General features: G+C 65.4%; 60 protein-coding genes and 1 riboswitch (1 of these 61 only partly in view). Of the genes, 34 read left to right on the top strand and 26 right to left on the bottom strand.

Going from position 1 to position 55,587, the window contains the following annotated elements; all coding sequences use genetic code 11:
- Nucleotides 1-297, bottom strand: a 297-nt coding sequence (locus AB0J29_RS17660) for a metalloregulator ArsR/SmtB family transcription factor (protein WP_364786626.1), incomplete at its 3' end; no start/stop codon positions are given.
- A gap of 16 nt (nucleotides 298-313) precedes the next feature.
- On the opposite strand from AB0J29_RS17660, the gene AB0J29_RS17665 reads away from it, so the two are divergent.
- The 3 genes from AB0J29_RS17665 to AB0J29_RS17675 all read left to right on the top strand — a co-directional run bounded on the left by AB0J29_RS17665 (nucleotide 314) and on the right by AB0J29_RS17675 (nucleotide 2,118).
- Nucleotides 314-790: an SRPBCC domain-containing protein gene (locus AB0J29_RS17665; protein WP_364786629.1), complete on the top strand. Its 477-nt coding sequence runs from the start codon at nucleotides 314-316 to the stop codon at nucleotides 788-790.
- The gene (locus tag AB0J29_RS17670; protein WP_364786632.1) at nucleotides 787-1,509 is read left to right on the top strand and encodes a DUF899 domain-containing protein; all 723 of its coding nucleotides are present in this window, start codon (nucleotides 787-789) and stop codon (nucleotides 1,507-1,509) included. The genes AB0J29_RS17665 and AB0J29_RS17670 overlap by 4 nt, the downstream gene beginning before the upstream one ends.
- Nucleotides 1,510-1,764: 255 nt before the next feature.
- Nucleotides 1,765-2,118 (top strand): hypothetical protein, encoded by a 354-nt coding sequence (locus AB0J29_RS17675; protein ID WP_364786635.1) that lies wholly within the window; start codon nucleotides 1,765-1,767, stop codon nucleotides 2,116-2,118.
- 171 nt (nucleotides 2,119-2,289) lie between these two features.
- Here AB0J29_RS17675 and AB0J29_RS17680 read toward each other — a convergent pair whose 3' ends face one another.
- Complete coding sequence (locus tag AB0J29_RS17680) at nucleotides 2,290-2,733, bottom strand: hypothetical protein (protein WP_364786638.1); 444 nt, start codon at nucleotides 2,731-2,733, stop codon at nucleotides 2,290-2,292.
- Between the two features lie 383 nt (nucleotides 2,734-3,116).
- Here AB0J29_RS17680 and AB0J29_RS17685 point away from each other — a divergent pair, with 383 nt between their 5' ends.
- Nucleotides 3,117-4,280, top strand: coding sequence for a serine hydrolase domain-containing protein (locus AB0J29_RS17685; RefSeq protein WP_364786641.1), 1,164 nt, complete (start codon nucleotides 3,117-3,119; stop codon nucleotides 4,278-4,280).
- A 100-nt stretch (nucleotides 4,281-4,380) separates the two neighbouring features.
- On the opposite strand, the gene AB0J29_RS17690 is transcribed toward AB0J29_RS17685, so the two are convergent.
- From AB0J29_RS17690 to AB0J29_RS17700, 3 genes are all read right to left on the bottom strand, one after another.
- Entirely contained in the window at nucleotides 4,381-5,268 is an 888-nt protein-coding gene (locus AB0J29_RS17690) for a TIGR03619 family F420-dependent LLM class oxidoreductase (protein ID WP_364786644.1), read from the bottom strand.
- 70 nt (nucleotides 5,269-5,338) lie between these two features.
- A complete protein-coding gene (locus tag AB0J29_RS17695; RefSeq protein ID WP_364786647.1) occupies nucleotides 5,339-5,716 on the bottom strand; it encodes a MerR family transcriptional regulator in 378 nt (125 codons plus the stop codon).
- Nucleotides 5,717-5,906: 190 nt separating this feature from the next.
- Nucleotides 5,907-6,563: a hypothetical protein gene (locus AB0J29_RS17700; RefSeq protein WP_364786650.1), complete on the bottom strand. Its 657-nt coding sequence runs from the start codon at nucleotides 6,561-6,563 to the stop codon at nucleotides 5,907-5,909.
- A gap of 666 nt (nucleotides 6,564-7,229) precedes the next feature.
- On the opposite strand from AB0J29_RS17700, the gene AB0J29_RS17705 reads away from it, so the two are divergent.
- On the top strand, nucleotides 7,230-7,757 hold the full coding sequence (locus AB0J29_RS17705) for a hypothetical protein (RefSeq protein WP_364786653.1): 528 nt from the start codon (nucleotides 7,230-7,232) through the stop codon (nucleotides 7,755-7,757).
- Nucleotides 7,758-7,934: 177 nt separating this feature from the next.
- Here the strand turns inward: AB0J29_RS17705 and AB0J29_RS17710 are convergent, their stop codons facing one another.
- On the bottom strand, nucleotides 7,935-8,951 hold the full coding sequence (locus AB0J29_RS17710) for a WYL domain-containing protein (protein WP_364786656.1): 1,017 nt from the start codon (nucleotides 8,949-8,951) through the stop codon (nucleotides 7,935-7,937).
- A gap of 96 nt (nucleotides 8,952-9,047) precedes the next feature.
- Between AB0J29_RS17710 and AB0J29_RS17715 the strand changes: the two genes are divergently transcribed.
- The 4 genes from AB0J29_RS17715 to AB0J29_RS17730 all read left to right on the top strand — a co-directional run bounded on the left by AB0J29_RS17715 (nucleotide 9,048) and on the right by AB0J29_RS17730 (nucleotide 11,762).
- Nucleotides 9,048-10,286 carry an FAD-dependent monooxygenase gene (locus tag AB0J29_RS17715; RefSeq protein WP_364786659.1) on the top strand — a complete coding sequence of 413 codons (1,239 nt, stop codon included), beginning with the start codon at nucleotides 9,048-9,050 and terminating at the stop codon, nucleotides 10,284-10,286.
- 175 nt (nucleotides 10,287-10,461) lie between these two features.
- On the top strand, nucleotides 10,462-10,602 hold the full coding sequence (locus AB0J29_RS17720; protein ID WP_364786662.1) for a hypothetical protein: 141 nt from the start codon (nucleotides 10,462-10,464) through the stop codon (nucleotides 10,600-10,602).
- Nucleotides 10,603-10,608: 6 nt separating this feature from the next.
- The gene (locus AB0J29_RS17725) at nucleotides 10,609-10,860 is read left to right on the top strand and encodes an alkylmercury lyase (RefSeq protein WP_364786665.1); all 252 of its coding nucleotides are present in this window, start codon (nucleotides 10,609-10,611) and stop codon (nucleotides 10,858-10,860) included.
- A 266-nt stretch (nucleotides 10,861-11,126) separates the two neighbouring features.
- Nucleotides 11,127-11,762, top strand: coding sequence for an MspA family porin (locus AB0J29_RS17730; RefSeq protein WP_364786668.1), 636 nt, complete (start codon nucleotides 11,127-11,129; stop codon nucleotides 11,760-11,762).
- An 810-nt stretch (nucleotides 11,763-12,572) separates the two neighbouring features.
- Here AB0J29_RS17730 and AB0J29_RS17735 read toward each other — a convergent pair.
- Nucleotides 12,573-13,547, bottom strand: a complete 975-nt coding sequence (locus AB0J29_RS17735) for a WYL domain-containing protein (protein ID WP_364786671.1) — start codon at nucleotides 13,545-13,547, stop codon at nucleotides 12,573-12,575.
- A gap of 100 nt (nucleotides 13,548-13,647) precedes the next feature.
- On the opposite strand from AB0J29_RS17735, the gene AB0J29_RS17740 reads away from it, so the two are divergent.
- Nucleotides 13,648-14,043, top strand: a complete 396-nt coding sequence (locus AB0J29_RS17740; RefSeq protein ID WP_364786916.1) for a RidA family protein — start codon at nucleotides 13,648-13,650, stop codon at nucleotides 14,041-14,043.
- 106 nt (nucleotides 14,044-14,149) lie between these two features.
- Here the strand turns inward: AB0J29_RS17740 and AB0J29_RS17745 are convergent, their stop codons facing one another.
- Nucleotides 14,150-14,812 carry an NAD(P)H-dependent oxidoreductase gene (locus AB0J29_RS17745; RefSeq protein ID WP_364786674.1) on the bottom strand — a complete coding sequence of 221 codons (663 nt, stop codon included), beginning with the start codon at nucleotides 14,810-14,812 and terminating at the stop codon, nucleotides 14,150-14,152.
- An 85-nt stretch (nucleotides 14,813-14,897) separates the two neighbouring features.
- On the opposite strand from AB0J29_RS17745, the gene AB0J29_RS17750 reads away from it, so the two are divergent.
- Nucleotides 14,898-15,353: a MarR family transcriptional regulator gene (locus tag AB0J29_RS17750; protein WP_364786677.1), complete on the top strand. Its 456-nt coding sequence runs from the start codon at nucleotides 14,898-14,900 to the stop codon at nucleotides 15,351-15,353.
- A 290-nt stretch (nucleotides 15,354-15,643) separates the two neighbouring features.
- Here AB0J29_RS17750 and AB0J29_RS17755 read toward each other — a convergent pair whose 3' ends face one another.
- Nucleotides 15,644-16,702, bottom strand: a complete 1,059-nt coding sequence (locus AB0J29_RS17755; protein ID WP_364786680.1) for a zinc-dependent alcohol dehydrogenase family protein — start codon at nucleotides 16,700-16,702, stop codon at nucleotides 15,644-15,646.
- 334 nt (nucleotides 16,703-17,036) lie between these two features.
- On the opposite strand from AB0J29_RS17755, the gene AB0J29_RS17760 reads away from it, so the two are divergent.
- A complete protein-coding gene (locus tag AB0J29_RS17760) occupies nucleotides 17,037-18,203 on the top strand; it encodes a serine hydrolase domain-containing protein (RefSeq protein ID WP_364786683.1) in 1,167 nt (388 codons plus the stop codon).
- A gap of 38 nt (nucleotides 18,204-18,241) precedes the next feature.
- Nucleotides 18,242-19,750, top strand: coding sequence for an alpha/beta hydrolase (locus AB0J29_RS17765; protein ID WP_364786685.1), 1,509 nt, complete (start codon nucleotides 18,242-18,244; stop codon nucleotides 19,748-19,750).
- 57 nt (nucleotides 19,751-19,807) lie between these two features.
- Here AB0J29_RS17765 and AB0J29_RS17770 read toward each other — a convergent pair whose 3' ends face one another.
- From AB0J29_RS17770 to AB0J29_RS17790, 5 genes are all read right to left on the bottom strand, one after another.
- Nucleotides 19,808-20,452 carry a response regulator transcription factor gene (locus AB0J29_RS17770; protein WP_364786689.1) on the bottom strand — a complete coding sequence of 215 codons (645 nt, stop codon included), beginning with the start codon at nucleotides 20,450-20,452 and terminating at the stop codon, nucleotides 19,808-19,810.
- Nucleotides 20,440-21,675 carry a sensor domain-containing protein gene (locus AB0J29_RS17775; RefSeq protein WP_364786692.1) on the bottom strand — a complete coding sequence of 412 codons (1,236 nt, stop codon included), beginning with the start codon at nucleotides 21,673-21,675 and terminating at the stop codon, nucleotides 20,440-20,442. The genes AB0J29_RS17770 and AB0J29_RS17775 overlap by 13 nt, the downstream gene beginning before the upstream one ends.
- Before the next feature lie 218 nt (nucleotides 21,676-21,893).
- Nucleotides 21,894-23,516, bottom strand: a complete 1,623-nt coding sequence (locus AB0J29_RS17780) for an MDR family MFS transporter (protein ID WP_364786919.1) — start codon at nucleotides 23,514-23,516, stop codon at nucleotides 21,894-21,896.
- Between the two features lie 59 nt (nucleotides 23,517-23,575).
- Entirely contained in the window at nucleotides 23,576-24,082 is a 507-nt protein-coding gene (locus AB0J29_RS17785; protein WP_364786695.1) for a MarR family transcriptional regulator, read from the bottom strand.
- 89 nt (nucleotides 24,083-24,171) lie between these two features.
- Nucleotides 24,172-24,993 (bottom strand): crotonase/enoyl-CoA hydratase family protein, encoded by an 822-nt coding sequence (locus tag AB0J29_RS17790; RefSeq protein ID WP_364786699.1) that lies wholly within the window; start codon nucleotides 24,991-24,993, stop codon nucleotides 24,172-24,174.
- A 156-nt stretch (nucleotides 24,994-25,149) separates the two neighbouring features.
- Here AB0J29_RS17790 and AB0J29_RS17795 point away from each other — a divergent pair, with 156 nt between their 5' ends.
- From AB0J29_RS17795 to AB0J29_RS17815, 5 genes are all read left to right on the top strand, one after another.
- Nucleotides 25,150-25,470, top strand: a complete 321-nt coding sequence (locus AB0J29_RS17795) for a 2-oxo-4-hydroxy-4-carboxy-5-ureidoimidazoline decarboxylase (RefSeq protein WP_364786702.1) — start codon at nucleotides 25,150-25,152, stop codon at nucleotides 25,468-25,470.
- A gap of 49 nt (nucleotides 25,471-25,519) precedes the next feature.
- The gene (locus tag AB0J29_RS17800; protein ID WP_364786705.1) at nucleotides 25,520-25,993 is read left to right on the top strand and encodes a YbaK/EbsC family protein; all 474 of its coding nucleotides are present in this window, start codon (nucleotides 25,520-25,522) and stop codon (nucleotides 25,991-25,993) included.
- A 168-nt stretch (nucleotides 25,994-26,161) separates the two neighbouring features.
- The gene (locus AB0J29_RS17805) at nucleotides 26,162-26,713 is read left to right on the top strand and encodes a flavin reductase family protein (RefSeq protein WP_364786708.1); all 552 of its coding nucleotides are present in this window, start codon (nucleotides 26,162-26,164) and stop codon (nucleotides 26,711-26,713) included.
- 514 nt (nucleotides 26,714-27,227) lie between these two features.
- On the top strand, nucleotides 27,228-27,869 hold the full coding sequence (locus tag AB0J29_RS17810; RefSeq protein ID WP_364786711.1) for a CatB-related O-acetyltransferase: 642 nt from the start codon (nucleotides 27,228-27,230) through the stop codon (nucleotides 27,867-27,869).
- Nucleotides 27,866-28,750, top strand: coding sequence for a virginiamycin B lyase (locus AB0J29_RS17815; RefSeq protein WP_364786714.1), 885 nt, complete (start codon nucleotides 27,866-27,868; stop codon nucleotides 28,748-28,750). Before AB0J29_RS17810 ends, AB0J29_RS17815 begins: the two co-directional genes overlap by 4 nt.
- Nucleotides 28,751-28,804: 54 nt before the next feature.
- Here the strand turns inward: AB0J29_RS17815 and AB0J29_RS17820 are convergent, their stop codons facing one another.
- Nucleotides 28,805-30,127 carry an aminotransferase class V-fold PLP-dependent enzyme gene (locus AB0J29_RS17820; protein ID WP_364786717.1) on the bottom strand — a complete coding sequence of 441 codons (1,323 nt, stop codon included), beginning with the start codon at nucleotides 30,125-30,127 and terminating at the stop codon, nucleotides 28,805-28,807.
- Nucleotides 30,128-30,173: 46 nt separating this feature from the next.
- Nucleotides 30,174-30,287, bottom strand: a riboswitch (SAM riboswitch).
- Between the two features lie 111 nt (nucleotides 30,288-30,398).
- Here AB0J29_RS17820 and AB0J29_RS17825 point away from each other — a divergent pair.
- On the top strand, nucleotides 30,399-31,034 hold the full coding sequence (locus AB0J29_RS17825; protein ID WP_364786720.1) for a LysE family translocator: 636 nt from the start codon (nucleotides 30,399-30,401) through the stop codon (nucleotides 31,032-31,034).
- 37 nt (nucleotides 31,035-31,071) lie between these two features.
- Here the strand turns inward: AB0J29_RS17825 and AB0J29_RS17830 are convergent, their stop codons facing one another.
- Complete coding sequence (locus AB0J29_RS17830) at nucleotides 31,072-31,266, bottom strand: hypothetical protein (RefSeq protein ID WP_364786723.1); 195 nt, start codon at nucleotides 31,264-31,266, stop codon at nucleotides 31,072-31,074.
- 37 nt (nucleotides 31,267-31,303) lie between these two features.
- Here AB0J29_RS17830 and AB0J29_RS17835 point away from each other — a divergent pair, with 37 nt between their 5' ends.
- The 3 genes from AB0J29_RS17835 to AB0J29_RS17845 all read left to right on the top strand — a co-directional run bounded on the left by AB0J29_RS17835 (nucleotide 31,304) and on the right by AB0J29_RS17845 (nucleotide 37,020).
- Nucleotides 31,304-31,510 carry a hypothetical protein gene (locus AB0J29_RS17835; RefSeq protein ID WP_364786726.1) on the top strand — a complete coding sequence of 69 codons (207 nt, stop codon included), beginning with the start codon at nucleotides 31,304-31,306 and terminating at the stop codon, nucleotides 31,508-31,510.
- 141 nt (nucleotides 31,511-31,651) lie between these two features.
- On the top strand, nucleotides 31,652-35,686 hold the full coding sequence (locus AB0J29_RS17840) for a Pls/PosA family non-ribosomal peptide synthetase (RefSeq protein WP_364786922.1): 4,035 nt from the start codon (nucleotides 31,652-31,654) through the stop codon (nucleotides 35,684-35,686).
- Complete coding sequence (locus AB0J29_RS17845; RefSeq protein ID WP_364786729.1) at nucleotides 35,686-37,020, top strand: M1 family metallopeptidase; 1,335 nt, start codon at nucleotides 35,686-35,688, stop codon at nucleotides 37,018-37,020. The genes AB0J29_RS17840 and AB0J29_RS17845 overlap by 1 nt, the downstream gene beginning before the upstream one ends.
- Before the next feature lie 17 nt (nucleotides 37,021-37,037).
- Here AB0J29_RS17845 and AB0J29_RS17850 read toward each other — a convergent pair whose 3' ends face one another.
- From AB0J29_RS17850 to AB0J29_RS17865, 4 genes are read right to left on the bottom strand one after another with little or no spacing between them, the layout of a single operon-like run.
- Nucleotides 37,038-37,226: a hypothetical protein gene (locus tag AB0J29_RS17850; protein WP_364786732.1), complete on the bottom strand. Its 189-nt coding sequence runs from the start codon at nucleotides 37,224-37,226 to the stop codon at nucleotides 37,038-37,040.
- Nucleotides 37,227-37,248: 22 nt separating this feature from the next.
- Nucleotides 37,249-37,710, bottom strand: coding sequence for a DUF2752 domain-containing protein (locus AB0J29_RS17855; protein WP_364786735.1), 462 nt, complete (start codon nucleotides 37,708-37,710; stop codon nucleotides 37,249-37,251).
- 46 nt (nucleotides 37,711-37,756) lie between these two features.
- Nucleotides 37,757-37,954, bottom strand: coding sequence for a glyoxalase superfamily protein (locus tag AB0J29_RS17860; protein ID WP_364786738.1), 198 nt, complete (start codon nucleotides 37,952-37,954; stop codon nucleotides 37,757-37,759).
- Nucleotides 37,938-38,165, bottom strand: coding sequence for a glyoxalase superfamily protein (locus AB0J29_RS17865; protein WP_364786741.1), 228 nt, complete (start codon nucleotides 38,163-38,165; stop codon nucleotides 37,938-37,940). Before AB0J29_RS17865 ends, AB0J29_RS17860 begins: the two co-directional genes overlap by 17 nt.
- A 47-nt stretch (nucleotides 38,166-38,212) precedes the next feature.
- Between AB0J29_RS17865 and AB0J29_RS17870 the strand changes: the two genes are divergently transcribed.
- From AB0J29_RS17870 to AB0J29_RS17890, 5 genes are all read left to right on the top strand, one after another.
- Entirely contained in the window at nucleotides 38,213-38,482 is a 270-nt protein-coding gene (locus tag AB0J29_RS17870; protein ID WP_364786744.1) for a hypothetical protein, read from the top strand.
- Nucleotides 38,483-38,799: 317 nt separating this feature from the next.
- Entirely contained in the window at nucleotides 38,800-39,855 is a 1,056-nt protein-coding gene (locus AB0J29_RS17875) for an alpha/beta fold hydrolase (RefSeq protein WP_364786747.1), read from the top strand.
- A 90-nt stretch (nucleotides 39,856-39,945) separates the two neighbouring features.
- A complete protein-coding gene (locus AB0J29_RS17880) occupies nucleotides 39,946-41,016 on the top strand; it encodes an alpha/beta hydrolase family protein (protein ID WP_364786750.1) in 1,071 nt (356 codons plus the stop codon).
- A 101-nt stretch (nucleotides 41,017-41,117) separates the two neighbouring features.
- Complete coding sequence (locus AB0J29_RS17885; RefSeq protein ID WP_364786753.1) at nucleotides 41,118-41,417, top strand: hypothetical protein; 300 nt, start codon at nucleotides 41,118-41,120, stop codon at nucleotides 41,415-41,417.
- Nucleotides 41,418-41,476: 59 nt separating this feature from the next.
- Entirely contained in the window at nucleotides 41,477-42,256 is a 780-nt protein-coding gene (locus AB0J29_RS17890; protein ID WP_364786756.1) for a transglycosylase SLT domain-containing protein, read from the top strand.
- Between the two features lie 10 nt (nucleotides 42,257-42,266).
- Here AB0J29_RS17890 and AB0J29_RS17895 read toward each other — a convergent pair whose 3' ends face one another.
- Together AB0J29_RS17895 and AB0J29_RS17900 are read right to left on the bottom strand one after the other, a co-directional pair.
- Entirely contained in the window at nucleotides 42,267-43,568 is a 1,302-nt protein-coding gene (locus AB0J29_RS17895; protein ID WP_364786759.1) for a DUF3533 domain-containing protein, read from the bottom strand.
- A gap of 48 nt (nucleotides 43,569-43,616) precedes the next feature.
- Nucleotides 43,617-44,489 carry an alpha/beta hydrolase gene (locus AB0J29_RS17900; protein WP_364786762.1) on the bottom strand — a complete coding sequence of 291 codons (873 nt, stop codon included), beginning with the start codon at nucleotides 44,487-44,489 and terminating at the stop codon, nucleotides 43,617-43,619.
- Between the two features lie 458 nt (nucleotides 44,490-44,947).
- On the opposite strand from AB0J29_RS17900, the gene AB0J29_RS17905 reads away from it, so the two are divergent.
- The 3 genes from AB0J29_RS17905 (at nucleotide 44,948) to AB0J29_RS17915 (ending at nucleotide 48,655) form a co-directional block, all read left to right on the top strand.
- A complete protein-coding gene (locus tag AB0J29_RS17905) occupies nucleotides 44,948-47,260 on the top strand; it encodes a LuxR C-terminal-related transcriptional regulator (RefSeq protein ID WP_364786765.1) in 2,313 nt (770 codons plus the stop codon).
- 231 nt (nucleotides 47,261-47,491) lie between these two features.
- The gene (locus AB0J29_RS17910; protein ID WP_364786925.1) at nucleotides 47,492-48,238 is read left to right on the top strand and encodes an OB-fold domain-containing protein; all 747 of its coding nucleotides are present in this window, start codon (nucleotides 47,492-47,494) and stop codon (nucleotides 48,236-48,238) included.
- 84 nt (nucleotides 48,239-48,322) lie between these two features.
- The gene (locus tag AB0J29_RS17915) at nucleotides 48,323-48,655 is read left to right on the top strand and encodes a hypothetical protein (protein ID WP_364786768.1); all 333 of its coding nucleotides are present in this window, start codon (nucleotides 48,323-48,325) and stop codon (nucleotides 48,653-48,655) included.
- Between the two features lie 165 nt (nucleotides 48,656-48,820).
- Here AB0J29_RS17915 and AB0J29_RS17920 read toward each other — a convergent pair whose 3' ends face one another.
- A complete protein-coding gene (locus AB0J29_RS17920) occupies nucleotides 48,821-49,516 on the bottom strand; it encodes a cupin domain-containing protein (RefSeq protein ID WP_364786771.1) in 696 nt (231 codons plus the stop codon).
- Nucleotides 49,517-49,804: 288 nt separating this feature from the next.
- Here AB0J29_RS17920 and AB0J29_RS17925 point away from each other — a divergent pair, with 288 nt between their 5' ends.
- A complete protein-coding gene (locus tag AB0J29_RS17925; protein WP_364786774.1) occupies nucleotides 49,805-50,317 on the top strand; it encodes a DNA starvation/stationary phase protection protein in 513 nt (170 codons plus the stop codon).
- 214 nt (nucleotides 50,318-50,531) lie between these two features.
- On the opposite strand, the gene AB0J29_RS17930 is transcribed toward AB0J29_RS17925, so the two are convergent.
- On the bottom strand, nucleotides 50,532-51,170 hold the full coding sequence (locus AB0J29_RS17930) for a TetR/AcrR family transcriptional regulator (protein ID WP_364786777.1): 639 nt from the start codon (nucleotides 51,168-51,170) through the stop codon (nucleotides 50,532-50,534).
- A 200-nt stretch (nucleotides 51,171-51,370) separates the two neighbouring features.
- Between AB0J29_RS17930 and AB0J29_RS17935 the strand changes: the two genes are divergently transcribed.
- From AB0J29_RS17935 to AB0J29_RS17945, 3 genes are all read left to right on the top strand, one after another.
- Nucleotides 51,371-52,174, top strand: a complete 804-nt coding sequence (locus AB0J29_RS17935; protein ID WP_364786780.1) for an SDR family NAD(P)-dependent oxidoreductase — start codon at nucleotides 51,371-51,373, stop codon at nucleotides 52,172-52,174.
- Between the two features lie 32 nt (nucleotides 52,175-52,206).
- A complete protein-coding gene (locus tag AB0J29_RS17940) occupies nucleotides 52,207-53,334 on the top strand; it encodes a DUF5938 domain-containing protein (protein ID WP_364786783.1) in 1,128 nt (375 codons plus the stop codon).
- A gap of 84 nt (nucleotides 53,335-53,418) precedes the next feature.
- Nucleotides 53,419-54,960, top strand: coding sequence for an AMP-binding protein (locus AB0J29_RS17945; protein ID WP_364786786.1), 1,542 nt, complete (start codon nucleotides 53,419-53,421; stop codon nucleotides 54,958-54,960).
- Between the two features lie 78 nt (nucleotides 54,961-55,038).
- On the opposite strand, the gene AB0J29_RS17950 is transcribed toward AB0J29_RS17945, so the two are convergent.
- A complete protein-coding gene (locus tag AB0J29_RS17950) occupies nucleotides 55,039-55,389 on the bottom strand; it encodes a hypothetical protein (RefSeq protein ID WP_364786789.1) in 351 nt (116 codons plus the stop codon).
- 5 nt (nucleotides 55,390-55,394) lie between these two features.
- Nucleotides 55,395-55,587: the 3' end of an MspA family porin gene (locus AB0J29_RS17955; protein ID WP_364786792.1), read on the bottom strand. Its footprint extends 503 nt past the window's final position; only the last 193 of its 696 coding nucleotides appear in the window; the start codon falls outside the window, past its right edge; its stop codon occupies nucleotides 55,395-55,397.

A 55,587-nucleotide genomic window follows, 5' to 3' on the forward strand; every position in this document is an offset into this window, starting at 1 on the left:
CGCAGCATGCATGTATGTGCTGATCCATCGATCGTGGATACGCTTGATGGGCAGCGGGGCGAGCGAGAGGTGCCGCTCCCGCCCGACGCGTCGTCCCGTCACCAGCTCCGCTCGTTCGAGGACTCGCAGGTGCTGGAGCACCGTGGTGCGGTCCAGTTCGGACATGAGATCACACAACTCTCCCGTCGTCCGGGGGGAATCCTTCAGTACATCGAGCATCCGCCGCCGGACCGGCGAGGCAAGGGCCTTGAACACTCGATCGTCGTCATCGAAACCCTTGTCACCAGATCCGGACATGTTGTAAGAATACAACATGTCTACTTCGGATCCTCTCGCCGAGCTGTCGTTCACAGTGTCGGGGCGCATCGCGCGTCCTTGCGCACAGGTCTATGAGGCCGTCGCCGACCCTGCGCAACTCTCGCGGTACTTCGCCACCGGGGGCGCCCGCGGGCGTCTCGCACCGGGCGTGGAGGTGACATGGGCGTTCTCGGATTTTCCCGGAACAACCGCCGTCACAGTCCTCGAAGCGGATCCGCCGACCCGGCTCATCATCGAATGGGAAGGTGAGGCCGCCACCGATCGGGCCGGTACCACCAGAGTCGTGTTCGAATTCGAATCGATCGATGCCGACGCGCGGACCCTCGTGACGATCACCGAAACCTCATGGCAGGCCACACCCGCAGGTGCTCGTGCCGCGTTCGGCAACTGCGAAGGCTGGACCGGGATGCTGACTGCGCTGAAAGCCTGGGTCGAGCACGGGATCAATCTGCGTGAAGGGTTCTACCGATGAGCGGCGGCCGACGACAGCTCGATCCACCCACGTACCCCCCGGTGGTGGATCGTGACACGTGGGAGGATGCGCGAAGTGTGCTGTTGCAGCAGGAGAAGGCGCTCACGCGAATGAAGGATGCCGTCAGCGCGGCACGCCGCCGGATGCCGATGGTAGAGGTCAGCGGGGACTATCTGTTCGCCGACACCAACCGTCGCTATACGCTGCGTGACCTGTTCGAAGGACGGCCGCAACTGATCGTGCAACACTTCATGTTCGCTCCCGACTGGGAACAGGGATGTGACGGATGCTCCATGATGGCCGAACACATCGGACCGTTGAGCCACCTGCACGCCCGGCGTACTTCCTTCGTCCTCACCTCACGGGCACCGGTGGCGAAATTGCACGCTTTCCGGGACCGCATGGGGTGGAGCCTGCCCTGGTACTCGACCGTCGGAGAAGCATTCAATATCGATTTCGGTGCGACCGTCGACGGTCAAGAGCGCCAAGCCATCAGCGTATTCCTCCAGCGCGACGGACGTATCTTCCACACCTGGTCGACACATGCTCGTGGCGAGGAGCCGTTCATGGCTGTCTTCGACCTCCTCGATCTCACCCCCCTGGGACGTCAGGAGACCTGGGAGAATTCACCACCGGGCTATCCCCAGGAGCAAACCTATTCCTGGATGCGCCTCAGCGACAGCTACACCAGCCCTGCACACCCCTGCGACCACCACTGACCTGCCCCGCCTCTGGAATGCCCCTGCCAACTGATCGAGGTCCTGCTGCTGCACCGGCACCTTCCCGAAGATGCACGTCAGCGGGCCACTAGCAGCCGTCACAATCGCGGTCGGGAACCCGCGCACCTGAGTTCTCGGATGCACCACTGAGCCGGAGTAGCTGTGAGGTAATCGACCTGGTCTCTCCGTCCTGGCAGTCTTCTCACAGATAGACCTCATCGACCGGGAGGACCAGCCGTGCGCTTTGCTGATTTGGTGGGAACGTGGACCCTGCACCGGATCGAGATCACCAGAACCACGGGGGTTCGAATCCTTGACCAGCCCAACGTATCCGGAATGCTGCGCTACACCGCAGATGGTCAGGTATGGGTAATTCTGCAGGTTCCCGACCAACAACCGGACGGCCTGCTCTCGGGCGCCTACACCGGAACCGTCACCGTCGACGCAGACACCGTGATCCATCACGTCGGAGTCGGCACCACACCATTCGACGCGGGTAGCGTTCTTGTCCGCAACGTCGATCTCTCGGCCGATCGCACAGAGCTCGCGCTCAGCGCACCCGCTGGTACCGACGTCACAGCCCGGTTGCACTGGCAGCGGACAGCGTGATCGGAATACCGAAGATGAGTGGCACGATTCAGGGCCGTGTTCGAGCTGTTCCACTTCCGTGAAATGGAAGGGCCGACTACAGGGTGTACCCGGTCGTCGCCGCCGATCGGGCCGTCGCAGGTGTGTTGCTGGCCCGTGACGAACGAGATGCTGCCCGCGCTGAACGCAACTTCAGACTGCGCTGACCCAGTGTGCTGCGATTGCGGTGCGCCCGTCGACGTTGCTGATGATGGAGGCGTTATTGGCCGGATCGCCGATGGCCTTCGCGTAGAGGCTCACGACGTCGCCTGCGTTGAAGGCGGCCAGGACCGTCTGGCCAGCGGTGGCCTGGCTCGTCAGATTCGCGGCGCCAGCGTCACCGGCCAGTGCTTGAGTGCCGTCGATGGGGCTCTGCCCCTTGTACAGGACTGTGCTGGCCCACTCAGCTGTGTTCGCGGCGCCCAAATTGATCACCGAACGAGCATGGTAGGAGATCTCCCACACACCGGCAAAGGGGATCGTGATCGTTAGGCCCGACGGGTGGATCTGCGTATAGGTAGCGGTGAGGGCTTGGTTGATGTCGAGCGGGATGGTCTGGACCCACATCTTGGAAGGTCCCTGCTGGGGAGTTGTCATACTCGAATTATAGCTGCCATGCATGACCGGAGTGATGGAATCGATCAGTTGAATTCCCTGCACCCCAAACCCTTTCGCTATGCGGTGCGCTAAACCACTGCGGCATGCGAGGTCTCGGCAACATCACCATCCACGCCGCCGCATCAGGGTCATTCGCTCCGGAACCCGGTTTGGGATACGCGACCTCACCAGTCCGGAATCCCAACAAGTTTCGAGACTCGGCGACCTGGGATTCCATGGACGGCAAGCACTTCCCCAACCCCTGTCTTCCGGGTAGGGCGAAATTCAGGGGGTTACCGGATAGGCATGGGTGCGCCTCTTCTCTAGCGTCATATCCGTCATATCGAAATGACCTTGGTCGTGTGCTGGAGAGAGGTAGCAGCGTGGGTACGAGCATATTTCGGCGTCGCGGCTGGTACGCCATCGTCGCCGCCGCACTGTTGGCCGCAGCGGGCTGCGGCGATAGCACGGTGAAACCGAGCACGGCCGCACCGTTGCCCGCGCAGGTCTCCGATGCACTGACCGACCTGGTCCGGTCCGGTCTGCCCGGCGCGCAGGCCGTCATCAGCGGACCGGACGGAGAGCACACTGTCACCGCGGGCGCCGGCGACCTCACCACCGCAGCGCCCTACGCCGAGCACGCCCATATTCGAATCGGCAGCATCACCAAGACCTTCGTCGCCACGGTCGTCCTGCAACTCGTCGCGGAGGGCGCCGTCGATCTCGACGCTCCGATCGAGCGGTACCTGCCGGGTGTGGTGCAGGGCAACGGCAATGACGGCAACCGGATCACCGTGCACCAACTGCTCCAGCACACCAGCGGCCTCGCCGACTTCGCCCCGGAAGTCGGCGAGCCGAAGCTGCCCCAGCAACTCGATCAGACGACGGACGGCAAGGCCTACCGCGATTTCACACCGGTCGACCTGGTTCGCATCGCGATGAGCATCCCGCCGCAATTCGAGCCGGGAGCGCAATTCCGGTACACCAACACCAATTACGTGCTGTTGGGCATGCTGATCGAACACATCACCGGCCGGTCGCTCGCCGCCGAGATCAGCAGCCGCATCCTCGAGCCCCTCGCACTGCACGACACCTACATCCCGTTGGCCGGTGACACCGGCCTGCGCGATCCACACCCGCACGGCTACCGCAATGTCGACGGCAAGTGGGTCGATGCCACCGACATGGAGGCGGCATGGGCAGGCGCTGCCGGCGCGATCATCTCCACCGGCGCCGACGTGAACCGGTTCTTCACCGCACTGGTGACCGGAAAACTGCTCCCGGCACCACAACTCGCGCAGATGGAACAAACCATGCCGATGTCGTCCGTCACCGGGATGGACTACGGACTCGGCCTGATCCGATTCCAGCTGCCCTGTGGGAACGAAACGAAACAGGTATGGGGGCACTCCGGCGGCATTCCCGGCTTCGCCACCCTGTCGATCGCCACGTCCAAGGGAACCGCGGCAACCATCAGCGTCAACACCGAACAGACCAACGATCAGTTCTCCACCGCACTCATCACTATCATCTGCGCAGTCGCCTGACTCGACACGACCCGATCACCACCCGCCGTGACCACGCTGGATGGTCACCGAATCAATTGGGAGACAACGGCCCTTCGGCCGGTAATCACACGCGTCGCGGTCAGTGGTGTCCGTGGTCGATGGCGGAGTCTCTGGGTGAGAGGTCGAATCGTTCGGCGAATTCCGACATCTGGTCGTATTGCTGCGCGGGGTCGGCACCGGCGAAGCCGACGACGATCCGGTCCACACCGTGCTCAGCAAGTTCCTCGACGCGTTCGGGGGACACGTCGGCTGATCCCCAGCGGGTGTACTCGATTTCGGCAGGATCGCGTCCTGCGTCGGTGGCGGTCTTGCGAGCCAGTTCGATCTGCCGGTCACGTTCGTGTTCGGTCAGCATGCCGCCGGCGAAATAGCCGTTACCGCGTCGTCCGGCGCGCTGGGCTGCCGCCGCGCTGGAGCCCCCGATATGGATGGGTAGCGCGGTTGTTTCGTGCGGTTGTGGATAGCTACACAGGTTGTCGAAGGCGAAGAACTCGCCGTGGTGGCTGACGCCGTCGGGGCCGCCTGCCCACAGCAGGCGCAGCACATCGATGGCCTCGTCCGCGCGGCGGCCACGGCTGCGGAAATCGACGCCCATCGCGCGGGCTTCCCCGGGCAGGGCGCCGAGGCCGACGGTGAGCAGCCGCATCCTGCCTCGGGACAGCACGTCGACGGTGGCCAACCGCTTGGCCAGCACCACCGGATGCCGGTACGGCAGCAGCAGCACACCGGTACCGAGCAGAATCCGCTGTGTGGCCGCGGCGACGAAGCTCAGGCAATCCAACGGATCGAAATACGGCAACGTCGGCGGCAGCTCGCCCACACCGTAGTCGGCGCCGGGATACAGCGCGATATGGTCCTGGACGTACAGCGCCTCGAACCCGAGGTTTTCCGCGTGCTGGGCGAATGCTACGAGGCGATCGGGATCGGTGCCGTTGAACGCCGTGCTGTAGCTGGTCGCGAACCGCATTACGAGATTCCTTCCTGGTACGTGTGGGAAGCCGGTTGTCGCCGTGCGGGCTCGACCGTAGACAAGAGTGCTAGGGGGAGAATTCGCATTTCGGGGGCGGGCCGGCCACGGCGCTGATCTGCGCGCTCAGCTGTCGCCGCGTGGTGGAGAGCCTGTCGATCGCGTCGTCGATCTCGGCGAGCTTGCGCCGCATGGACTCCACCGATTCCGGGCATTCGTCGCCGGACCGATGGCCGGTGCGTAGGCAGGTGACGAACGGGCGAGCATCGACCAGGTCGAAACCCAACTCCAGCAAGGCCCGGATTTTCTGCACGATCTCGAGTTCGTGCTCGTCGTAGACGCGGTAACCGTTGGCCGACCGCTCGGGCTGCACGAGTCCGTGCTGCTCGTAGTAGCGCACGGTGCGTGCACTCGTGCCGGCGCGCTCGGCCAGCTCTCCGATCAGCATGTGATCTCCTCTCGAGACTGCTGCGGCAACGGTAAACCTTGTCATCGACGTCAAGGCAATACCGCAAACCCGCACCCACCCCCACTCGGCTCTGTCCGAACCCACGCCCCCGGGTGGACAACTCACGGCGTCCACGTTCGGCATGAGTGCATGTCGAGTTGGGAAGGCTGCGCACTCGAGTCGACTGAAGCTAGCTCGGGAGCTCGGCATTGCGGGCCCCGCAGGCCGGTGAAGACAAGTCACATGAGTACTGCTCCCTGCCAAAGCCGCTGATCTCCACGTGCATCGCCCGAAGTTCGCGTATCGCGGCCGGAAGATCGCCGTCCTCGGGATAGGCGATGGCGTCCTCCCAGTGAAGATAGATCTGGTCCGACCGGGTCCAGGCCAGCAGGTCGACGATCCGCGTGAACGCCGACGGAGCGAAAGGCGGCACCAGATCCTCGTAATCGCCCTCGAGGTATGCCGTGGTACGCAGCTTCCGCCCTGCCAGCAGTTGCAGCCAGGCCGCCGCCGCATAGGCCGACTGCGACACGATGTGCCGCTCCGGGTCCTGGTTCTCGCTATAGCACAACCCCACCTCGGTCAACTGCTCGTGAACCGCGTCGACGTCGACCGGCTCTCCGGCGGCAGCCTTGCGCAGGTCACGCACCGCATCCGGAGTCGACAGAACGGGGTCGTCGCTCAGTTCCTCGTCTTCTCTCTCGACGCGGTCGAGCAAAGGTGCCATCAGGCCGTACAGGCAGGTCAACCGTGCTCGAGGGGCCAGCCTGTCGGCGAACTCGTCAATGATCACCAGCAATTCGTCGTACGTCGTCCCCGTCATGCACGCATGGGTACCACGCGGCACTGACATCCGGCGCATGGCCTGGCTTGATGCTCTACAACAACAACGGCCTCAGCCCTGCCCACTGGCGCTCGTCATCACCGCGCACCACACCGCGTGATCATTCACTCCAGAGATCGACTTTCGATACACGCCCTAGCTTGACTTTTACCTTTGCGGCGTGGTCGCGGCCCCAGCGGGTTTGGATGCTTTCGTGTCGGTCGAACCGGCACCGGCCTGGACACGCGGGCAGGCGACAGCATAGGTAGGTGCTGAGAAATACGTATTTTCCACGATGTGAGCGATGTACCTGGCTGATGAGGATCGGAATTGTCGGCGACAGATGTGTCAGACCTCCCGGAAGGAGCGCTCAATGGCAAGCCGATACCAGGTCGAGGGAGCACGACCCCTGCGGTGCACAACGGGGTGCAGCCGAGTCGAGCAACGATGCTCGGTGGGATCGCGGTTCCCCTGACCGACGGTTGTCGGCATGTTTACCTCGAATCGACTTCACGCTCGGATAATTCAATAGGCAGTACTGCATCGGCCGAACTCGACTGCATGTCGAGTCGACGGCACACAAGGTGCGCGGATGCCGCCCTGTGATGACGGATCCACAGATCCACACACCCCCTGTCCAGCTGCTGGTGGTAAACCTCCCGCGGCCGACCGGAAAACCCGGATTCTCCAATGACTGCTCTATTACCTCTTGCCTACGGGTACGTGCGCGACGAACTTCTGCGTGACTGCGACCGGAATTCCAGCGACGACAGACTGCGGGCCGCCGCCCGGTCACTCGGGTACGCGCTCGGCGGCGTCTTCCACGAGCCGGCGTCCGAGACAGCGACACTGCCCCCGGCGTTCGTCGATCTCGTCCAGGAATGCCGGCGAGCCGAAGCACACACCGTGCTGACGCTGCCCGGACACCTGTCGGGCATGTCTGTGTGCCGGATGGTCCTGCTCGCGATCCTCGACGTGCGAGCCGATGCCGCCATACACAGGCGATCATCGGCGAAGTTACGGCACACATGCCCTTCGGAGGTCGGCAGCATCGGCGAATGCGCGGTCGAACGAGGCGAGGAACGGGTGTTCGCCGGCGTTCTCGCCGGTCTTGATGGTCAGCTTCTCGACGATGTCGCGCATCGGGGTGCCCTTGTCCGCGAGCGTGCGGGCGAAGAGCAGCATGCCGTCGTCGATATCTTCGGCTGGCCGCCGTGATTGCCCTTCGCGGCGGCTTGCTGTCCTTCGAGGGTCTTTTCGCGGATGTAGTTGCGGTCGAGTTCGGCGCCGACGGCGAGCAACGCGAACAGGATCGAGCCGGTGCCGTTGCGCGAATCGTGACCTGCGGTTCTCCGTCCGGATGTGCGGATTCGCATAACTCGCGCAACTGACCATTTACGCGGGGTTGTCGGGGTTCTCGCCGGTGTCGGTGATTGTTGCCCACCGGTGTGCGAGGAGTCGGCATGCCTGCACGAGTTCGGGTGGGTGCAGGTCGGTGAGTTCGGTGTCGAAGGTGGCGAGGATGCCGGCGATGCCGGCCCAAGACCAGGCGCCAAGGGTGAGCCGACAGTGGTCGGTGTCGAGGTGTTCGACGACTGAGCCACCTGGTGCCCAGCGGGCCACGACATGCGTGGGCAGATTGAGCCGGGCGGTGCCGGTGTATTGCCAGGCGGCGGGCGTATCGCCGCGGTCGTAGGTTCTCATCACGAAGTGGGCGAGGTCGTCGCTGGGGAGCGCGCGGGCGGTGAACGGCTGCGTGGTGGGGCGGGGGTGCAGTCGGTCCACGCGATGCACGCGCCATTGGTGGTCGGTGAGGTCGTAGGCGACCAGGTACCACCGACCGGCCCAGACGACCAGGTGATAAGGCTCGATGCGGCGAGCGGGTAGGAAGTCGGGGTCGCCGGGTTCCGGGCGGGTGCCATCGGGACGCAGTGTCTCGATGACGAGCAGGTGGCGGTGGCGTACCGCGGATCCGACCACGGTGAGCGCGGCCGGGTCGACGGGGGGTGAGGGGAATTCCCAATAGTTCTGCAGCCGAGTCAGGCGCAGGGATTCCATGGACGCCCGCAGCGCCGTGGGCATGACCTGTTGCAGCGTGGCCAACGCCCGCGCCGCGTCGTCTCCGAGGCCGAACATCGTGCTCGGCGCGGTCTGTAGGGCGACCGCGACCGCAAGGGCCTGATCGTGGTCGAACAGCAGTGGCGGCAAGGTGTGCCCGTCGCCGAGCTGGTAGCCGCCGTCGGGGCCATGGACGGTGATGATCGGGTAGTCGAGCTGGCGCAGGGTTTCGATGTCGCGGCGGACGGTGCGTTCGCTGGCCCCGAGCCGGGTGGCGAGCTCGCGCAGCGGCCACCGCCGGTCCGAGCCGAGCAGGGACAGCAACCGCAACGCCCGGTGTGAGGTTTTCGCCATGTTCCATCGTGACACGGGTAGTGGCCATTCGGTGTCCACTACCTGTGTCAGTGTGGGCCCCTGTCAGACGAACAAGTGGCGAAAGGACAGTCGGATATGCGTGTCATCGTGGTCGGTGGTGGGATCGGCGGGCTCGCGCTCGGGGCGGGCCTGCGTCGCCGAGGGTTCGAGGTGGCGGTATTCGACCGTGACACCGATGTGGCCGCCACCGGCGGCTACCACATCACCCTCGACGACCGGGCGCAGTCGGCGCTGGCCGAACTGGTGGAACCGCAGATCATGCGGCGGTTGCTGGCGTCGGGTTCGGCGCTGCGGCTGCGCGAGCGTGACGCGTTCTGGGATCGCCGCGGCCGGCTGCTCGGCCACGGACCGGACCTCAGCGAAGATTCCAGTGTCGATGTCGATCGGATCACCCTGCGCATGCTGCTGGCCGAAGCTGTCGGTGACCGCCTGCACCTGGGCTGCCGCGTGTCCGGCGTGGGACACGATGACGACGGCACACCTCAGGTGATGTTTACCGACCGGGCGCCGGCCTCGGCAGACCTGGTCGTCGGCGCGGACGGCGCCCATTCAGTGGTCGCCCGTCACCTGGCGGGAGGCCAGACCAACAGCCCGGCGGGCATCATCGGGTTCTCCGGCCGCACCCTGCTGCACGACCTCAGCCCCCATGAGCAGCGCCGGCTCAGGCCACGCTCGGGGCTGGCGGTCGGCCCGCGCGGAGCGGCGCTCTACGTCGGGTTCCTCGACCCGGTCGGCAACGCCGCGCTCGACGCTCCCGAGCTGCGGATGTCCGTGACCACCGGACCTACCTACATCTGGGGCGCCATGTTCCCCGAATCCGCCGCCACCGATTCCCTGCGCGACCTGCGTGACGTCGAGTTGCAGACCGCATTACTCGGCCAGTTCCATGAGCGAGGCTGGGCTGAGCACACACTCGAGGTCATTTCCCAGGCTGATCCGCACAGCGTGGCCGGGTTCCGTTTCAACGCCGCCTCTACCCGCGCGGCCGATCTCGCGCCCTGGCCCGCGGGCCGCATCACCGCGCTCGGCGACGCTGTGCATGCCACACCGCCCACTGCCGGAATGGGAGCCGGCGCGGCCATCCGTGACGCCGCCAGCCTGCTCAACCACCTCACCGAGTCCGCCACCGGCAACACCACCCTCATCGACGCCATCAACCAGTTCGAGACCGGCATGCGCCAACGCGGCAGTGAAGCCCTTACCCTCGCGATGAGGACCGTCCGATGGATTCTGGCCACCGACACCACACTTGGCGCCGCGGCCACCGCGGTGTGCACCCCGATCCTGGCCGCAGCCGCCCGGCTACGTCAGTGACCAGCTGCGGTCTGCAGGTGTTCAACGAGGAAGATGGGGTATCCGACCATGCTCCATGGTGCCGGATCGGATCACCGCCGCCGAAGAGTGCGGCCGCGACCGGTAGCCCGGTCCGGGTCCTGATCGCGAAAACGATGAGGCCCCAGACCATTCCGGCCGCCGCGACGGTGACGCCGTGCAGTTCGGCGAGCCGGACACCGATGCCGAAGACTGCCCCGTACATCGCGCCGACCATTATGACCTGGGTGCGGCCGGGCAGGCCGTCTCCGGCCGGCTGATCGGCTGCACCCTACTCGCCACCGAGAAACCGAGGTAACCAGCAATGACCACCATCGAAGTGCTGACCGTGCCCGGCTGCCCCAACGCACCCGCCACCCTCGACCTGCTCCGCACCTGCCTGGACCGGCTGAGCCTGACCATCCCCATTCAGCAGCGAATCGGGGACTACCCCTCACCCACCGTTCTCATCAACGGTATCGACATCATGGGCACACCGACCGGCAGCGCCCCCGCCTGCCGCCTGGACCTGCCCACCGAAGACCGCATTATGAAAGCACTCCGCACCTGGTTCTAGAGGTCATCTGCGACACCGTTTCCCGATGGATCTCGGCATCGCTGGTGATCTGGAGATGTTGGCGCAGACGAAAACTGGCGCCCCCACCCGGTACAAGCGCGGTCGCCGCCATCGCCGCATCGCGATGACATACAGCCTTCACATTGTCACAGCTACTCACATCGACTGCCCGACTCCGTGGGCGGTCTCGGCGTCGTAGTAGGGGTTTCAGCCCTTACTACGGCACCCGACTGTTCTCCGCACAGCACCAAGGCTAAGGAATTTCATTGAAGGGCTCGACGATTGCGATGCTCGGCATCGCTGCCGCCGCAGTATTCGGCGCGACCAGCGCCACCGCGTCCGCCGATCCAGTGGCGGACAAATCCCGCGTAGTCAACACCGAGGACGGCTGGGAATTACGGATCAGCAAGACCGCGGAAGACGTTCAACGCGTCCCCAATCTGGCCGCGACTCCGTTCACCCGAGAAGGATTCGTCACCTTGTCGGCCGCAACCGATATCAGTGGTGAAGGCCGGGAAGCAGTGAACTCCGGGACGCTGCAACTCGGATACCAGATCGGCTGTCAGGCCGATGTTTCCAACGGCCTCAGCCTCGGAATATCGGCGGCGATCGGCCCGAACGCCATGGTGACGGTCGCCCCGTCCCCCGGCCTCGCGGTCGGCGGCAGCGCGCTGGCGTTGCCGAACATGTCGACGACCATCAAGCCAGGCACCATCACCAGCATCACCCTCGGCACGAAAGCGCTTGCGGAGTCCCATGGTTCGATTTCAGTCGACCAGGTACAGATAAAGATCGACGCATGCGCTGGTGCGGTCAGCCTGCGTTCGTTCGCGATCGTGTCGACATCCACTGCTACGGCCGACAACTCGGTCGCCGTCTACGGTGACCCGATATGGCTGTGATCCTGATACGAGGATGGCGCCGCTGGATCGCACTGACCGGTGTGTCGATATCGCTGATGTTCGGCGTCGCCAACGCCTCCGCCGAACCTATCGTGCCAGCCGCCCCATCACCGACATGCGGCGAAACATATGGCGCAACAGCGGCTCCCGAATGTGGTAACGGCGGGTCCGGCCCAGCAACGCGGAGCGGACCCGCAGCACCATCCCCCTCCCTGCCACTACAGATGCTGGCGCCGCCGCCCGCAAAGCCGGCGCCCAGTACCAATACGCCTGCTGGTGCCCTGGTTCCACCCGCGCCGGGGCCAGGCAGAGGATCACCGATCGCGCCCGTCAGGAAGTAAGGCACCCGTGACGCTCGAATTCACCTGGAATCGACGCCAGAATTCGGCTCTGGCACATATTCCGTGATCGTCGGCCGCAGCCCGAGATGCACTACTGGACAAGTGATCACGTGGAACTGACGGTGGCATCTCTCGGCCGATGCCGCCACCAGTTCCACCTGATCGGCCGACCAACAGCGCAGAAATTGATCTGATGTGGAGGCGAATACTGTTGAGTGAGCGATCCTATGGGGGCGCGTGACGCAATGTGTGCCGGATCCCAGAATCCAGCTGCCTAGCCACACCTTCGGTCCCGAGCGAACACCGGTTCAGCCGTCCTCGTCGGATGTGTCCGGATCACGCAGCGGCCGGACAGGTGAAAGCTGTAGTGCCCGTTGAGGCGAATGTGTTCGAGCACGAACGCCGACAAGCACACGGCGTCCTCGTCGCTCGCAACTTGTCCAGGGCCCGATTCACGCCCTGACAACTCTCAGGATGGCTCTCCGTAGCAGGTAATGATCGCGGCGGCGCGGTTGCGCAGGGAGGTGCGCAACCACTGCGGGGCAAGGGCTTCCGCGTTCGTGGCGAGTTGCCACAGTGCCCATTCGGCGTGTCGTGAATCTTGGAAGGTCACCTCCATTCGCAGCCAGCCGTCCGCGTCGGCTTCTTCGGCGCAGACGGCGAGTGCGGTGCTCACCAGGTCCTCGCGCCGTGCCGGGTCCACCCGTACCAGCACGGTGACCTGGTCGCCGCCGGCCCGAAACCGCGTGCTGCGTTCCTGCCAGGCCCGGTCCAGATCGACCCGGTCCGGTCGCTGTGCCGGTTCGGGAAGTTCCTCGGCGGCCAACACCCGCGACAGCCGATAGGTGCGGTCCGCACCAGATCTCGTAGCCAGCAAGTAGCCCTGGTCGCGTACGGTGACCAGGCCGATCGGGTCGACTGTGCGCCATTTCGGGGTCTGGTCCACAGCCGCGTAATGGATGCGCAGCTTGTGTCCGGCGAACACCGCGCGCCGGATCTCGCTCACTATGCTGTCGGGCACCTCCTCAGCAACCAGCCGGCGCGAGAGGAGGTCGGTCTCCGGGTCGATCAGCAATCGCTGGGCCACGTCGCTCGCGGTGGCCCGATGGCTTTCCGGCAGCGCGTCAACCACTTTGAGCATGGCCGAAGCGAGCGCCGAGCCGAGGCCGAATACCTGCGCGCCGCGCCGCGATCCGGCGACCAGCAGGGCAAGCGCCTCGTCATGATTCAGCCCGGTGAGCTCGGTCTGGAAACCGGGCAACAACGCGAAACCGCCGTGCCTGCCGCGTTCGGCGTAGACCGGGACGCCGGCCGCGGACAGCGCCTCGATGTCACGCAGCACGGTGCGGGTGGATACCTCCAGCTCGCGGGCGAGCGTCTCCGCGGACAGCCGACCGCGCTGACGCAGCAGCAGCACCAGCGAGACCAACCGGTCGGCGCGCATACGAAAACTTTACCGAAATACACGACACAAGATGTCGTGATTTGTTGGAAGGCTCATGGACGTACGTACTTTCGATGAATCGAATGGAGCTGATGTGGCAGTGCAACGAACAGCGGTCAACCCGGTGACCTGGTCGGTGGAGATGGGATTCAACCAGGGTGAGATCGTCTCCGGGCACACCCGGACCCTGTACTGCTCCGGGCAGACCGCGATGGACGGCGACGGCAAGCCCCAGCATGACGGTGACATGGCCGCACAGTTGGCGCTGAGCCTCGACAACCTGGAGGCCGTGCTCCGCGAGGCCGGCATGTCCCTCGCGAACCTCGTCCGGCTCAACGTCTACACCACCGACGTCGATCTGCTGTTTCCGCATTACGGCGTGCTGGCGTCGCGGCTGGGCGCCGCCGGGGTGGCACCGACCACCACGATGCTCGGGGTGACACGGCTGGCGATCCCCGGCCAGATGGTCGAGCTGGAGGGGACTGCCGTCGCGTGATGTGACCACGCGAAAAGGGACATCCGGATCGACCGGATGTCCCTTCGAACCGGGATCGAGCTCTGCCATTCCCGGTCGGGCATTTACGGCCGGTCCGCCATCGACATCACGCCCGTGACCGCGCCGACCATGCACCGGATTCGGCGGGGAGATCAGCGAATCTGCGTTCGGCGTCGGCGAGCATCCGCTCGCGTTGCAGCGGTGTTTTCCCGGCGACATTGGCGAAGTTCAGCCAGGTCAGGTTCTTGACACCGATCTTGGCGAAAGTGCCCCTGAACATGATCTTGGTCAGCGGGTCGCGGTACCACCAGCGATACGCCTTGTCCGGGGTGGTCATAACCGATAACACGGTGACTCCGGCCAGGCGCGGCATCAGATTGCGAAACGGGTTGCCCTTGGCATCGGCCAACTCCTCGAAGGTCAGTCCCTTGGTGAGCACACGGTCCAGGAAGCCTTTCGTCGCGGCGGGCATCGCCTCCCACCAGACCGGGAACACGAACACGAGGTGATCGGCTTCCAGCAGACGCCGCTGGTAGTCGGCCACCACGGGATCGACCACCACGCCTCGACGCCATGCCCTCAGATCGTCGGCGGTCATCGCGGGATTGAACCCGTCAGCGGCCAGATCGATCACATCGACCTCGTGCCCGGCCGCAGTCGCGCCGCGAATCGCCGCAGCCGCGGCGGCAGCGGAAAAGCTCCGGCGATGCGGCACGTTTTGTGACGACTCGAGGGTATAGGGGTGGTCGAGAACCAACAGGACTCGCATGGGCGCACTCCTCACCTAAGGTTTGATAATCAACTGTTGCATAGGCGACAGTTGATTATCAAACCCAGCGCCCTATACTGAGCCGATGCAGAACAAGCCCCTCCCGGACGATTTGTCGAAGCTGTGGTTCCTCGTCCGTCGCGTGGCCGCTTTGATGGATCGCGCCGGTGAGAGCCTGTTCCGCCGCGAGCTGGGTGTCTCGTTGGCACAGTTTCTGGTCCTGAGCGTTGTCGACGCCTATCCCGGCGAGATCAACCAGCAGGCCGTCGCCGACCGCCTCGGCTTGACCAAGGGCACAGTCAGCCGGCAGATCGACGCGGCCGTCGCCGCCGGCCTGATGAGCGTGACCGTCTCGCCGCGCACCCGCCGAGCGAACGCGATCACACTGACCGAAGCGGGCGCGGAACTGGTACGCCGCGGCGACGCCGTCTTCGAGCAGGCACGCCACACCGCCTTACCGCGCATGGCCCCCGATGACCTCGCCGCAGCCCTGCGCTTGCTGGCGTCGATGGACGAAGCACTCACCTCGGCCGAGCGCTGAACGACGTTTCACCAAGTGCCGGTCAGCGGTTGTTACGGCGTCACCGGTGTCGTCCTGCCCGTGGACGGCGGATTGACCAGCCCGTTCAAGGTTCCACACGAAACGTAGAACAACGCCGAGCCGTTCGCCCGCCGCCCTGGTGAACCGGCTCGGCGTTGGCGTGGCCGGACCTGTCAAAGATGTGCCTCCGAACAAGGGTCCGGCGGGCACTCACATATTCGTCGGCTATTCGGATTCGACGGGGTCTCCCCGCTGCGGCCTCGCCGCCGCCAACACCGGCAGAGCGCTTCCTACCTGTCGTTTTTGTCCCGGCCGTCTTCGAAAACGAAGAGAGGTTTGGTGCCATGTGCGGGTGTTTCGGCGAGCGAGATGGCTTCAGCGAAGCGTTCGAGCGGAAACGGCTGGCCTTGGGGGATGCTCAGCACGTCATCAGCGACGAGACTGCGAACCTCGGATAGCGCGCGCAGCGCATCCTCAGGTGAGGCAGTGCCGAACCAGCGGTTCAGCCAGAAGCCACGGACTGCTTTGGTCTCGTAGATAACCGAGCGTGCCTGGAGCGGGATCGTCAGCGCTGCCGGGTCGGTCTGCCGATGGGTAGAGAGCGCGCCGTAGACCACGACCTCTCCGCCTGGAGCCAATGCCTGGGAAACCTGGGCACCCACGTGGCCCGCGACACAGTCGATGGCCTTGCGCACGCCGACCGGTCCCGCTATCTCAGCCACACGCCGCAACAGGTCCTCGTCCTCAGTGCAAATGACCTCGTCACCACCGAGCGCTTTGATCTCCGCAACGGCATCGCGGCGCCGCACGACATTGATCGTGCGAATACCCAGATGCCTGGACAGCTGAATGACGAGCCGGCCGACGGTGGAGCCCGCGGCCGTCTGCAACAACCAGTCACCCGGGGCTACGTCGAGTTCGCGAGTCACGAGGAGCAGCGCGGTCAACGGGTTGACGGCGAGTTGACAGGCGCTGGAGTCGCTCAGATGGTCGGGGACCGGCAGGAGTCGTCGGGTATCGGCAACAAGGTATTCCTGCCAAGTGCCGGCCACATGGGGTCCGGGTACCGCCGGGACGGCGACGGTCAGCACGCGCTCGCCGATCTTCGGTCCCTCGGTATCCGGGCCGAGGGCCTCGATACGGCCCACGCATTCCATATGACCCCCAACAGTGGGAAACTCGGGGGCGAAACCGTAGCGACCACGCAGCACGTGCAGGTCACTGGCGTGAATCGGAGTCGCCTTCACACGGATCAACGCCTGACCGGCCGTTGGCGTGGGAACAGGTCGGGATTCCAGCCGCAGGACATCGGTAGGCTCGCCGACCTTTCCGGCTACGAGCGCGCGCATGGATCGAGGCATGGGTGACCTTTCGTCTCTCAGCGCCCGACGAACTCGGCGGGCGTTCTGGACAAGAACGCTGCTGGTGCCGGCATCTCGTCGGCGCCCAGGCTCCGAACCCTTCCTTCTCAATAGAACCGGACCGCGCGCGGAGTGTCATCCCGCACCGAGGCGGAGGTTTCGGCGCGCTTGTTGGTAGTGCTGGCACCACCAACCGACACCAGTGGGCTCTACCCGGAATTCGGGTGCGCACAGCATTGGCGCGACCAGCCCGGATTTCTAGGCTCGAATCGCGAGGGAGCAACGATGACTTCCGCGCTGGAACGGGAGGAAATCACTGCTCATGAAGGTATTTCGGCGCCATTCCAGCATGGGCGCGTTATCGGGAATCGCGATAATGGCGATCCTGACCACTGCGGCATGCGCGACGCCCACCGCCTCGGCACCGTCCCAGGAACTGACCGCCGCAATGGATCAGGTGGTCAACAGCGGCTTCCCCGGCGTGCAGGCGGTAATCGACGGTCCGGGCGGACACCGCACGCTGACCGCGGGCGTTGGCGACCTGCGGACCGGTACGCCGTTCGCCGATAACGCGCAGGTGCGGATCGGCAGCAATACCAAAACATTCGTGGCGACGGTGATTCTGCAATTGGTGGCCGAGGGCAAGGTCGAACTCGACGCACCCGTGGAACGGTATCTCCCAGGTGTGGTGCAGGGCAGTGGGAACGACGGCAACCGGATCACCGTGCGGCAGTTGCTCCAGCACACCAGCGGTGTGCCCGACTACTTGGGGCATGGCAGGGCCGACGGCGGTATGGAGACTACGGGCAATCAGCTGGACCCCACCTCGGATACGACCCGCCATCAGCAGTTCGCGCCCGCTGACCTGGTCCGCATGGCCATGACGATGCCGCCGAATTTCGAACCCGGCGCGAAATCGGTCTACACCAACACCAACTACATCCTGCTCGGCATGCTCATCGAACGCGTCACCGGCCAACCGCCCGCCGTGGAGATCACCCGCAGGATCATCGAACCGCTCGATTTGCGAGCGACGTACTTTCCGGCCGACGGCGACACCGGAATTCGCGATCCACATCCGTCGGGCTATCACGAAATCGATGGTAAGCGAATAGATTTCACCGACCTGAATACCTCATGGGCGGGCACGGCAGGCGCGATGATCTCGACCGGATCGGATCTGAATCGACTCTTCATCGCATTGTTGAGCGGAAGGCTTTTGCCCGCAGCGCAATTCGCGCAGATGCAGCGAACCGTCCCATTCGACCGCGGCCCCGGCGAGGGTTACGGATTGGGGTTGATCCATCGCCCCGTGCCGTGCGGCAAGGAAGTCTGGGGACACGGCGGCAGTATCCCCGGCTTCGAAGTCCGCACCGGCGTCGCCGCCGACGGGACCGCGGTAGTGGTGAGCACGAACCAACTGCCCGACAGTCAAGCGGCATTCGACGCGGTCGAGAAGGTATTCGATATCGCCATCTGTGGCGGATGACCAGCGAAAACATGCGACCGAGAGACGGAGGATCGACGGTGCTACGCAATAAGGTGACGATGGCCGTCCAGGCCAGCTTCGCCGCTGTGCTCGCGGGCACGGGACTCGCCTGCTCCACCCCTACCGACACGAACGGTCCGGCCCTGGAGCACTTCTATAGCCAACCGCTGCAATGGAAGTCGTGCGACAACCCGCGCCTGGACCAAGCGCACGCCCAATGCGCCGATGTGACTGTGCCGCTGAATTACAGTGCCCCGCAAGGCGAGACGATCACCGTGGCGATCTCACGCATGGCCGCGACCGATCCCGTGCGGCGGCACGGGGTGATGCTGTCCAACTCCGGCGGACCCGGCGGGGAGGGGCTCGATTTCATGGTCGATGTCGGTGCGGCGATGACCCCTGACGTACGCGCACGCTACGACCTGATCGGCATAGACCCGCGCGGGGTCGGGCGCTCGTCACCGGTCGACTGTCACTGGCCGCGCGGCTTCGGCCTGCAAGCCGCCGGTATCGACGCCACCAGCTTCGCCGAATCCGTTGCCGCACAGGCCGATCTGGCAACCCGCTGCGCCACCAGTGAGGGTGAGCGACTGCGGTACTTCACCACACGCAATACCGCGCGGGATATGGATGTGATCCGCGGCGCGCTCGGCGAAGAGCGGGTCAGTTACTACGGCACCTCATATGGCACCTACCTGGGAGCGGTCTTCACCCAGATGTTTCCGGAGCGCAGCGACCGAATCGTATTGGACAGCAGCGCCGATCCGGATCGGTACGGGCCCGTCGGCATGGTGCAGGATATGGGCGCGGCCAATGAGGCGGCGCTGGATAGGTGGGCGGACTGGACCGCGGCGCGCGAGGACGAATATCACCTGGGTGCGACCCGCCAACAGGTGCGCGACAAGGTGCTCGAGCTGATCCGTCGCTCGGCCGCGGACCCGATCCGGTTCGGCGACTTCACCATCGACGACCACACCCTGCCGGTACTGCTGTTCACCGAACTGGACGCCCCGCGAAAGTATCCGACGCTGGCCGCCACGGTAGGTCAGCTCGCCGACGCCGCTGATGGCAAAACCGTCGAGCCCGCACCCGAATTGAATTCGGCGCTGGCCTTCATGCTCAACGCACAGCCACGCGATAATTCGGCACAGCTCGCCATCATGTGCGGCGACGTGGCAGCACCAAGGGATCCGGCTTGGTACTGGGGCAATATCGAAGCCGCCCGCGCCAGCCAACCGATATTCGGCGACTTCGTCAACAATCTGACATCGTGTGCGTTCTGGGCACCGCCCGCCGAATCGCCAACGCGGGTACGCAATTCGGTGCCGACGCTGATCGTGCAGTCCACCGGCGATACCCGCACAACCTATCCGGGGGCGGTCGCCATGCACCGGGATCTGACCGCATCCCGCATGGTCACCCTCCAGGATGTCGCGATCCACTGGATCTTCGGGAACTATCCGAACAATTGCACCTACGATGTGGTGAACACCTACCTCCGCGACGGCACACTCCCGGCCACGGACGTGACCTGTCACGCAGACTGACTCGAACGGGATCGCCTGAGCCACAACACAGTTCGGGCGATCCCGGACGAGCGGAATTCACGCGTTCAGATATGCGAGCACCGCGAGTACACGGCGATGCCCGACATCATCGGCCGCCAATCCGAGTTTCGCGAAAATATTCCGAATATGTTTGTGCACAGCACCTTCGGTGACCACCAACCGGTCGGCAATGGTGGCATTGCTGTGCCCCTCCGCCATCAATGCGAGCACCTCCCGCTCCCGGGCGGTCAATGCGGCCAACGGATCATCCGCCTTGCGCCGCACCAATAACTGCGAGATCACCTCGGGATCCATCGCGGTCCCGCCGTCGGCGACGCGGCGCAGCGAATCGAGGAATCGGTCGACCCTGCCGACCCGTTCCTTGAGCAGATAGCCGACACCACCGGCACCGTCGCCGAGCAGTTCGGCGGCGTAGGAGTCCTCCACATAGGCCGACAACACGAGCACCGGGAGGCCGGGATGCAGCTCGCGGGCGCGCACGGCGGCGCGCAGGCCGTCATCGGTGAATGTCGGCGGCAATCGAATGTCGACGACCACCGCATCCGGCCGGTCGGCGGCCACCGCGGCGAGGAAATCGTCCGCATTGTCGAAGGCCGCGGCCACCTCGATACCAGCGGTGTTCAGCAACAACACCAACCCCTCCCGGAGCAGGGCGTCATCCTCGGCGATCATGACCCGCACGGCAGCTCCACTCGCAACACAGTAGGGCCACCGATCGGACTGGTGAGCCCCATCCGCCCGTCCAGCGCCTCGGCCCGCCGCCGGATGCCAGCCAGCCCACCGCCGTACACCTCCCGTGCACCGCCGACACCATCATCGGTGATCGCGATCGTCAACACCTCGGCGGCACCGTCGAGAACAATCGAAATGGACTGGGCTCCAGAGTGTTTGGTGGCATTCGTCAAAGCTTCGGCAATAACGAAATAGGCCGCGGCCTCGACCGCCGCAGGAAGCCTGCCCACCCGACTCGAATCCAGCACCACGGGAATGGGACTGCGCGCGGCGAGCGCTGACAGTGCGCTGGCCAGCCCACGATCCGACAGCACCGGCGGATAGACGCTGCGCGCCACATCACGCAGCTCCGCGAGCGCGGCGGTCGCGGTGTCCTGTGCCTTGCGCACCATGCTCTGCGCCGCTTCCGGATCCTGTTCACGCAGTTGATCGGCCAACCCGAGCTGCATGATCACCGCGGCGATCCTGGCCTGCGCGCCATCGTGCAGATCCCGCTCGATCCGCCGCAGTTCGGCACCGTGCGCATCCAGCGCGGCCGCCCTCGTCGCGGTGAGCGCGGCAACCCGATCGGCAAGCAGGACATCCTCCGAGGGCGACAGCAACGTGCGGGCAGCCACGGCCTGCCAGTCCGCGATCATCGGCAGTTGCAGAGCCACCGCGGCGACCGGCAACGCGATCACCATGCTCAGCACTGCCTTCGGCCAGGAGTCGACGGTGAAACCGTAGTTGGCGATCGTGCCCGCGGGCAGCAACTGCCAATACGCCGGAATCACCAGCTGATTGACCGCACTGACCGGCAACGCGACCGCCAGAATCGCGACATAGATCCCGGTCACCGCATGGAGCAGCAGCCACCCGATATCGCGGCGATTGGCCGGATCGGTAAAAGCCGTCCCGAGCCGCTGCCGCAGACCGCCGTCCATCGGCCGATATACCGCCTCGATCGGCGCACCGAGTCGCCGCGCCGCCCTGCGCCGTTCGGCTCCGACCAGGGGCCGGATCACCCGAATCGCCTCGGGAATCGCCGGAATCCCCACACCGATCAGACTCAGCGCCGCCACGACGAGCAGACCTATCAGCGCGAACATGGCCAAGACCGAGGTCGCGCCGCCAACTGCCAGATACCCGACCGCGGACGGCAGCAGCCGCAGCCGGGCCCGGACATATCGCATGGTCAGCGCTTCCACGACAATGTCACGATGCGACCGTAGTCCACATCACGGCGCCTGCTGCTCCCCCGCCCACTCGGACCGGGTCACACCGATCCATTCGCCTTCGGCCCGACACCGTCCGTCGAACTGCCAGCACCACTCGCGGAACTCGCCACGGCATCCACCGTGTCCGCGGACGGACTCGAGGTTTCGCCACCCACCGTCGACAATCCGGTGCGCTAAACGCCATCCGGCCCAGCACCGTTCGCCGCCGCATCACCCTTCGCCGCCTCGATACCGCCGGCCGTCCGCAACGGCACTTCCTTCCAGAACACCACCAAGATCAAGGCAAGCAGCGCCACGCCGGTCACCGACAGGAAAACCGTCGACATCGAGTCCGCGAAACCCACCTTGAACGGCCGAGCCAGCTCCGGACTCAGCTGCTGCACGATCGAACTGTCCTGCAGCACCCCACCGGCGGCCGAAGTATCCTGCGCGAGAAGACCTTTCGCGAGCGCGGCATCGGCGGGATTGCTACTGTGCGCCGCCTCGACCACGGCGTGCTGGAACGCCGGATCGGTGGCCGCGGACTTCATCTCGGTGGAGATGTTCGGTGTCAGCTGCGCGAACAGAATCGAGAGGAATACCGCGACACCCATCGTGCCGCCGATCTGCCGGAAGAACGTGGCCGCGGCGGTGGAGACACCCATATCCTTGGGCGGCAACGCATTCTGCACCGCTATGGTGAGCGGCTGCATCAGATTGCCGAGTCCGAATCCGGTGCAGGCCATGAAGATCATCGCGACCCACAGTGGGCTGTCGGCATTCACGAAATGCAATAGGAACAGGCCCAGCGTCAGCATCGTCGCGCCGATGAGCGGGAAGACCCGGTAACGACCGGTACGCGAGATCAGCTGGCCGGATACGACCGAGCCGGTCATCATCCCGAGCACCATCGGCAACATCTGCAGACCCGCCAGCGTCGGGCTGGATCCGCGCACCACCTGTAGATACTGCGGCAGCAGCGAAATACCGCCGAACATCGCAGAGCCGACCACGACCGAGATCACCACGCCGAGCGCGAAGGTCTTATTGGCGAACATCCGCAGCGGGATCAGCGCCTTATCCTTCATTGTCTGCTCGACCAGCACGAACCCGATGACACCGAGCACACCGATCACATAACAGAGGATGGATCGCCCGCTGCCCCACCCCCATTCGCGCCCCTGCTCGGCAACGACGAGCAGCGGCACCAGTCCGATCGCGAGCACGAGCACACCCCACCAGTCGACCCGGTCGGTGGAATGCGGCCGCTTCGGCAGCTTGAGCACCCTGGAGACGACGCCGAGCGCGATCAGGCCGATCGGCACGTTGACGAGAAAGACCCAGCGCCAGCCGCTGATCCCGAGGATGCTGTCCTGTCCGGCCAGTACACCGCCGAGCACCGGGCCGATCACGCTGGAGGTGCCGAATACCGCGAGGAAGTAGCCCTGATACTTGGCGCGTTCCCGTGGGCTGACGATATCGCCGAGGATGGTCAGCGCCAGCGACATCAGGCCGCCCGCACCGAGTCCCTGGAATGCGCGGAATGCCGCCAGCTGGTACATCGACTGCGCCATCGTGCACAGCACCGAACCGACCACGAAGATCGAGATGGCCGCCATATAGAAGGGCTTGCGGCCGAACATATCGGACAACTTGCCGTACAGCGGTGTCGCGAGCGTCGCGGTGATCAGGTAAGCGGTGGTCGCCCATGCCTGCATCGAATAGCCGTTGAGCTGGTCGGCGATGGTGCGGATCGCGGTGGAGACGATCGTCTGATCCAATGCCCCGAGCAGCATGCCGAGCAGCAGACCACTCATGATGGTCAGGATCTGCCTATGGGTGAAACCCGTGGATTCCTCCACGGTGGCCGGTGCGGTCACGAATCGTTCTCCGTCTCGAGGTCGTACATGTTCTGGTCCTGGCGGATGGCCGCGAGCATGGCGGGCTTGGCCTGCTCGTAGTCGTCGACGAAGTGCCGCAGCAGCCCGGCGAACGTGGCCCGGTCCTGTGACGTCCAAGCCGCCATCACTCGGGTCAGGTTTTCGTGCCGCCGCCTGCGAATCCGCTCGGCAGCCTCCCGACCGCGCTCGGTGACGACCAGCACGGTGGCCCGGCCGTCGCTGCGATCGGCCTGCCGCTCGACCAACTGCCGCTCGACCAGATGGGCGACGTGCCGACTGATCGTCGAAGCATCCGAATGCACCGCCTCGGCGAGTGCACCCGAGCGCATCGGCCCGTCACAAAGCAGCCGGAACAGAATCGCGAAGGCCGCCGGATCCACGCCATCCTTGGTGCGCAATTGCGCCGCGGTCCGTTCCCGAATCCGTTGCAGCCGGGTGAGCTGAATCGCTATCGCCTCGACCGACAGCTTGTCCTCATCCACTCGACTCACCTTTACTTGCACCAATCAATTAGTTGCGTGATACAAGTATGTGCGCGACACAACGATTGGGGCAAGCGATTAAGCGGCCTTTACCGGCCCTTGAACTCCGGGGCTCGCTTCTCGAATACCGACTGGATGGCCTCGGTCAGGTCCTCGGACGGCAGGAATGCGGAGTTCCACGCGGAGACATAGCGCAGCCCGGCGGCCACATGATCCTTGGTGCGCTGCTCGAGCACATCCTTCGCGCCCTGCACCACCAGCGGCGGATTCGCGGCGATCTCACGCGCGCTGGCGTGCGCCGCGTCCAGCGCCGCCTCCTGATCGGCGAATACGTCGTTTACCAGGCCGATCTTCTCGGCACGCGCCGCGTCGATATCTTTACCGGTATAGGCGAGTTCGCGCAGATGGCCCTCGCCGATAATGCCGGGCAGCCGGTGCAGCGATCCGATATCGGCGACGATCGCGACCTTCGCCTCGCGCAGGCTGAACTTCGCGTCCGCACTCGCGTAGCGGATATCGGCGGCGGCGATGAGGTCCAGCCCACCGCCGATGCACCAGCCGGAGACCGCGGCGATGACCGGCTTGCGGCAATCGGCCACCGCGGTCACCGCGGCCTGCATCCGGCGCACCTCGTAGAGGAAGTCGGTGCGCGGCGCGGCCAGGGCCTTATCCGCCATCAGCGGACCGAACGTGCCGGCCATCGCGGGCAGGTCGAGTCCGTAGGAGAAATGTTTTCCGGAACCGGTGAGCACAATGGCGCGAATCTCGGGATCGGCGTCCAGTCCGCGGAAGATCTCCGGCAACTCCCGCCAGAAGTCCGGACCCATGGCATTGCCCTTGCCGGGGCCGGTCAGGGTGACCTGCGCGATGTGATCCTTGGTTTCAACGGTGAAGGCCTGCCAATCAGTCATTCTTCCAGCGTAAAGCAGGTGTAAGCAGGGCAGACGACCAGTCCGCGCCACGTGTAAATGGTGTGCAAAATCGGTGCCGGGCACTGGTTTTCAGGTCTTTATCGACCGCATCATGGACGAGTCGGCAAACCCGCATCATCGGGCTCGGAGGCCATCATGCTGATGCATCAAGGAATAGGGCTGGACCGCTTCAACGGCATGGCTCGCGCCCGCGCCGTCCATGCGCTGTTCGAGGTCTGCTGCAATGTCACCTGGGCGGCCACGCTCGCCGATGCCCGCCCCTATCCGGATCGAGATGCGCTGCTGGCCAAGGCGGATGTCGAGTTGCTCGCGCTCTCCCAGTCCGATCTCGATCGTGCCTTCGATTCGGTTGTGCACGAACGGGTCACACAGCGCAGCGTGACCGAGCTGGCGCGGGTCGTGCACGGCCGGATCTACCAGATGCTGGGGCCGACCGGGGGATATCCGGAATATTGACCGACGAACTCGACCCGCGTACGGCCCGGAATCGCTCTACTCTGGTGCCATGCGCATGTCGCTTCCACCAGTCGCATGCCGAGTCGCGGATACCCTGATCGCTCGTGGCCACCACGGTGTCATCGTCACTCAGCCTGCCCCCACGCCCACCGCCGCCGATGCGGCGCGGGCACTAGGCGTCGATGTGGGCGCCATCACGAAATCACTGGTCTTCCTCCTGGACGACGATCCGGTGCTGCTGCTGGTCTCCGGCGCACATCAGGTCGATCTGCGGCGCACCGGCGAACGGCTCGAAGGCAAGCTCACCCGGGCACCCGCCGAACTGGTGCAGGAGGTGACCGGTCAGCCCATCGGCGGCATCGCACCGGTCGGCCATCCCACCAACCTGCCGACCTGGGTGGATAACGCACTGTCCACGCACCGGGAGGTCTGGGCCGCGGGCGGTCATCCGAATACCGTGTTCCGCACCACGTTTCGCGAACTCGTGCGCATTACCGCCGGACTTCCGATCGACGTGGATTGAATTCCGCACCCGCCCCGGAACAGCGCGGACGGCGGAATGGAGATCAATCCAACAACCATGCGACGGTCCATTTCCGACAAACCCGGCGTAGTTTCGTCATGTGAGCGAGCGAACCATCAACACAGCACCAACGGTCGCAGCGGAGCTGAGCGCTAGCGAGGTGGAGCTGTGAGTGAAGCTCAACCCCCCGCCACGGACATCCAGATTCCCGATGATCTGAGCGGTATCACCGCTGAGTTGTATCGCGCCTCCATGCGGCACTATCCGGCGGGCGTCACCGTTGTCACCCTTGGCTCCGCGAACGGTCCGGTCGGCTTCACCGCGACCTCCTTCGCATCGCTGTCCCTGGAGCCCCCGCTGGTCTCCTTCAATATCGCCCACACCTCGTCGAGCCTGACGGCATTGCAGTCGGCCGATTCCGTGGTGATCCATTTTCTCGGCGAACATCAGCACGATCTGGCCAAACGCTTCGCCCGCACCGCCGACCAACGCTTCAGCGACCGCTCCCTGTGGACCACCCTGGACACCGGCGAGCCCGTGCTGCACGGCACCCCCATCTGGATCCGCGCCACCATCCAGCAGCTGATCCCGATCGGTGATCACACCTTCGTCGTCGGCCTGGTCACCCGGGTCCACGACAACACCGACGAACAGCCGAGCGCCGCTCCGCTGCTCTACTACCGCGGCCGGTACTACCGCCCGACCTCGCTCGAAGACTGAGCGCGGCCGGGCGGATTCACCTGCGCGGCAACGCTATAGATCGAGCCAGCGGCTATCCGGCGGCCATGAGTGGTTGTGACGCCGTTGCCGCCTACCGATGCTCGACGCCGAAGCGGGCCAGCTGAATCCCGAAGGTCCGCGCCGATCACCAAGCGAGATGGGTCCGTTAGTATCTGGGGTCGCACATGGCCTGGGTTCAGCGAATTCGGAACGACTAGTGCTTCGAAGTGTGCACAGCCCTACGAAGTTCGCTGTGTCGGCGAGTTGAAAGGTGTTGCCTGCGTAAGCGTTCGATGACGTGACGCGGGTGGGGTCTCCGATTCAGCGACCGAACATCACCTGAGTACCGGTGACTTCGTGACCAGCGTATCGGTTACGGGGCGAGCGGATCTGATCGACGCCCAGTGGGCGCAAGCCCGAGGCCGCGCCAGCCTGATGTGCATGCATAATGGCTGCGCCGCTGCCCCGCAGCGGCGTTATCAGGAAAGGACTTTCGGTTTTGTCGCCCGATCCGATGGCTGTGCACCCGCTGCCCGCTCATGACCGCGTAGTATTTCTGAAGCCGCTGATCCGCTCGCCGAAGATCGTTGTGGGTGACTACACCTACTACGACGATCCCGATGGCGCAACCGGTTTCGAGCAACGCAACGTGCTGTACGCCTACGGGCCGGAGCGGCTGATCATCGGCAAGTACTGCGCCATCGCGGCGGGGACCCGGTTCCTGATGGCCGGTGCCGAACACCCGACGATGGGTGTCTCCACATTCCCGTTCACGATGTTCGGCGGCCAATGGGCCGAGCAGACTCTGGATGTCGTCACCGGTATGCCCAGCCGGGGTGACACCGTCGTCGGCAACGATGTGTGGTTCGGTTACGGCGCGACCGTGCTGCCCGGGGTGCGTATCGGTGACGGTGCGATCATCGCCGCCGGGGCGCTGGTCACTGCCGATGTGCCGCCCTACACCATCGTGGGTGGCAACCCGGCCACGCCGATCCGGCGCCGTTTCGACCCTGCCGACGTCGACCGGCTGCGGCATGCCGCCTGGTGGGATTGGCCGGTCGAGCTGGTGACCGAGCACGCCCGCACGATCATGGCCGGCACCCCGGCCGACATCGAGCGCATCGCCGCCGAGCATCGCGGGCAGGGCGGCCGATGACGACCGTCGAAGAACATCCGGTCTCCGCTCCCGACGAGGGCCCGTACGCGATCGCCACGTGTCCCGACGGCGCATTGTGGTACACGCTGGTCCACAGCGGCCGGATCGGGCGCCTGGTCCCTGGCCAACAGCCCACGATCCACCAACTCGACCCCGACGGTGGCCCGACGATCATCACCGCCGGACCCGACGGTGCGATGTGGTTCACCGAACACCGCGCACACCGGATCGGCCGGGTGACCGTCGACGGCTCGGTGCGGGAGTTCGCACTGCCCACCGCCGAGTGCGGACCGTTCGGCATCGCCGCAGGTTCCGACGGCGCCCTATGGTTCACCGAGACCAACTCCGACAGGATCGGCAGAATCACTCCACAGGGTCAGGTGACCGAGTTCCCACTCCCGACCCCGGGCGCGTTTCCCGCCGCGATCACCGCCGGCGCCGATGGCGCACTGTGGTTCACCCTCAACGCCGGCAACGCGATCGGCCGCATATCCGCGGACGCGAATCCGACGATCACCCTGCACCCGCTGCCGACCGAGGCCGCCGCGCCAGTCGGCATCACCGCCGGCCCGGACGGCGCGGTCTGGTTCGTCGAGATCGGCGCCGGTCAGATCGGCCGCATCGACACCGACGGTGTGATCACGGAATTCCCGCTGCCCGACCGGACCGCCCGGCCGCACGCCATCACGGCCGGCAACGACGGCACCCTCTGGTTCACCGAGTGGGGCGCGAACCGCATCGGCGCCATCACCATCGATGGCGCGATCACCATGCACGAGTTGCCGACCGCGCAGTCGGAACCACACGGCATCACCCTTGGCCCGGATGGCGCGGTCTGGGCGGCATTGGAAATCGGCGCCCTCGCGCGTCTCGCGGTCTAGCGAATTCGACGGCCAGCACACGGGCGCACTACTCGCGCTCGGCAACACACCCCGCTAGCCGATCGAGCAGGGCGAGGTGCCGTCGGTGGAGTCGGGGCGGGCGAAGGGACGGGTCTCGGGTGTCGGATTCCAATGGCCGTCGGTGCTGGCGTAATTCCACGTTGCCCCCTGGGTGACCAGGGTTGCGATGGCCTCTACCAACCGGTCCACATCGGCGGAGCTGGTGCCGACCCCGATGCTGGCACGTAGCGCACCGTCGAGACCGAGGTGCGCGAGCAGCGGGTGGGCGCAGAAGCGGCCGTCACGAATGCCGATGCCGTGTTCGGCGGAGAGGTAGGCCGCGACGTGGCCGGGGAGGAATCCGTCCAGGGTGAAGGCGACAATGCCGACGGTGTCCTGGCTGTCGTCCCAGATGCGCAGCAGGTTGACCCCCGGAATCGCGGACAGGCCGGTGCGCAGGCGGTCGGCGAGCCGTCGCTCATGCGCGGCAAGGGTTTTCGGATCGATCGCGCACAGTGCGTCACATGCGGCGGCGAGCGCGGCCGCGCCGAGGACATTCGGCGAACCGGCCTCATGGCGCTGCGGCGCGGATGCCCATTCCGCATGGGTCGTGGTGACCTCGCGGACCGCCCCGCCGCCCGCCAGATACGGTTCGGCGGCGTCGAGCCAATCCCGGCGTCCGACAAGTACGCCCGCGCCGAACGGTGCGTAGAGCTTATGGCCGGAAAAAGCGAGATAGTCGATTCCGGTGTCGCGCAGGCTGATTCGACGATGCGGCGCCAGCTGCGCGGCATCGACCAGGATACGGGCACCACATTGGTGCGCGATGGTGGCCAGGCGCTCCAGCGGCAGCACCTCACCGGTCACATTCGACGCGCCCGTGACCGCGAGCAATGCGGCTGGCCTACTGCACAATTCGGCGATCAGCTGACGAATGGTCTCCTCGACGGTCGCCGCCGCCGTGACGACGCGGCGCCCGCGCCGGGTCCAGGGCAGGAAGTTCGCATGATGTTCGATATCCAGCACCACGGTATCGCCGAGCACGCAGGCGGCGAGCAGATTCAGCGAATCGGTGGTGTTGCGGGTGAACACCACGACCTGGTCGTCGGCGGCATCGAGGAAGCGGGTGACCGAACCGCGCGCGGCCTCGTAGCACTCGGTGGAGAGCCGCGACGGGTAACCGGCACCGCGGTGCACACTCGCGTAGTGCGGCAGCAGCTGCTGCACCCAGTCGGTGACCTGCGCCAATGCCGGTGCGCTCGCGGCGTAATCGAAGTTCGCGTAGGTGGTCGTTCCGCCCTGCACGAGCGGCACCTGGAGGTCGTCGCCGCAGACCCGGGCGAGGGCGGCACAGCTCTGATCGATTGCAGCGGTCATCACAAAATCCCATCGGCTATGGGACCCGAAATCTGGTGATCATCCGAGTCCGCGCTTGCCGCACCCGGTCAGGCTGCGGCCCTGTCGTCACCCGGAGCACCCCGCCGCGGAGGAGGGTTGCCGACCAGCTAGCCGGGGCTTGACGCTGGTACTCATGACACGAGGCGAGACTGACAGATGCCGCACCGCCTGTCAAGCAAGCCATCGTGCATACACATGCGGTTGAATAAATAACCTTGCAATGCGGAAATATGTGCGCTCTGATCGATCGGTGACACTTTCGCTGCTGCTCAGCTTTGTCGGCCTGTGCATTCTGCTATCGATCACGCCTGGCCCGGACTCTTTCCTGGTACTGCGATTCTCGATCGTGGATGCGCGCCCCGGCATCGCCGCGGCGATCGGCTCGGCAGTGGGCGGGATCGGGTGGGCGGTGGTGGTCGCGGCCGGCGTCGCGGCCCTGCTCGAACAGTCCGCGACGGCCTACCGGACGCTCAAGGTCATCGGCGGAATCTATTTGCTGTACTTGGGAATTCGAGCGCTGATCGAACACCGCAAGCAGCGCGGGGCCGGCACCGCCGCGGCGGCGGAACAGTCGGGTGCGCAGGCCCCGGCCTCGGTCCGCTCAGCATTCGGCGCGGGCCTGGTGTCATGCATGTTCAACCCGAAGGTCGGATTGTTCTATCTGGCGGTGCTGCCACAATTCCTCACCGATGTCACCTTCCTGAACACCCTCACACTCGGCGCCATCGAATGCTCCATTGCCGCCGTCGAGATGATCCTGCTCGCCGTGCTCGCGTCACGGGCGGTTGCGATGTTGCGCCGCCCCCGGGTTCGCGATCGGCTCGAGCAGATCAGCGCGGCCATTCTCGCCGTCCTCGGCATCGGCACGGCCGCCTCGGCCGCGTGATGCACCCGGCCGGTCGCCACCGACCGAGCGCACGACATCACGACTTCGACTGAATCTCCTTGCGCCACAGCAATAGCGACGCGAACAACGAGATGACAGACGCGGCGGCGAGCCACCAGAACGCCTGCCGGAATCCGGCGTCCACCGGCAATCCGGCATCGGCCGCGCGATACAGCACCACACCGAGCAATGCCGCTCCGATCGACCCGCCGACCCGTCGCAGAATCTTCACGAACGACACCACCACGCTCGGCGTCGACCGCAGCGAGGTGGTTCGGCTGATCGATGGCCTGGAAGCGGCCGGATTCGTCATCCGCACCCGCGATACGACGGACCGGCGCAAATATCGGCTGTCCATCACCCAGCCGGACGCGCCGAGCGCCGCAAGACCGATGAACTCATCGAGCAGGCCGCCGAACGGGTGCTACACCGACTCGACGACGAGGAGCGGCGCACCCTGCATCGCCTGGCGCTGAAGGCGCTCGGCGAAGAGGTCTGAGGCGATACCGCAGGTACCGTGGACAGTTGATCACCATGGAGTTTGCCCACTGGTAACCCCACTGTGCGACAACAACGAGGAAGCGCTAGGCAGGTTTATGAGAGGCGGGCAGGACGTGATGCTGCAGCCGCAGGTCGACACCGCGGCAGGCACGGACCCGGTGAACGGGCTCCGTGCGCCCGGCCCCTTGCTGCGTGGCACATCCGCGCCGCAGGCCAGGACCCTTGTCGACATCCTGAACAGCACCGCGGCGGCCCATCCGGAAGCCCCCGCGATCGATGACGGTCAGGTGGTGCTCAGCTACACCGAACTGCTGGCCGAGATCGACACCGGCGTCGTGCGCTTGACCGCGGCAGGTGTGCGCCCCGGCGACCGCGTCGGGGTGCGCATGCCGTCCGGCACCCATGAGCTTTACGTCACGATTCTGGCCATTCTTTTTGCCGGTGCGGCCTACGTCCCGGTGGACGCCGACGATCCGGAGGAACGCGCCCGACTCGTCTTCGGTGAGGCCCGCGTCACCGCGATCGTGACCGCCGAAGGTGTCGAACCGACCGTGGCCGCCGTCGAACGGTCCGAACCGACCGGCGCGGCTTCGACCATTCGCCCCACCCCGACCGACGACGCCTGGATCATCTTCACCTCCGGATCCACCGGCACCCCGAAGGGCGTCGCCGTCACCCACCGCAATGCCGCCGCCTTCGTCGATGCGGAAGCGCGCCTGTTCCTTCCGAATGCTCCGATCGGTCCGGGCGACCGGGTCCTGGCCGGACTCTCGGTCGCCTTCGACGCCTCCTGCGAGGAAATGTGGCTGGCCTGGCGCAACGGCGCCTGCCTGGTGCCCGCGCCGCGCGCCCTGGTCCGCACCGGTGCGGATCTCGGTCCCTGGCTGGTCCGTCGCGAAATCAGCATTGTCTCCACGGTGCCCACCCTTGCCGCGACCTGGCCCGCAGAGGCGCTCGACCCGGTCCGGCTGCTGATCTTCGGCGGTGAGGCCGTGCCGCCCGAACTCGCCGAACGTCTTGCCGGAAAACACTCGGCGCGGGCGAAGAACGGCGAAGCGGTAGCGGACCACGCGGAGCCCCGCGAACACCCCGAATCGGATTCCGATTCCGAGCGCGAGGTCTGGAATACCTACGGCCCCACCGAAGCAACGGTCGTCGCCTGTGCGGCACTGCTGGACGGTGGCTTCCCGGTCCGGATCGGACTCCCGCTGGACGGCTGGGACCTGGAAGTCGTCGATGCCGCCGGAAATCCGGTGAGCGAGGGCGAATCCGGCGAACTCGTCATCGGCGGTGTCGGCCTGGCCCGCTACCTCGATCCGACCAAAGACGCCGAAAAGTACGCTCCCCTACCGTCACTCGGCTGGAACCGCGCCTACCGCAGCGGCGATCTGGTCCGCAAGGACAGCGCGGGTCTGGTTTTCCTCGGCCGCGCCGACGATCAGATCAAACTCGGCGGGCGCCGCATCGAACTCGGCGAACTCGATAACGCCCTACAGCACCTACCCGGCGTTACCGGCGCCGCGGCCGCGATCCGCACCACCAAGGCGGGCAATAAGATCCTCGTCGGCTACCTCACCGGCACCGCACCTGACTTCGACCTCAAGGCCGCCAGAGCCCAACTCGCCGAACAACTTCCGGCCCCGTTGGTCCCCCGGCTCGCCATCGTCGCCGATCTGCCCACCCGCACCTCGGGCAAGGTCGACCGCGATGCCTTGCCATGGCCGCTGCCGAACACCTCCGAAACCGAGACCGCGCGCGGCGACCTCACCGAAACCGAGCAGTGGATTGCCGGGCTGTGGGATTCGATTCTCGGCGCCGAGGTCACCGGACCGGATACCGACTTCTTCGATCTCGGCGGCGGCTCGCTTTCGGCCGCCCAATTGGTCACCGCACTGCGCGAACGGTATCCAGGCAGCACCGTCGCCGATCTCTACGACCATCCACGCCTCGGCGCACTGGCCGAACTGCTCGACGAGACCGCGCCGAGCGCCGCCGTCGAGGAACGCATCGTGCGCCCGACGCCGCTGCGCGCCCAATGCGTCCAGATGCTGGCCACCGTTCCGCTGACAACGCTCACCGGACTGCAGTGGCTCACCTGGTTGGCCATTGTCGGCAATATCGCGGGCTGGTCCGGCTCGTTGCCGTGGCTGCCGCATCTGTCCTGGTGGTGGACGCTGGCCGCGTTCCTGCTGTTCATCTCGCCGCCCGGTCGCATGGCGATCTGCGTGACCGGCGCCCGAATTCTGCTGCGCGGCGTGCGCCCCGGCAGCTATCCGCGCGGTGGATCGGAGCACCTGCGACTGTGGGCGGCGGTCCGGCTCTCGGAAGCCAGCGGAGCCGAGAGCCTGTCCGGTGCGCCGTGGATGGTGCCGTTCGCGCGGGCACTCGGCGCGAAGATCGGCACGGGCGTCGACCTGCACACCCTGCCGCCGGTCACCGGCATGCTCGAACTCGGCGACGGCTGCAGTGTGGAGCCCGAGGTCGACCTGTCCGGCTATTGGATCGATGGCGACGTGGTGCACATCGGCCCGATCACCATCGGCGCGGGCGCGGTGGTCGGCGCGCGCTCGATCCTGTTGCCCGGCAGCAAAATCGGTAAGAACGCCGAGGTCGCAGCCGGATCTTCGGTATCAGGCAAGGTCAAGGCCGAACAGGAGTGGGCGGGCTCGCCCGCCACGAAAGTCGGTAAGGCCCCGCATCGTTGGCCCGCGCACACCCCCGCGCGGGCCGCGCACTGGGTCGCAATTTTCGGCGTGACCTCGATGGCATTGGCGGCCATGCCCATTCTCGGTCTGGCCGCGGGCGGCGCCTTCATCGCCTGGTTCATCCGCGACGCCCAGACCCTCGCGGGTGCGCTCGGCAAGGGTTTCGCCATCCTGCCCGTCGCGACACTGCTCAGCCTCGCCCTATACGCCGTGGCCACGGTCATCGCGGTCCGGCTGCTCAGCATCGGACTCACCGAGGGCCATCATCCCGTCCGCAGCCGGGTCGGCTGGCAGGCCTGGGCCACCGAGCGGCTGCTGGATTCGGCGCGCACCTTCCTGTTCCCGCTCTACGCCAGCCTGCTGACCCCGCTGTGGCTGCGCCTGCTCGGCGCGAAGGTCGGTAAGAGCGTCGAGGCGTCCACGGTGCTGTTGCTGCCGAAGTTCACCACGGTCGCCGACGGCGCGTTCCTCGCCGACGACACCATGATCGCCAGCTACGAACTCGGCGGCGGCTGGCTGCATATCGGCGATGCGAAGGTCGGCAAGCGCGCCTTCCTCGGCAATTCCGGGATGACCGCACCCGGTCGACGGGTGCCGAAAAACGGGCTGGTCGCGGTGCTCTCGGCCGCACCGTCCAAGGCCAAGGCGGGTTCGTCCTGGCTCGGCAGCCCACCGGTCCGACTGCGCCGCGCCGCCGAAACCGGCGATACCGAACGCACCTTCAACCCGCCGCTGCGGCTGAAGGTGTTCCGCGCCATCGTGGAAACCTGCCGACTCATCCCGGTGCTGGTGACCTTCGCCATCGGCCTCGGTGTGCTGTTCACCCTGGCCTGGATCGCGGAGTCGGCCGGATACCTGGTCGCCGGACTGCTCTGCGGATTGGTGCTGATGGCCGCCGGTGCGATCGCGGGGGCGAGTGCGGTCACCGCGAAGTGGCTGCTGGTCGGGCGCATCGGCGCCGAGGAGCATCCACTGTGGAGTTCGTTCGTGTGGCGCAACGAGGTTGCCGACACCTTCGTCGAAACCGTTGCCGCACCATGGTTCGCGCGCGCCGCGACCGGCACACCCGTACTGAATCTGTGGCTGCGTGGACTCGGCGCGAAGATCGGGCGCGGGGTATGGTGCGAGTCCTACTGGCTACCGGAGGCGGACCTGGTGACACTCGGTGACGGTGCGACCGTGGAACGAGGCTGTGTGGTGCAGACCCACCTCTTCCACGATCGAATCATGGCCATGGACACCGTAACCCTCGGTGCCGGCGCCACCCTCGGGCCGCATTGCGTCGCCCTGCCCGCAGCGAGTATCGGCGCGGGCGCGACCATCGGTCCCGCATCGCTGGTCATGCGCGGTGACACCGTGCCGCCGTCCACCCGCTGGTGGGGCAATCCGATCGCGCCGTGGTCCAGTGCGGCGCCGAGGCCGAGTGAGGTCGGAGCGGCCAACTGATGCGTGGCAAGTTCTACGAAGAGCCCATCGACGAATACCTACCGCAGAACGGAAATCGCGGCTATCGAGTGTCGCGGTACGAACTGGAGCTGACCTATAAGGTCGCCAGCAACCGTCTGGCGGGCCGGGCCGCGATCACCGCGGTGACCACCGGCGTGCGGGACCGTTTCGCGTTCGACCTGTCCCAGGCGCTCGCCGTCGCCAAGGTCTTCGTCAACGGGACCAAGGCCGCGAAATACACCCATCAGCACGGCAAACTCGTGATCACCCCGCAGCAGCGGATTCCGGCGGGTGGCGTGCTCGGCCTGGTCATCCAGTACGCGGGCATACCGAAGCCGGTGCGCGGGCCGTGGGGTGATGTCGGATGGGAGGAACTGACCGAGGGCGCCCTGGTCGCCAGTCAGCCCAATGGCGCCGCGTCCTGGTTCCCGTGTGACGATCACCCGAGTTCCAAAGCCAGCTACCGAATTTCGATCACCACCGACACCCCGTACTACGCGCTGGCCAATGGCACCTTGGTCGGCAAGCAGACCAAGGCCAGCCAGACCACCTGGGTCTACGAACAGCCCGAACCGATGTCGAGCTATCTGGCCACCATCCAGATCGGGCCGTACCGGAAACACCGCATCGGTAGCCCGCGCCGTTCGGTGCCGATGCAGGCCATCATCCCGCCGCGACTGCGCGCCGATTTCGACCACGACTTCGAGCGCCAGCCGAAGATGATGGAACTGTTCACCGAGAAGTTCGGTCCGTATCCGTTCGAGGGGTACACCGTGGTGATCACCGATGACGAACTCGAGATCCCGATCGAGGCCCAGGGCATCTCCGTCTTCGGCGCCAACCACTGCGACGGCCGCCGCGGCGCGGAACGCCTTGTCGCACACGAACTCGCGCACCAGTGGTTCGGCAATAGCCTCACCATCGGGCAATGGCGTGATATCTGGCTGCACGAGGGCTTCGCCTGCTATGCCGAGTGGATCTGGTCGGAGGCCGCGGGCGGGCCGACCGCCGATCAGCTGGCGCGCGCCGCCAGACACAATCTGTCCAGGGAGCCGCAGGACATCATCGTCGGCGATCCAGGCCCACAGCGCATGTTCGACGATCGGGTATACAAGCGCGGCGCCCTCACTCTGCATGCCCTGCGCCTGGAACTCGGCGCATCGGCCTTCTGGGATCTACTGCACGAGTGGACGATTCGCTATCGGCACGGGTCGGTGAGCACCGAGGAGTTCACCGATCTGGCCGGGCATTACAGTCTGGTGTCGCTGCGGCCGCTGTGGGATGCGTGGTTGCGCACCAAGCCGCTGCCGCAATTGCCGCCGTCCGGCGGATAGTCCAGCACGACCTCGCGTCAGAAAACCAGGTAGCGCGTGGCGAGCTCTTCGATCAGCGGGTCGTCCTCGGCGACGCTGTCGAGTGCGTCGAGATCGGCCCCGACCGAGATCTGGCGCGGGTCGTCCTGCTCCTGGTCTCGGATGCCGTCCTCGTCGAGCTGGCGCAATAGCTTCGCCCGCACCCGTTCCTTCAGCGAATCACTCATATCCGAAAGCCTGTCCGAACGGTTAGACCGGCGTGAGCCAGGTCCCCCACGGCGTATTGCGCAGCACCGTATAGCCGATGAGCAGCACGAAGAACACCCACATCGTGATGGGGCGCAGGCGTGGTAGTCGCATCCGCTCACCGCGCCAGGCCCGGATCGACCAGTCACCGATCCACAGCACGAAGGCCAGCACCAGCGGCACCACGAGCAGATTGCTGTGTATCGCATCGAGAATTCGGCCGTCGGTCAGATTGTGCATGCCCCGCATGCCGCCGCAGCCGGGGCAATAGAACCCCGTCAGCGCGTAGACCGGGCAGATACCGTAGGAGCCTTCGCTGTGTGGATCCCGGAAATGCAGTAGGGCCGCGGATCCGACGCCGATGCCCGCCGCCACCAGTGGCCATCCCATGGCGCGCAGCCCGGTGTGCCTCGGCTGTTCGGGTCGGGGGTCGCCATAAGGTGCGACCGGTACCGCATGCCTCATCTCCACAAGCATCAAAGGTAGTCGCGGCCGCCGCACCCCGCACCCGCTATTCAGGCTGGGCGAAGCGCAATATATTGCCGAACGGATCGGCCAATTCGAAACCCGGCCCGCCCGGCCCATCCTCCGGACATCCCGGCTTCGCATACCGATAGTCCTTGCCCGCCAATTCGGCATGCAGCGCCTTGATGTCATCCACCGCGATCCACGCCACCGATCCGGGGGTGCCGTCACCCGTGATGCTCACTCAAATGCACCGTCGCCGACGACCGCGACAACTGCGCGTACAACGGAAAGTTCACACCGAACCGGTGTTCCCAGTCGACGGTGAATCCCAGATAGTCGCAGTAGAACTCATACGCCTTGGCACTATCGAATATGCGCAGCACCGGGATGGGCGTCGCCAATCGGACCGCATCGGAAGCCATGCCCGGAATACTGGCAGCCGCTACCGACATGATCGATTCCCTCCGGCATTTCCGCAGCTAGAGTAGAATTTCTCGATGTGGACGCAGCTGGTGTTACCCGGCTCGACGGATTCGGGGTGAGCGCGGCTCGCAAGCTCGAATTCGGGCATGTGGGCCACTGGTACGCGCCCCCGGACAGCGATTTCTCCGGCTCGGTCGCGGTCGAAATCGACCCCGGCGACGGCTCGTCCGTGGTCGTTTTCGTGCGCGCTCCCAACCGTCGCGATGTCCCCGGCGACTTCCACCCGGACGATCAGGTCTGCCTGGTCATGCCCGAGGATATCGCCGACTTCCTCACTCCCAGCTGACCAAGTCACGCATCCTGCCGCACCTGTTTCGGGCGCTCGGAAACCGGGCTGATCCCTAGAGCGGGTGCGCGATTGTGTGGTGGGACAAGGGAGTTGGGGGCAAGACGAACCGGGCTGCGGGGGTAACGGGCAGCTCAGGATCAGGCGATAGCCAGGGAAGAAAAGGCTCGTGCTCGATGTTTTTCTAAGAGGACTGTTGGACGACCTAATTTCGGGTATCCACCCGATAGTGCCAGGATTTCCGCCATCGGAAGTGCTAGCACTTGCAAGCACTTAGCTTGCATCGTACTGTGGCGGCAGACACAAAGGAGTGCCGAATGCTGGTCAAGTCGATGAGGACGCTGGCGGAGGTGCGCGGAGACGAACCGTTGACCGCCGCCTACCGTGCCGGACTCCGGTCCCGCACCTACCGGACCGTGTCGCTCAACAAGCCCGCCGCCGCACCCGAAGTCATCCCGGTCACCACCGCGGACGGGGCCCAGCTCAGAGTCCATGCCTACGGTCCCGCCGAGGGCGATGTGATCGTCTTGATCCACGGCTGGAGCTGCTGCATCGAGTACTGGAATCCACAGATCAACGCATTCGCCGAGCGGTACCGCGTGGTTGCCTACGATCAGCGCGGCCATGGCGAGAGCACCCTCGGCAGCACCGGCCCGAGCGCCCAGACGCTGGCCGACGATCTCGAAGCCGTGCTCGAGGCCACCCTCCCGCTCGGCAAGCGCGCCGTGCTCGTCGGCCACAGCATGGGTGGAATCACCCTGCAGGCGTGGGCATCTCGCTATCCGGAACAGGTCACTCGACGCGCCTGCGCGGTCGTCATGGCCAATACCGCGGCCAGCGATATCCGCTACGAAACCGATCTGCTGCCGCTGTTCAACAAGCCGCTCATGGTGGCCAATCGCCCGGTGACCGTACTCGGCACCAGCGTCCGCGTCCCGCTCGTCATCGCGGAAACCGCACTCACCGCGCCGATTCCGCTGCCGGGCGGCTGGCCGGTCAGCGCGCTCTTCAAGGCCCGGGTGATGTCCAAGTCCGCCACCCGCGACGAGGTGGACTTCGCACTCGGCATCGTCCGCTCGTGTCGCCCGTTGACCCGCGGCCTGCACGCCGCCGCCCTCGCCGACCTGGACCTAGGCGACGCCGTCAAGCATCTGACGGTGCCGACCACGGTCATCTCGGGCTCCGAAGACCATCTGCTGCCCGAGCGCATGTCCCGCCCGATCGTCGAGGTGTTGGCCCGAGCGGGGCACCTTGCCGATTACCAGGTCTGGCCCACCGGCCACCTCGGCAATATCGAGGCCGCCGACCGCTTCAACACCCTGCTCGCCGACGTGGTCGAGCGCGCTGATCCCCGCTCGGCCGCCGCAGGCTGACCCGATCAACCTGGTCGCGGGCCGGTGCCGGACCGGCCCGCGACGTGTCGCTGCGGCATCGGCCGGAATCTTGATGCTAAAAGCTTGGGTATGAACAGGGGTGTAATCGAAGGGGTACCGAAATCGCGCTGTGCGCGATCAATGGTCGGCATCGCAATGGTGGGGATGCTTGTCGGTACGGCGCTCGAAGCGCCGACTGCACTAGCCGACGAGTTCACCAAGTCCGCGAATATCTCTACGGATACGACATCGGAGGATGGTTCGCGCATAACCGACGTCGAGTACATCGACGATCGAAATATCCGACTTCAGGTCTATTCTGCGGCGATGTCCGCTGAATTTCCGGTAGAAATCCAACGTCCTGCGGATGACTCCGTACCGCGGCCGACTTTGTATCTACTGAATGGTGCTGGCGGCGGTCAGGATGATGCATCATGGCAGGCGCAGAGCGACGCGCGCGAGTTCCTTTCGGATAAAAACGTCAACCTGGTCCAGCCGATCGGCGGCAGGTTCAGTTATTACACCGACTGGATCAAGGACGATCCGGTACTCGGACGCAATAAATGGAAGACCTATCTCACCGACGAATTGCCACCGCTGATCAATGCCGCGCTGGGCACCAACGGAGTCAATGCGATCGCGGGAAATTCCGCGTCCACTGCCACGGTGCTGGCCCTGCCCATTGTCAAACCCGGCCTCTTCCGGGCGGCCGCCGCGTACAGCGGCTGCGCACAGACAAGCGATCCGATCGGCTCCAGGTTCCTGGAGCTCACGGTCGCCTGGGGCGGCGGAAACGCCGACAACATGTGGGGCCCGGTCGGTTCGCCCGAATGGACGGAAAACGATCCGTATCTGCACGCCGATAAATTGCGCGGCATCGAGCTCTACCTTTCCTCGGGCAATGGCCTGCCGGGAAAATATGACACGCTGGACGGACCACATGTCCAGCCCGGCCTCGATGGACTGACAAATCAGCTCACGCTCGGCGGCGTTATCGAAGCAGCCGCCAATTACTGTATGCGGAATCTCCAGGCAAAGCTGATATCGCTCGGTATTCCGGCGACCTATAACTTCGATCAGGGCACGCACTCCTGGGGTTATTGGGAAGACGAATTGAAGCGCTCGTGGCCGGTACTCGCGCGCGGACTCGGCTTGGCATAACGCGTCGGACACCGACACGCTATGTAACCAAATAGTCCGGTTCGTGACGGATGTGACATAGCTTCATCGAATACTTCGACGCGTAGTCAGGAGGCGGCTCGATGATGTCGGGTAGCGGGACGGTCTTGGTCGCTGGGCAGCGGGGCCTGTTTCGCGGTATCGCCGGCCAAGGCGACCAGCAGGTCAAGATCGAGAATATGTGCTACGCCGCCCTCTGCGGCCAGCTCCTCGACAGCGGCGGACCGATCCTCGCAAGCACCAAGGCCCTCGGCCGCAGCAGTGCCATCGTGACGGTCAGCTCCTCCTTCGATCTCGGCTGCGGCCACGTCCCACTGCTCCTCGGCCAGCCGATCAGCACTGTGCCGCAAGAGAATCCGGGCTCGACCATCCGGACGAGCTGATCCACATGAGCTCATGCACCCATCGATACGGAAGGCAAACACAGCTGAGGAGTGAGCCGATGCTGCGCTTCGTCGCGGCCGCTATCGCGGTCGGTGCGCTCGTAGTTTGTGCCGGTCCAGCCGTTGCCGAAGGTTTGGGTGACAGCGTCGTCACGTTCGTCGACAGTGTGGACGACGGTGCCGCGATGTCCACCGACGCTCTGGGCGATAGCGGCACTACGTCCACCAACCGACTGAACGACCGCGCCGCCACATCCGCCGATGCCCCGAACGACGGTGCCGCTTCAGCCTCGGATGGTCTGGGCGATAACGTCGCCACGTCCGTCGAAGAGACCGATGGCAACATCGAGTTCCCGCCCGCCGCGAGCCGACACGACAGCCGCACGACAGCCGCCGGCGACCTGGACAATGACGTCACCACAGCCGCCGACGGACTGAACGACAGCCGCACCGCTTCCGCCGAAGAGACCGACGACGACATCGCTGTCACCCCTGCTGCCAGCCCATACAGCTCGGCCGCAACAGCTGCTGGACTCGCACTCTCACTGATCCGTCTCGGCACCAAGGCCCTGGCCCTGACGGTGGTACCACTGCATCAGTTCCCCGCCTTCGACGCCGTCATCACGCACGAAAGCGGTTGGGATGTCTTCGCCATAAACCCGGAAAGCGGCGCCTACGGCCTCGGCCAAGCACTGCCCGCCGACAAGATGCGAACCCACGGTGCGGACTGGCGCTTCAACCCGCTCACCCAACTCCGCTGGACCTACGACTACATGAACGAGCGCTACGGCGGCCCCGACGGGGCCTGGGCATTCTGGCAACGACACCACTGGTACTGACGCATTGCGGTCATCGGGACTTCGCGGGTGCGCGGTGTAGTCCTTTCCAGTCGTAGTATCGTGCCACGACACCGCCCAGGAGCAGTCCGATGACCAGGCCGGCCAGGGTCATCCAGATCGCGCGGCTGAGTCCGGCCGAGCCGTCGGCGTTGAAGTACAAGATGGCCCTGATGCCGAGGTACACCTGGTGCATCGGTTCGAAATCGGCAAGCCGGGCAACGGATTTCGGCAGCGCTTCGATCGGGATGGTGCCGCCGGAGGAGGGCAGGCCGAGCACGATGAACAAGATGAGGTTGACCAGCAGACCGGCGGTGCCGAGCGCGGATACGACCGACAGCGCCGTGACACCGACCGCGATGATCGCGAAGGTGCTGTACAGGAACAGCAACAGCGGCCGATCGATCGGCATACCCAGCCAATGCCCGATCGCCATGAATATCCCGGCCACGACCGGCGCGGTGCCGGTGACCACGCCCCACTTCAGCAGCAACGTCCGCAACCGGGAAATCGGCGTCGGCGGATAGTGCACGTACCAGGGACCGAATTCGGTCGGCGCGAAGCCCAGCGACGAATCGACCATCGAATTGATCACGATGGTGCCGGTGAATCCGGCCAGCAGCACCATCATGGTGTAGAAGAAGGCCGTCAGTCCGCCGCCCGTACCCGACGGCAGCGGATGAAACGGCGCAACGACCACATCGATCGGCTTGGCCAACATCAGCCGACTCAGGCCGACCAGTTCCGGTGCCGATCCAGCCGATTGCAGCTGGTCCCGTACGGTCTCGGTGAGCTGCTTGCCGACCGTCTGATTCGCTTGTGCGAGTGCGTTTCCGGCGATCGACTGCACGACCTGCGGCGAGAACGACCCGGTCCGCGGATTGGTGTACACCGTGATGATCGGCTGGGTGACATCGCCGGGCACCACGCTGGCGGTGGCGAGAATTCCGAGTCGCTTGGTGAAATCGCTCGGTATGACGATCGCCCCGTACACATTGCCCGTGTTCAACTGATGCTGTGCCTCGTTGATGCCGAGCACCCGCAGATCGATCTTGTCGCTGGGAATCTGCTGTACGAGCGCGTCACTGATCTGCTTGCCCACATTGGCCGGCTTCCCGCTGATCACATCCCCGCTGTCCTGATCGACCAACGCGATCGGAAAACCGTGCAGATGCTTCACCGGATCGACCACATACGCGAGGTACATCGTGGCCAGCAGGGCCATGAGCAGCGACACCACCACAGCGGGCCCAAGCCAGACCCGCGCGCGCACCCGATGCGAGCTCGTCTGATCAACCTCTTGCGGGTTTGTCATGACAGCACCGTAAACGGAGTGATTGCTGGACTGTGTTTCAGGTCCAGGTCAGGCCAGGATCTGGCGATGGAAGTGTCCCAGGTCACGGATCGCGGCTCGGGCGTCGGCGAGCAGATCCGCGGCGAGGTGATGGACGTGCGGGGCACGATCCCAGATTTGCAGCCGCACCGGGACGTTCGCTTGCGCACAGCGTTCGACCAGCATCTCGGCGTCCGGCAGCAGGCATTCGGTGGAGCCGACCTGAATCAAGACCGGTGGTAGACCGGTGAAATCGTGGTTGACCGGCGACCATGTCGGGTCGAGTTCGCCGTCGCGGGCAACGCCACGCCGCACGATCATGTCTATGCCCTGAGTAGGTAGATAGGAATCGCGGTGCCGGTTGGGGTGGGTGTTGCGGATCGTCGAATCGAAGTCGGCCCATGGTGCGATCGCGGAGATGCCGCCGGGCATCGGCAATCCGTATTCCCGAGTCGCCAGCGCCAGCCGGAAGGCGAGCCCGCCGCCGGCCGAGTCACCGGAGACGATGATGCGCTCGGGTTGGAATCCCTGTTCGAGGAGGTACTCATAAGACGCGACGGCGTCATCGAGAGTTTCGGTGAAATGCGCTCCAGGTAGTTGTCGGTAGTCGACATTGAACGCGGGCATTCGGCTGGCACGTCCGATTTGGGCGACGAGGCGCCGATGAGTGTTCAGGCCGCAGCTGAAGAACCCGCCACCGTGGAAGTACAGCAATGCTGAATCACGTTGTTGCCGCGGGTCGGCGAGATCGTCGTGCCACAACCATTCGGCGCGCACGTTGCCCGACCGAACGGTCCGGCGTTCGGTGCCGTTCGGAGGGGGGACAAGTACGGCGGCCGGCAGGTCGATGAGACGGCCGAGCCGGAGCAGCTCGAGCGGGCCGCAGCCAGCTATCCGCGTCATGGCTGCCAATCCGAGCCCGACGGTGCCGCGCAGTAGCGGATGGGCGATTCGGGTCCCGATACTTGCCTGGTTGGATTCTTCAACGATCGGTTGTGACGCTTCAGGCCACGGGATAGCCGTCACCGGCGTGGCTTGTGCCATTCGAAACCCTCATCAATTGGGCACACACGGTGCGATATCAAAGGTCGACCTCCTGCTCACGACTGTTACCTGAGCGTTATAGGACACTGTTACCAGCGTTACAGATCCGTCACCCGCCGGCATGGGTAAAAACACCCACTTCGGCACCCACCTACACAGCTCGCGTAGGTTGCGTCGACATTCGGACGCACCGTCGGGCACTACTCGGGCACAAACGCCCAGCGCGCAGGCCAGGGCGATCCGGTAGCTATCACTTCGGCGACGACCTGCACACATCGGACCCTCGCCGAGCCCCTGGCACGGCTAGATTGGGTTTCATGGGGCGAAGTAAGCCCACTCGCGTGGTCGGTAACCTGCCATTCGCGGTGACAAGTTTCGTCGGACGGCAACGGGAGATCCGCGAGGTCCGGGAGTTGCTCGCGACGGCACGGTTGGTCACGCTCACCGGTGTGGGCGGTGTCGGAAAGACCCGGCTCGCCAGCGAGGTCGCGGCCGTTGCCGGCCGATCGTTTCCGGATGGGGTGTGGCTTGTCGACCTGTCCGGCGTCGGCGATGCCGATCTGGTGGCGCAGACGGTGCTGACCAGCCTGGGGTTGGATGTATCGAACCGGACGATCGAGGAGCAGCTCGTCGAGCACCTCACCGACATGCAGGCATTGATCGTGCTGGACAACTGCGAACACCTGGTGGATGCGTGCGGCGCGCTGTGCAATCTGCTGCTGCGATCCTGTGCCGGGCTGCGGATTCTTACCACCAGTCGCGAGTTGCTCGGCGTCGCGGGCGAGCACGTGTACACGGTCCCACCGCTGTCGATGCCGAGCCCCTACCTTCCGGTCACCCTCGGGGCGCTGGCCGCCTACGATGCCCCGACGATGCTGGTGGAGCGGGCTCGGGCGGTGCGCCCGGAGCTGACCCTGACCGAACGTGATGCGGATGTGGTGGTGCGAGTCTGCGAGCGGCTGGACGGGATTCCGCTGGCCATCGAGCTCGCCGCGACCCGGCTGCGGTCGCTGTCGCTCCCCGCGGTCCTGGACCGACTAGAGGACCGGTTCATGCTGTTGGCCGGGTCCATCCGGGCCGCGGTACCGCGCCAGCGGACGCTGCGGGCCCTGATCGACTGGAGCTATGAGCTGTGCCAGCCGTCCGAACAGCTACTGTGGGCGCGGCTGTCGGTGTTCACCGGCGGATTCACCCTGGCCGCGGCCGAAGGGGTATGCGCTGGTTCCGACCTGCCGCGGGAACGCATTCTGGACCTGATCGACCATCTGGTCGCGCAGTCGATCCTGGCGCCCGTACCGACCGACGGCCCGCCGCGGTATCGGATGCTGGAAACGATCCGTGAATACGGGTGGCACCGGCTGGCCGAGCGGGACGAGACCGGCGCCCTGTGCAAGCGGCATTGCGACCACTACCTCGCGCTCGCCGAGCGGATCGCCGGAGCCTGGAACGGACCGGGCCAAGCGGCCGGTCTGGCCGAGCTACGCGCCGAGCGCGACAACCTGCAGGCGGCGCTTGAGTGGGCGACGAGCACGCCAACGGCCGCCAACGAGGCGCTCGCGCTGGTCACCGCCCTGCGCTATCACTGGTGCGCCGACGGGTTCCTCGGTGAGGGACGGCGGTGGACCGATAAGGCGCTGCGGGTCGCCGACCAAACCGGCCCGGAGCGGATCTCCGCACTGTGGGTCGCGGGATGGGTGCGGCTGCTGCTCGGCGAATTCGAAGCGGCCACGGCGGCGCTCGACGAATGCGCGGCGGCAGCGGCGGCGGTGGGCGACCGGCACGCGCTGGGCTGGGTGAGCTGTCTGCGCGGCACGACAGAGATGTTCCCCGGACACCTCACATCGGCCATCGCGGCCTTCGAGAAGACCGTCGCGGACTACTCGGACGACGATGATGTGGTCTGCATGACGCTGTTCCAGCTCGCCCTGGCCCAAGCGAACGCCGGTGACCGCAGCGCAGGTGTAACGGCCCACCGGGGCATCGCATTGGCCGACCAGCGCGGCGAGCGGTGGACGAAGTCCTATTCGCTCTGGACCCTCGGCTACGACCAGTTCCTCCGTGGCGAATACGACACCGCGGTCGACTCGACCCGTGCCGCACTGGAGATCCAGCGCGAATTCAATGACCACGTGGGCACGGCGCTGATGATGGAATTGCTGGCCTGGATCGCCACCGCCCGCGGCGAATACCGGCACGCGGCCGGACTGATGGGCGCGGTCGGATCGGTGTGGCACCGCATCGGCACCTCGATCGCGGTGTTCGGACCACATCTGGAAGCCCAGCACTCGGCCTGCGAGCACACTCTCGATCAGTCATTGCGGCAGGCAGTGCAGCGCGCGGAAAGAGCGCGCGGCGCGGCGCTCGACCACGCCCAAGCGATCCATTACGCACTCGACCCCAGCCAGACCGCCCAGGAGCCGGACGAGCGGGAAGACACCATGCTCACCGCCCGCGAGCGGCAAGTGGCCGAGCTCGTCGCACAGGGTCTCAGCAACCGGAAGATCGCCCAACAGCTCGTCCTTTCGACACGCACCGTCGACCGTCACCTGGAAAACATCCTCTGTAAACTCGGCTACTCCTCCCGAGCACAGATAGCCGCCTGGACCGCGCGCGCACAACGACAGCCGTAACGTTGCTCGACCGCGGTGCGGACAAGACGGGCCGATGCGGTATCGACCTGGGCATACGATGTCTGTGGGTAGGACCCATTCGGCAAAAATGGGTAATTCTACGGTCGTATTCGGACGCCACAGCGCAGACGCTGGGTCGGGACAGCATTCATGGCTATCACACCGAGGCGATACATGTCCGAGCACAGATACGAGTCGAGCGGCATCCTCACCGGGGCCGAACCCACCATGATGATTCGGCGCTGTGGGCGCTGCTGCAAGTTGTTCGCACCGCTGACGGCCGAGTGTTCGACGTGTCGGACCTGGGACCTCGAGTGGTCGCCATCGTCCGGTCTCGGTTCGATCGTGTCGTGGCGGCTCGTACACCGGAGTATGAGCCGTCCGCACGCCCAGGTGATGCCGTTGACAATCGCCATCGTGGAACTCGACGAGGGCCCGTGGGTGTACGCGACGATCGAAGGGGATGTCGCACCGGGCTCGAAGCTGCCGGTACGGGTGCGATTCGAGCCGCGTCCTCGAGTAGATCGGTTCCCGGTGTTCGCTATCTGCCCCGCGACGCCCGATTCGGACGGCGGCCTTCGCCCCGCGCCACAGTGCCGAAGTGCATCGAACGCTGTGCAGTCGGCGCATCGTCACGAGGTCGAGCCGCGCTACGACCAGTGGTGGGTGCGGACATCGCTGCGCGAGTGTGAATTCATGGAAGACACGAAGGCCTTGGACGCGGCGGCGAAAGCCCTGATCAGTTTTGCGATCCGATGGGCGCCATTCGGCGGCGCCACCGCCGGCGAGCTGCTCGTAACCTTCGGAGTCACCCGTCGCCGGTTTCTGCACATGATGGAGGAGGCGCTGGACCCACGGCGGACCGATAGCGTCCAGGTGCGCGGGGTGAAGCGGCACTTGAAGGACGCCCTGACCCAGGCGTGGCAGGCGACTCCGACCGCGCCCCCGGCCCGGATGCTGGACGAGGCCAAGCACTAGCTCGGCATCGGCCGCGGGCGCATGGGCGTGTCGCCACGCGGTAGGAATGGCAGGCAATCCACGGGGCAGCCATAGTGTGGCGCTATGACTTCCGGGAGCGGTTCGGTCTTGGCCACCAGAACCCTCGCCGTGGGTGGCAAGCGGGTCCTCGTCACGATCGGGAGGCCCCGCCCAGACCAATCGGCAGAGGGGCCGGCCTACATCTGTCGCATCGATATCGACGGGATGGCCATCGCCCCGATCCGACTAGAAAGCAGCGCGGACACACCAGCGCGGACGGTGGCGATCGGCCTGCGCAGGACCGCCGAGCACTTGGAAGTCGGTTTGGCCGAACTGCTATCCGATGCCAACATCGGCGTTGCACCGTATCGGCATTCTCCGGTTCGTCGTAGCGGTAGCCCGTCATCGGATCAATGAATGGTCGGCACCTACTGAAACCCATGTGACACAGCGATTCTGGGCGCTCGAGTGGCTGATGAAGCTCCTCGTCGCGGGGTGTGGGGCGTCGGCTCGACCCGCAGACCACACGCCCACTGCAGGCCGCATCGCCCATGAATGTCGGTGCGGGCGTGGCAATCACCGTCAGTGTCGTTTGGTGACCACAACCGGTTTGATATCCGTGGGAATGCCCGCTAAGGCGGATTCCGGGATGGCGAGCACGGTGGCGAGCACTGAGCGTGGGATGGAGTTGATCGCGGCGAGGATGCCGATGTCATCGTTGGTTTCCGCAGCGCTGGTATTGAACACGATGAGCACCTCGAGAGGTGCGTCGGTGCGGGCGTTCTCGAAGTAGTGGAAGAAGCCCTGCGGCGCGAACACGAGATCGCCCGGGTGGGCTTCGAAGGATTGGGTGCGATAGCTGCCGTCGGAATGGGTGCCGAGAATGGTCCATTTCGCGGTTCCGGAAATGTGGTAGTTCATTTCCCAGGCGCTCGGGTGCCAGTGTGGTTCGCGGATCCCGCCCGGCTCCAGTCGGACGAAGTAGACCGATCCATGCTGTCCGGCCAGCACCGGGAAGCTGCCCTCGTGGGCGCCTTGGAGGGTGCCGCCGTCGAAACGCTCCGGGTCCGCCGAGGTGAGATGGAACAGGTGCGTGGAGTTCTGCAGATTCTCGACGATCTCACCGGTGTTCGGCAGTTGGCTCGCGGCGGTGTCCGCGCAGCCGGTAGCCGCCAGCAGCCCAGCGCCCAATGCGGCTCCCCCCAGCGCCGCGGCGCCGGTCCCGATCACCGCGCGCCGGTTGACTCCGGTCGTTTCCGGTTCGGATTCGCTTGACATACGCCTCCGTTTGCACGGCGGACAGGGTAGGCAGCGACGCTGCAGCGTTCGCCAGCATATGTCCCGCTACTTCGCAACGTCAGCAGGACACCCCGACGGCGCCAGCGCAGTCCCATGCCGCGGCATGGCGCGTTGGCTCTCCAGCATACGGCCAGCAACTACAATGAAGACATGGTGGCCGAGCGGCTCCCACCGAGGTCAGTGACTCGCACAACAGTGCAATCTGGAATCATTCCAATTAAAGTGGTGGTTGTTCTCAATGGAGGATCCAGAAAAAGGAGTACACCTATGAGTGCAGCAACTCGGACCCAGCAACGCAGCAATCGTCGTCTTGCCGATGATGTCCGGAATTTCACCGCTTCCCCCCGGCTCGCCACCAATCTGCAGCGCGTACTCGTCGATCTCATCGAACTGCACCTGCAAGGCAAGCAGGCCCACTGGAATGTTGTGGGCTCGAACTTCCGCGACCTGCACCTGCAACTCGATGAACTCGTCGATGCGGCCCGCGAGAGCAGCGACACCATCGCCGAGCGGATGCGCGCCCTCGACGCGGTCCCGGACGGCCGATCCGACACCATCGCGGCGACGACGAGCCTCCCGCCGTTCCCTGCCAATGAGGTGAACACCGCCGACGTCGTCGATTTGATCACGACGCGGACCTACGCGGCGATCGACACCATCCGCGCCGTACACGATGCCGTCGACGCCGAAGACCCCAGCACCAGCGACCTGTTGCACCAGGTCATCGACTCGCTGGAGAAGTTGGCGTGGATGATCAAGTCGGAGAACCGTAAGGTCTAGCCGCCCGCACCCCCAACGACCCGCCGCCGGCCTGCCAGCTCGCGGCGGGTCGCATGCTATCGGACGCCCGGACCGGTCCCGGCCTGGTCGTGGCCCGATAATCCACTGCGATGCCCACAACGGGTAATACGCCCGGCGGCCGGGCTATGCGCCGCCACCTCGGCACATTCTCGACACTTCGTTCGCCCGGCGCATTTTCGGACACCAACTGAACTCACGGACTGTCGCAGGTGACCAGATCGAGGAGGTCAGCGGCGGCGGCACGCAGATCGTCGACGGCCTCGGCGCGGCCGGAGAGCTTGTGCAGCAGCGCCTGCTGAAACAGACCATCGAAGACCGCATACGCCGTACTCGACGAGACGGTCAGCGGTCTGCCGGACAGATCCGCGTAGCGCCGCACCACATTGTCGATCATCTGCTCCCTGCGTCGGTCGATCTCGATGACGTCGGCGCGGAAAGATTCCTCGAAGAGGCTCTGGTTGCGCAGGTCGTACCAGAGCCTGTGCAGCGGAGCATCGATGTCGAGCGTGTTGGCCATGGCGGCGCCGAAGTCCTGCCGTAACCCATCGGCCGTGGTCGCGGTTTCCACGATGCCGTCGTAGCGGGTGACGCACACCGCTTCGTACTGGCGCACCGCATGGGTGATGAGTTCGACCTTGTCGCTGAAGTAGTAGTGCAGGACGCCGTGGGTGAACTCCGAGTTCTGTGCGATCTCGCGCAGGCTGGTCCGGGCGTACCCGAGCTCAGCGAGGGTGTGTAGCGCTGCTGCGGCCAGCTGTGCGCGTCGTTCCGCGAACTTGTCGACCTGCCTGCGCGCGACGCGACTCCGCTTGGTCTCGACAACCTCGGTCACCGTCACTTCTCCCCTCGGCATCTCCGCACGACGCCCCAGTCTATCGCGGCGGCGGCAAAACCCGACCGCAGCATCTTGACAGTCGTCAAAAGAATTCTTGACGACTGTCAAAACGCGGCGCTACTGTGATCGACGTCGCAGTCGGACGGGGCGCCGCATGACCCCGTGCCGCACAAGTCATCTCGAGGAGGAGATGTCGGATGAGTGGGTACGACCTGACCGGACGCCGAGCCCTGGTAACCGGTGGCGCACGCGGATTGGGCGCCGGAATGGCTGACGCGCTGGCCCGCGCCGGTGCCGCCGTGGCGATCGGCGATGTACAGGAGGACCTCGGCAAGGAGACCGTCGAAGCGCTGCGCGCCGGGGGTGCCGTCGCCGAATTCGTTCCGCTCGATGTCACCGACGACGCGCGCTGGGAGCAAGCCGTTACCGACACCGTGGCCGCGCTCGGCGGCCTGGACATCGTCGTGAACAACGCGGGTATCGAGGTCACCAGCTTGCTGGTGGATCTGAATCCCGACGACGCGCGTCGCATGTTGGAGGTGAACGTCCTCGGCACAGCGCTGGGCATCAAGCACGCCTTTCGCGCGATGCGTCCCGGCGGGGCGGCCGGCCGGGGTGGGGCGATCGTGAACATCGCGTCGGTCGCGGCCACCATCGCTTTCCCCGGCATCGGTGTGTACTCGGCGAGCAAGTCCGCGATCGATCGCCTCACCCGTGTCGCCGCCATGGAATCCGGCAAGCTCGGCTACGGCGTCCGAGTGAACTGCGTCTACCCCGGGCTGGTCCCGACCGAGATGGGCACCGGGCTGGCCAACGACGTCGCCGAGATCGGTCTGTTCCCCAGCGCCGAGGCCGCTGTCGGCGCCGTGGTCGACCTGACTCCGCAGGGACGGCTCGGCGAGGTCTCCGATATGGCCGATGCGGTGGTGTTCCTCGCCTCCGACGCTGCCCGCTTCATCACCGGCGCCGGCCTAGCGGTCGACGGCGGCATGGGCATGTGAGAACCGAACGACATCGAAAGGTCTGATATCCGATGAGCACCGACAAACCCGTCGTCGTCTACGGCGCCTCGGGCTACACCGGCCGACTGGTCTGTGAGTACCTGCGCGAGTTCAACATTCCGTTCGTCGCCGCGGGACGGGACAAGTCCCGCCTCCAGGAGGCGATGGACAAGATCCCCGGCATCGAGACCATCGATCACGAGATCGTCGAGGTCGCCCACGAGGTGGCATCGTTGACCGAGCTGTTCCGCGGCGCCTCGGTGGTCTGCAATACCGTCGGCCCGTTCTCGCAGTACGGCCACGAAGTGGTGCAAGCATGCATCGCCGCGGGAACGCACTACCTCGACACCACCGGCGAACAGGACTGGCTCATCGCGTGTGACGAGGAATACGGCAGCGATATGGCCGAGCGTGGACTGCTGCTCTCGCCGGGCATCGCGCAGATGTACACCACCGGCGAGATCGCCGCCAACCTCTGCCTCGAGACGCCGGGCATGGACACCCTGGATATCCAGGTCTTCTGGAAGGGTTTCCCGACGGTCGCGTCGACGAAGACGATCCTGGTCAACGCCGCGCTGTCCAAGGCTTACTACCTGGAACAGAACCAGTACGTCGAGTGGCCCGCCGACGGCGGACTCTACGACGTCGTGGTCCCCGGCCAGCACGAGATCGGGCTCGCCCTGCCCTGGGGCGGCACCTCGCATCCGGTCTGGTTCAAGCGCGACCCGCGCGTCGCGAACGTCAAGGTCCTCGGCGGCGTCTTCAACCGGCCGCTGATGCTCGGCGTCCCGCAAATCGTGCAGGCCGTGGTCGAACAGGTGAAAGACCTGCCGGTGGCAGAGCAGTACCGCGTCTTGTCGGAGCAGGCGGCGGCGGTGCGCAGCGAAATGCCGCCTCGGGAGAATCCGCGTATCAACACCTCGGTGGACTCGGTGCACGCCTCGGGTCCGCTGGCACGCGCCCACTGCGTCATCTACGGCAACTGCAACTACAAGCAGACCGGGCTCCTACAGGCCTACGCCGTGAACTCGCTCCTGCAAACGCCGCCGAAGCGGAACGGGTTCGCCTCGGCCTGCCAAGCGTTCGGTCACCGGGAACTGCTCGGAGTGCTGCGCGGATTCGGACTCGTCTCCGAGCCCGTTCTCACCGTGCAGCGCTGATCACGCATCGGTCCGTCCGGCGCAACGGCGCGCCGGACGGACCGAGCCGCATAGTCCCATCCGCTGCGCTCCGAAAGAACGATTGTGCGTCTGACCGAATATCTCGACAAGGGCGCCTCGCTCGGCGCGACCATGCCTTGCCTGACCATGAGCGGGAACACACTGACCTATCAGCAGGTACAGCGCCTGTCCTGGCAGATTGCCCGCGCACTGCACACCTCGGGTGTGCGACCCGGCGACAAGGTCGCGATCCTGTCGGCGAACGATACCCTGGCCTTCGCCTGCGTGTTCGGCATTGCCCGCGCCGGCGGGGTCTGGTGCCCGATGAACCCGCGCAACGAAGCCGCCGAGAACCGCGAACTGCTGGATCTTTTCGACTGCACGTGCTTGATCTTCCATTCCGCCTTCGCACCGCTGGTGGAAGCCATCGCACCGCAACTGCCCGCACTGACCACCATGATCTGCCTGAACGAAGACATCCCAGGGGCGACCCGTTTCGCGGACTGGATTCGCGATTGCCCGGCGACCGAGTGGCAGGCCGATCCCGTCGACGACATCATCATGCTCGTCGGCACCGGCGGAACCACTGGGCGACCCAAAGGCGTACAGCTCACCGGCCACAACGTCGAAGCGATGACGGCGCTCACATTGATGAGCTACCCCTTCGAAGGCCGCCCGCGCTACCTGGCGCTCGCGCCACTCACCCACGCCGCCGGTGTGCTGTGCTTCCCGATCATGAGCCTCGGCGGCGAAATCGTGGTGATGCCCGCGCCCGACCTCGCCGAGTTCCTCATCCTGCTGGAACGACACCGGATCACGCACACCTTCCTACCGCCGACCTTGATCTACATGCTGCTGGACCATCCCGCACTGGCCGACGCCGATCTCGATGCGCTGCAATGCCTTTGGTACGGTGCCGCACCCATGTCGACCGCACGCCTAGAGCAAGCCCTCCAGCGAATCGGACCGGTCATGGGCCAACTGTTCGGCCAATCCGAAGCACCCATGATGGTCGCCACCCTCGCCCCGAAGGACCACTTCCGGGCCGACGGCTCCATCGCAGCCGAACGACTCGCATCCGCGGGTCGTCCCACGCCCCTCACACAGGTGGCGATCATGGACCGCGACGGCCAACTCGTGCCCACTGGCGAACGCGGCGAGATCGTCGTCCGCGGCCCCCTGGTGATGGCCGGCTACCATAAGGACCCCGCGGCGACCGCCGAAGCGTCACGTTACGGCTGGCACCACACGGGCGATATCGGCTACCTCGACGCCGACAACTACCTCTACATCGTCGACCGCGCCAAAGACATGATCATCACCGGCGGTTTCAACGTCTACTCCGCCGAAGTCGAACAAGCCCTGCTCACCCACCCCGCGGTCCAGGACTGCGCCGTGATCGGCCTTCCCGACGACAAATGGGGCGAACGCGTGACCGCCGTCGTCCAAATGCACACCGGCCGCACCGCCACACCCGAAGAACTCCGCGAATTCACCAAGGCACGACTCGGCGCCGTCAAAAGCCCGAAGCAAGTCGAGATCTGGCCCGACCTCCCCCGCTCGAAGATCGGCAAGGTGCTCAAACCCGAAATACGAGCACAATTGCGCGTGCAGGAAGGACGGTAGGAACAACGGCTCCGTCCTATCACTGCCGGTCGTGTTCCCGCCGTCTCCTCCGTTGTCTAGCTGACGGGTGAATGCGGATCAATCGCCCGGCGCCGGGACTATGGGTTTCGCGGGGTTGGCTTGTCGTGGCGCCGGCGGAGTCAACGCTGCCGCCGGCGGACCGGAGGGACGTGCACCGCCCGCCCGTTGGGGCGGGCTCACCATCATTTGCAGGGGTAGCGGCGTCAACTGTTGCGCACCCGCCGACGGCTGCCGGTCGGGCGGGTTGGTCGATGTCGAACCGTCGCACGACTTCTCGTAGTTGTTCTGCGTGGCGCTGCCGCACGAAGAAGGTGCGATTCCCTCCGCACCGGCGGTCGCGCATTCGATTCCCGCGGCAAACAACAGCAGGCCGAGCCCGGCGGCAGCTGTGGTCAGTATCCGTCGCATCGTTGTCACCACCAGATCGGATCGCCGTACACAGCAACGGAATTGTCCGCAGTGGGCGTCGACATCGTCGCGATCGCGTACGAACGCAGACTTACCGGGCCTCCACAGGAATCAATTTTGATCTGCACCTGTTCGGCGGTCACCGAACCATGCTGTCCCGAAAGCTCTTTCGTACCGAAGGGAACTGTCGTGATGCTT

Source organism: Nocardia sp. NPDC049707 (assembly GCF_040674855.1).
GTDB lineage: Bacteria > Actinomycetota > Actinomycetes > Mycobacteriales > Mycobacteriaceae > Nocardia.

Bases quoted from the DNA above. Each gene is read 5' to 3' on its own strand.
- AB0J29_RS17665 (WP_364786629.1), top strand. From the start codon at position 314: ATGTCTACTTCGGATCCTCTCGCCGAGCTGTCGTTCACAGTGTCGGGG.
- AB0J29_RS17670 (WP_364786632.1), top strand. From the start codon at position 787: ATGAGCGGCGGCCGACGACAGCTCGATCCACCCACGTACCCCCCGGTG.
- AB0J29_RS17680 (WP_364786638.1), bottom strand. From the start codon at position 2,733: ATGACAACTCCCCAGCAGGGACCTTCCAAGATGTGGGTCCAGACCATC.
- AB0J29_RS17690 (WP_364786644.1), bottom strand. From the start codon at position 5,268: ATGCGGTTCGCGACCAGCTACAGCACGGCGTTCAACGGCACCGATCCC.
- AB0J29_RS17695 (WP_364786647.1), bottom strand. From the start codon at position 5,716: ATGCTGATCGGAGAGCTGGCCGAGCGCGCCGGCACGAGTGCACGCACC.
- AB0J29_RS17705 (WP_364786653.1), top strand. From the start codon at position 7,230: ATGACTGCTCTATTACCTCTTGCCTACGGGTACGTGCGCGACGAACTT.
- AB0J29_RS17710 (WP_364786656.1), bottom strand. From the start codon at position 8,951: ATGGCGAAAACCTCACACCGGGCGTTGCGGTTGCTGTCCCTGCTCGGC.
- AB0J29_RS17715 (WP_364786659.1), top strand. From the start codon at position 9,048: ATGCGTGTCATCGTGGTCGGTGGTGGGATCGGCGGGCTCGCGCTCGGG.
- AB0J29_RS17725 (WP_364786665.1), top strand. From the start codon at position 10,609: ATGACCACCATCGAAGTGCTGACCGTGCCCGGCTGCCCCAACGCACCC.
- AB0J29_RS17735 (WP_364786671.1), bottom strand. From the start codon at position 13,547: ATGCGCGCCGACCGGTTGGTCTCGCTGGTGCTGCTGCTGCGTCAGCGC.
- AB0J29_RS17745 (WP_364786674.1), bottom strand. From the start codon at position 14,812: ATGCGAGTCCTGTTGGTTCTCGACCACCCCTATACCCTCGAGTCGTCA.
- AB0J29_RS17750 (WP_364786677.1), top strand. From the start codon at position 14,898: ATGCAGAACAAGCCCCTCCCGGACGATTTGTCGAAGCTGTGGTTCCTC.
- AB0J29_RS17755 (WP_364786680.1), bottom strand. From the start codon at position 16,702: ATGCGCGCGCTCGTAGCCGGAAAGGTCGGCGAGCCTACCGATGTCCTG.
- AB0J29_RS17760 (WP_364786683.1), top strand. From the start codon at position 17,037: ATGAAGGTATTTCGGCGCCATTCCAGCATGGGCGCGTTATCGGGAATC.
- AB0J29_RS17775 (WP_364786692.1), bottom strand. From the start codon at position 21,675: ATGCGATATGTCCGGGCCCGGCTGCGGCTGCTGCCGTCCGCGGTCGGG.
- AB0J29_RS17780 (WP_364786919.1), bottom strand. From the start codon at position 23,516: ATGAGTGGTCTGCTGCTCGGCATGCTGCTCGGGGCATTGGATCAGACG.
- AB0J29_RS17790 (WP_364786699.1), bottom strand. From the start codon at position 24,993: ATGACTGATTGGCAGGCCTTCACCGTTGAAACCAAGGATCACATCGCG.
- AB0J29_RS17795 (WP_364786702.1), top strand. From the start codon at position 25,150: ATGCTGATGCATCAAGGAATAGGGCTGGACCGCTTCAACGGCATGGCT.
- AB0J29_RS17800 (WP_364786705.1), top strand. From the start codon at position 25,520: ATGCGCATGTCGCTTCCACCAGTCGCATGCCGAGTCGCGGATACCCTG.
- AB0J29_RS17810 (WP_364786711.1), top strand. From the start codon at position 27,228: ATGGCTGTGCACCCGCTGCCCGCTCATGACCGCGTAGTATTTCTGAAG.
- AB0J29_RS17815 (WP_364786714.1), top strand. From the start codon at position 27,866: ATGACGACCGTCGAAGAACATCCGGTCTCCGCTCCCGACGAGGGCCCG.
- AB0J29_RS17820 (WP_364786717.1), bottom strand. From the start codon at position 30,127: ATGACCGCTGCAATCGATCAGAGCTGTGCCGCCCTCGCCCGGGTCTGC.
- AB0J29_RS17840 (WP_364786922.1), top strand. From the start codon at position 31,652: ATGCTGCAGCCGCAGGTCGACACCGCGGCAGGCACGGACCCGGTGAAC.
- AB0J29_RS17845 (WP_364786729.1), top strand. From the start codon at position 35,686: ATGCGTGGCAAGTTCTACGAAGAGCCCATCGACGAATACCTACCGCAG.
- AB0J29_RS17850 (WP_364786732.1), bottom strand. From the start codon at position 37,226: ATGAGTGATTCGCTGAAGGAACGGGTGCGGGCGAAGCTATTGCGCCAG.
- AB0J29_RS17855 (WP_364786735.1), bottom strand. From the start codon at position 37,710: ATGAGGCATGCGGTACCGGTCGCACCTTATGGCGACCCCCGACCCGAA.
- AB0J29_RS17865 (WP_364786741.1), bottom strand. From the start codon at position 38,165: ATGTCGGTAGCGGCTGCCAGTATTCCGGGCATGGCTTCCGATGCGGTC.
- AB0J29_RS17875 (WP_364786747.1), top strand. From the start codon at position 38,800: ATGCTGGTCAAGTCGATGAGGACGCTGGCGGAGGTGCGCGGAGACGAA.
- AB0J29_RS17880 (WP_364786750.1), top strand. From the start codon at position 39,946: ATGAACAGGGGTGTAATCGAAGGGGTACCGAAATCGCGCTGTGCGCGA.
- AB0J29_RS17885 (WP_364786753.1), top strand. From the start codon at position 41,118: ATGATGTCGGGTAGCGGGACGGTCTTGGTCGCTGGGCAGCGGGGCCTG.
- AB0J29_RS17890 (WP_364786756.1), top strand. From the start codon at position 41,477: ATGCTGCGCTTCGTCGCGGCCGCTATCGCGGTCGGTGCGCTCGTAGTT.
- AB0J29_RS17895 (WP_364786759.1), bottom strand. From the start codon at position 43,568: ATGACAAACCCGCAAGAGGTTGATCAGACGAGCTCGCATCGGGTGCGC.
- AB0J29_RS17900 (WP_364786762.1), bottom strand. From the start codon at position 44,489: ATGACGCGGATAGCTGGCTGCGGCCCGCTCGAGCTGCTCCGGCTCGGC.
- AB0J29_RS17905 (WP_364786765.1), top strand. From the start codon at position 44,948: ATGGGGCGAAGTAAGCCCACTCGCGTGGTCGGTAACCTGCCATTCGCG.
- AB0J29_RS17910 (WP_364786925.1), top strand. From the start codon at position 47,492: ATGATTCGGCGCTGTGGGCGCTGCTGCAAGTTGTTCGCACCGCTGACG.
- AB0J29_RS17915 (WP_364786768.1), top strand. From the start codon at position 48,323: ATGACTTCCGGGAGCGGTTCGGTCTTGGCCACCAGAACCCTCGCCGTG.
- AB0J29_RS17920 (WP_364786771.1), bottom strand. From the start codon at position 49,516: ATGTCAAGCGAATCCGAACCGGAAACGACCGGAGTCAACCGGCGCGCG.
- AB0J29_RS17925 (WP_364786774.1), top strand. From the start codon at position 49,805: ATGAGTGCAGCAACTCGGACCCAGCAACGCAGCAATCGTCGTCTTGCC.
- AB0J29_RS17935 (WP_364786780.1), top strand. From the start codon at position 51,371: ATGAGTGGGTACGACCTGACCGGACGCCGAGCCCTGGTAACCGGTGGC.
- AB0J29_RS17940 (WP_364786783.1), top strand. From the start codon at position 52,207: ATGAGCACCGACAAACCCGTCGTCGTCTACGGCGCCTCGGGCTACACC.
- AB0J29_RS17950 (WP_364786789.1), bottom strand. From the start codon at position 55,389: ATGCGACGGATACTGACCACAGCTGCCGCCGGGCTCGGCCTGCTGTTG.